The sequence below is a fragment of the Piscibacillus sp. B03 genome, from assembly GCF_052246295.1.
Classification (GTDB): domain Bacteria; phylum Bacillota; class Bacilli; order Bacillales; family Alkalibacillaceae; genus Piscibacillus.
Genome location: NZ_JBQQCO010000002.1, coordinates 1 through 57,671, shown reverse-complemented (window position 1 = coordinate 57,671; position 57,671 = coordinate 1). Strand labels below are relative to the sequence as shown.

General features: G+C 35.7%; 57 protein-coding genes, 1 pseudogene and 1 riboswitch (1 of these 59 running past the window's edge). Of the genes and pseudogenes, 18 read left to right on the top strand and 40 right to left on the bottom strand.

Annotated features, from left to right (window positions below):
- The 3 genes and pseudogenes from splB to ACTWQB_RS01900 all read right to left on the bottom strand — a co-directional run.
- Window positions 1–775, bottom strand: a pseudogene (splB, locus tag ACTWQB_RS01910) (spore photoproduct lyase); it reaches 253 nt to the left of the window's first position.
- Window positions 768–1,034 carry a transcriptional regulator SplA domain-containing protein gene (locus ACTWQB_RS01905; RefSeq protein WP_443137672.1) on the bottom strand — a complete coding sequence of 89 codons (267 nt, stop codon included), beginning with the start codon at window positions 1,032–1,034 and terminating at the stop codon, window positions 768–770. The pseudogene splB and the gene ACTWQB_RS01905 overlap by 8 nt, the downstream one beginning before the upstream one ends.
- 53 nt (window positions 1,035–1,087) lie before the next feature.
- Window positions 1,088–1,165: a four-helix bundle copper-binding protein gene (locus ACTWQB_RS01900; protein WP_443137671.1), complete on the bottom strand. Its 78-nt coding sequence runs from the start codon at window positions 1,163–1,165 to the stop codon at window positions 1,088–1,090.
- Window positions 1,166–1,574: 409 nt separating this feature from the next.
- On the opposite strand from ACTWQB_RS01900, the gene ACTWQB_RS01895 reads away from it, so the two are divergent.
- The 3 genes from ACTWQB_RS01895 to ACTWQB_RS01885 all read left to right on the top strand — a co-directional run bounded on the left by ACTWQB_RS01895 (window position 1,575) and on the right by ACTWQB_RS01885 (window position 3,962).
- Window positions 1,575–3,077 carry a multicopper oxidase family protein gene (locus ACTWQB_RS01895; protein ID WP_175615770.1) on the top strand — a complete coding sequence of 501 codons (1,503 nt, stop codon included), beginning with the start codon at window positions 1,575–1,577 and terminating at the stop codon, window positions 3,075–3,077.
- 17 nt (window positions 3,078–3,094) lie between these two features.
- Window positions 3,095–3,343 carry an SHOCT domain-containing protein gene (locus ACTWQB_RS01890; protein WP_217703283.1) on the top strand — a complete coding sequence of 83 codons (249 nt, stop codon included), beginning with the start codon at window positions 3,095–3,097 and terminating at the stop codon, window positions 3,341–3,343.
- Between the two features lie 100 nt (window positions 3,344–3,443).
- Window positions 3,444–3,962, top strand: a complete 519-nt coding sequence (locus ACTWQB_RS01885) for a hypothetical protein (protein ID WP_443137495.1) — start codon at window positions 3,444–3,446, stop codon at window positions 3,960–3,962.
- 57 nt (window positions 3,963–4,019) lie between these two features.
- On the opposite strand, the gene ACTWQB_RS01880 is transcribed toward ACTWQB_RS01885, so the two are convergent.
- The 4 genes from ACTWQB_RS01880 to ACTWQB_RS01865 all read right to left on the bottom strand — a co-directional run bounded on the left by ACTWQB_RS01880 (window position 4,020) and on the right by ACTWQB_RS01865 (window position 7,922).
- Window positions 4,020–4,631, bottom strand: coding sequence for a YdhK family protein (locus ACTWQB_RS01880; RefSeq protein ID WP_175615772.1), 612 nt, complete (start codon window positions 4,629–4,631; stop codon window positions 4,020–4,022).
- Between the two features lie 258 nt (window positions 4,632–4,889).
- Window positions 4,890–5,558 carry a response regulator transcription factor gene (locus ACTWQB_RS01875; RefSeq protein ID WP_443137494.1) on the bottom strand — a complete coding sequence of 223 codons (669 nt, stop codon included), beginning with the start codon at window positions 5,556–5,558 and terminating at the stop codon, window positions 4,890–4,892.
- A complete protein-coding gene (locus ACTWQB_RS01870) occupies window positions 5,551–6,939 on the bottom strand; it encodes an ATP-binding protein (protein WP_175615774.1) in 1,389 nt (462 codons plus the stop codon). Before ACTWQB_RS01870 ends, ACTWQB_RS01875 begins: the two co-directional genes overlap by 8 nt.
- Window positions 6,940–6,941: 2 nt before the next feature.
- Complete coding sequence (locus tag ACTWQB_RS01865; protein WP_175615775.1) at window positions 6,942–7,922, bottom strand: F510_1955 family glycosylhydrolase; 981 nt, start codon at window positions 7,920–7,922, stop codon at window positions 6,942–6,944.
- Window positions 7,923–8,134: 212 nt separating this feature from the next.
- Here ACTWQB_RS01865 and ACTWQB_RS01860 point away from each other — a divergent pair, with 212 nt between their 5' ends.
- The gene (locus tag ACTWQB_RS01860) at window positions 8,135–9,460 is read left to right on the top strand and encodes an APC family permease (protein ID WP_443137493.1); all 1,326 of its coding nucleotides are present in this window, start codon (window positions 8,135–8,137) and stop codon (window positions 9,458–9,460) included.
- A 61-nt stretch (window positions 9,461–9,521) separates the two neighbouring features.
- On the opposite strand, the gene ACTWQB_RS01855 is transcribed toward ACTWQB_RS01860, so the two are convergent.
- The 7 genes from ACTWQB_RS01855 to ACTWQB_RS01825 form a co-directional block, all read right to left on the bottom strand.
- The gene (locus ACTWQB_RS01855) at window positions 9,522–10,127 is read right to left on the bottom strand and encodes a class I SAM-dependent methyltransferase (RefSeq protein ID WP_443137492.1); all 606 of its coding nucleotides are present in this window, start codon (window positions 10,125–10,127) and stop codon (window positions 9,522–9,524) included.
- Window positions 10,128–10,222: 95 nt separating this feature from the next.
- Window positions 10,223–11,953, bottom strand: coding sequence for an aminodeoxychorismate synthase component I (gene pabB / locus ACTWQB_RS01850; RefSeq protein ID WP_443137491.1), 1,731 nt, complete (start codon window positions 11,951–11,953; stop codon window positions 10,223–10,225).
- Window positions 11,946–12,533: an anthranilate synthase component II gene (locus ACTWQB_RS01845; protein ID WP_443137490.1), complete on the bottom strand. Its 588-nt coding sequence runs from the start codon at window positions 12,531–12,533 to the stop codon at window positions 11,946–11,948. Before ACTWQB_RS01845 ends, pabB begins: the two co-directional genes overlap by 8 nt.
- Before the next feature lie 275 nt (window positions 12,534–12,808).
- Window positions 12,809–13,756, bottom strand: coding sequence for a malate dehydrogenase (gene mdh, locus ACTWQB_RS01840; RefSeq protein ID WP_443137489.1), 948 nt, complete (start codon window positions 13,754–13,756; stop codon window positions 12,809–12,811).
- 25 nt (window positions 13,757–13,781) lie between these two features.
- Window positions 13,782–15,053 carry an NADP-dependent isocitrate dehydrogenase gene (icd, locus tag ACTWQB_RS01835; protein WP_443137488.1) on the bottom strand — a complete coding sequence of 424 codons (1,272 nt, stop codon included), beginning with the start codon at window positions 15,051–15,053 and terminating at the stop codon, window positions 13,782–13,784.
- Between the two features lie 76 nt (window positions 15,054–15,129).
- The gene (gene citZ, locus ACTWQB_RS01830; RefSeq protein WP_443137487.1) at window positions 15,130–16,245 is read right to left on the bottom strand and encodes a citrate synthase; all 1,116 of its coding nucleotides are present in this window, start codon (window positions 16,243–16,245) and stop codon (window positions 15,130–15,132) included.
- A gap of 207 nt (window positions 16,246–16,452) precedes the next feature.
- Complete coding sequence (locus ACTWQB_RS01825) at window positions 16,453–16,926, bottom strand: DUF441 domain-containing protein (RefSeq protein ID WP_443137486.1); 474 nt, start codon at window positions 16,924–16,926, stop codon at window positions 16,453–16,455.
- Between the two features lie 60 nt (window positions 16,927–16,986).
- On the opposite strand from ACTWQB_RS01825, the gene ytvI reads away from it, so the two are divergent.
- A complete protein-coding gene (gene ytvI / locus ACTWQB_RS01820) occupies window positions 16,987–18,066 on the top strand; it encodes a sporulation integral membrane protein YtvI (protein ID WP_443137485.1) in 1,080 nt (359 codons plus the stop codon).
- Here the strand turns inward: ytvI and ACTWQB_RS01815 are convergent.
- The 8 genes from ACTWQB_RS01815 to dnaE form a co-directional block, all read right to left on the bottom strand.
- On the bottom strand, window positions 18,063–18,458 hold the full coding sequence (locus ACTWQB_RS01815; RefSeq protein WP_443137484.1) for an FxsA family protein: 396 nt from the start codon (window positions 18,456–18,458) through the stop codon (window positions 18,063–18,065). The two genes, ytvI and ACTWQB_RS01815, sit on opposite strands and share 4 nt — an antisense overlap.
- 15 nt (window positions 18,459–18,473) lie before the next feature.
- Complete coding sequence (gene pyk, locus ACTWQB_RS01810; protein WP_443137483.1) at window positions 18,474–20,234, bottom strand: pyruvate kinase; 1,761 nt, start codon at window positions 20,232–20,234, stop codon at window positions 18,474–18,476.
- A gap of 23 nt (window positions 20,235–20,257) precedes the next feature.
- Window positions 20,258–21,217: a 6-phosphofructokinase gene (pfkA, locus tag ACTWQB_RS01805; protein ID WP_443137482.1), complete on the bottom strand. Its 960-nt coding sequence runs from the start codon at window positions 21,215–21,217 to the stop codon at window positions 20,258–20,260.
- Window positions 21,218–21,426: 209 nt separating this feature from the next.
- Window positions 21,427–22,392 carry an acetyl-CoA carboxylase carboxyl transferase subunit alpha gene (gene accA / locus ACTWQB_RS01800; protein ID WP_443137481.1) on the bottom strand — a complete coding sequence of 322 codons (966 nt, stop codon included), beginning with the start codon at window positions 22,390–22,392 and terminating at the stop codon, window positions 21,427–21,429.
- Window positions 22,392–23,246 carry an acetyl-CoA carboxylase, carboxyltransferase subunit beta gene (gene accD / locus ACTWQB_RS01795; RefSeq protein WP_443137480.1) on the bottom strand — a complete coding sequence of 285 codons (855 nt, stop codon included), beginning with the start codon at window positions 23,244–23,246 and terminating at the stop codon, window positions 22,392–22,394. Before accD ends, accA begins: the two co-directional genes overlap by 1 nt.
- 100 nt (window positions 23,247–23,346) lie before the next feature.
- Window positions 23,347–23,967: a FadR/GntR family transcriptional regulator gene (locus ACTWQB_RS01790; RefSeq protein WP_443137479.1), complete on the bottom strand. Its 621-nt coding sequence runs from the start codon at window positions 23,965–23,967 to the stop codon at window positions 23,347–23,349.
- A 21-nt stretch (window positions 23,968–23,988) separates the two neighbouring features.
- Window positions 23,989–25,224 carry an NAD(P)-dependent malic enzyme gene (locus ACTWQB_RS01785; RefSeq protein WP_443137478.1) on the bottom strand — a complete coding sequence of 412 codons (1,236 nt, stop codon included), beginning with the start codon at window positions 25,222–25,224 and terminating at the stop codon, window positions 23,989–23,991.
- Window positions 25,225–25,365: 141 nt separating this feature from the next.
- Window positions 25,366–28,701, bottom strand: a complete 3,336-nt coding sequence (dnaE, locus tag ACTWQB_RS01780; RefSeq protein WP_443137477.1) for a DNA polymerase III subunit alpha — start codon at window positions 28,699–28,701, stop codon at window positions 25,366–25,368.
- 130 nt (window positions 28,702–28,831) lie between these two features.
- On the opposite strand from dnaE, the gene ACTWQB_RS01775 reads away from it, so the two are divergent.
- The 3 genes from ACTWQB_RS01775 (at window position 28,832) to ACTWQB_RS01765 (ending at window position 29,954) form a co-directional block, all read left to right on the top strand.
- The gene (locus tag ACTWQB_RS01775; RefSeq protein ID WP_443137476.1) at window positions 28,832–29,161 is read left to right on the top strand and encodes a YtrH family sporulation protein; all 330 of its coding nucleotides are present in this window, start codon (window positions 28,832–28,834) and stop codon (window positions 29,159–29,161) included.
- Window positions 29,162–29,163: 2 nt separating this feature from the next.
- Complete coding sequence (ytrI, locus tag ACTWQB_RS01770; protein WP_443137475.1) at window positions 29,164–29,661, top strand: sporulation membrane protein YtrI; 498 nt, start codon at window positions 29,164–29,166, stop codon at window positions 29,659–29,661.
- 107 nt (window positions 29,662–29,768) lie between these two features.
- A complete protein-coding gene (locus tag ACTWQB_RS01765; protein ID WP_443137474.1) occupies window positions 29,769–29,954 on the top strand; it encodes a hypothetical protein in 186 nt (61 codons plus the stop codon).
- 761 nt (window positions 29,955–30,715) lie between these two features.
- Here ACTWQB_RS01765 and ACTWQB_RS01760 read toward each other — a convergent pair.
- Entirely contained in the window at window positions 30,716–31,666 is a 951-nt protein-coding gene (locus ACTWQB_RS01760) for a DHH family phosphoesterase (protein ID WP_443137473.1), read from the bottom strand.
- Window positions 31,667–31,758: 92 nt separating this feature from the next.
- Here ACTWQB_RS01760 and ACTWQB_RS01755 point away from each other — a divergent pair, with 92 nt between their 5' ends.
- Window positions 31,759–32,049 (top strand): YtpI family protein, encoded by a 291-nt coding sequence (locus ACTWQB_RS01755; RefSeq protein WP_443137472.1) that lies wholly within the window; start codon window positions 31,759–31,761, stop codon window positions 32,047–32,049.
- Here the strand turns inward: ACTWQB_RS01755 and ACTWQB_RS01750 are convergent.
- Window positions 32,039–33,343 (bottom strand): DRTGG domain-containing protein, encoded by a 1,305-nt coding sequence (locus ACTWQB_RS01750; RefSeq protein WP_443137471.1) that lies wholly within the window; start codon window positions 33,341–33,343, stop codon window positions 32,039–32,041. The two genes, ACTWQB_RS01755 and ACTWQB_RS01750, sit on opposite strands and share 11 nt — an antisense overlap.
- Before the next feature lie 102 nt (window positions 33,344–33,445).
- Window positions 33,446–34,126: a metal-dependent hydrolase gene (locus ACTWQB_RS01745; RefSeq protein ID WP_443137470.1), complete on the bottom strand. Its 681-nt coding sequence runs from the start codon at window positions 34,124–34,126 to the stop codon at window positions 33,446–33,448.
- Between the two features lie 117 nt (window positions 34,127–34,243).
- On the opposite strand from ACTWQB_RS01745, the gene ACTWQB_RS01740 reads away from it, so the two are divergent.
- Together ACTWQB_RS01740 and ACTWQB_RS01735 are read left to right on the top strand one after the other, a co-directional pair.
- Entirely contained in the window at window positions 34,244–35,335 is a 1,092-nt protein-coding gene (locus tag ACTWQB_RS01740; RefSeq protein ID WP_443137469.1) for a M24 family metallopeptidase, read from the top strand.
- A gap of 147 nt (window positions 35,336–35,482) precedes the next feature.
- On the top strand, window positions 35,483–36,280 hold the full coding sequence (locus tag ACTWQB_RS01735) for an alpha/beta fold hydrolase (protein WP_443137468.1): 798 nt from the start codon (window positions 35,483–35,485) through the stop codon (window positions 36,278–36,280).
- A 73-nt stretch (window positions 36,281–36,353) separates the two neighbouring features.
- On the opposite strand, the gene ACTWQB_RS01730 is transcribed toward ACTWQB_RS01735, so the two are convergent.
- Together ACTWQB_RS01730 and ACTWQB_RS01725 are read right to left on the bottom strand one after the other, a co-directional pair.
- Complete coding sequence (locus tag ACTWQB_RS01730; protein WP_443137467.1) at window positions 36,354–37,724, bottom strand: YjiH family protein; 1,371 nt, start codon at window positions 37,722–37,724, stop codon at window positions 36,354–36,356.
- A 14-nt stretch (window positions 37,725–37,738) separates the two neighbouring features.
- Complete coding sequence (locus tag ACTWQB_RS01725; RefSeq protein WP_443137466.1) at window positions 37,739–39,037, bottom strand: aspartate aminotransferase family protein; 1,299 nt, start codon at window positions 39,035–39,037, stop codon at window positions 37,739–37,741.
- 149 nt (window positions 39,038–39,186) lie between these two features.
- A riboswitch (SAM riboswitch) is annotated at window positions 39,187–39,288 on the top strand.
- A 70-nt stretch (window positions 39,289–39,358) separates the two neighbouring features.
- On the opposite strand from ACTWQB_RS01725, the gene ACTWQB_RS01720 reads away from it, so the two are divergent.
- Entirely contained in the window at window positions 39,359–40,465 is a 1,107-nt protein-coding gene (locus ACTWQB_RS01720; RefSeq protein WP_443137465.1) for a 5-methyltetrahydropteroyltriglutamate--homocysteine S-methyltransferase, read from the top strand.
- 331 nt (window positions 40,466–40,796) lie between these two features.
- On the opposite strand, the gene ald is transcribed toward ACTWQB_RS01720, so the two are convergent.
- Complete coding sequence (ald, locus tag ACTWQB_RS01715; protein WP_443137464.1) at window positions 40,797–41,909, bottom strand: alanine dehydrogenase; 1,113 nt, start codon at window positions 41,907–41,909, stop codon at window positions 40,797–40,799.
- 97 nt (window positions 41,910–42,006) lie between these two features.
- A complete protein-coding gene (locus ACTWQB_RS01710) occupies window positions 42,007–42,759 on the bottom strand; it encodes an SDR family oxidoreductase (RefSeq protein WP_443137463.1) in 753 nt (250 codons plus the stop codon).
- A 145-nt stretch (window positions 42,760–42,904) separates the two neighbouring features.
- Between ACTWQB_RS01710 and ACTWQB_RS01705 the strand changes: the two genes are divergently transcribed.
- Window positions 42,905–43,357, top strand: coding sequence for a universal stress protein (locus ACTWQB_RS01705; protein WP_443137462.1), 453 nt, complete (start codon window positions 42,905–42,907; stop codon window positions 43,355–43,357).
- A 14-nt stretch (window positions 43,358–43,371) separates the two neighbouring features.
- Here the strand turns inward: ACTWQB_RS01705 and ACTWQB_RS01700 are convergent, their stop codons facing one another.
- From ACTWQB_RS01700 to refZ, 11 genes are all read right to left on the bottom strand, one after another.
- The gene (locus ACTWQB_RS01700; RefSeq protein WP_443137461.1) at window positions 43,372–44,199 is read right to left on the bottom strand and encodes an EcsC family protein; all 828 of its coding nucleotides are present in this window, start codon (window positions 44,197–44,199) and stop codon (window positions 43,372–43,374) included.
- 56 nt (window positions 44,200–44,255) lie between these two features.
- Entirely contained in the window at window positions 44,256–45,242 is a 987-nt protein-coding gene (locus ACTWQB_RS01695) for a class I SAM-dependent methyltransferase (RefSeq protein WP_443137460.1), read from the bottom strand.
- A gap of 78 nt (window positions 45,243–45,320) precedes the next feature.
- Window positions 45,321–45,866 carry a GerW family sporulation protein gene (gene ytfJ / locus ACTWQB_RS01690; protein ID WP_443137459.1) on the bottom strand — a complete coding sequence of 182 codons (546 nt, stop codon included), beginning with the start codon at window positions 45,864–45,866 and terminating at the stop codon, window positions 45,321–45,323.
- Window positions 45,863–46,513 carry a hypothetical protein gene (locus ACTWQB_RS01685; RefSeq protein WP_443137458.1) on the bottom strand — a complete coding sequence of 217 codons (651 nt, stop codon included), beginning with the start codon at window positions 46,511–46,513 and terminating at the stop codon, window positions 45,863–45,865. Before ACTWQB_RS01685 ends, ytfJ begins: the two co-directional genes overlap by 4 nt.
- 214 nt (window positions 46,514–46,727) lie before the next feature.
- On the bottom strand, window positions 46,728–48,320 hold the full coding sequence (locus tag ACTWQB_RS01680; protein WP_443137457.1) for an amidohydrolase: 1,593 nt from the start codon (window positions 48,318–48,320) through the stop codon (window positions 46,728–46,730).
- A gap of 199 nt (window positions 48,321–48,519) precedes the next feature.
- Window positions 48,520–48,717 carry a small, acid-soluble spore protein, alpha/beta type gene (locus tag ACTWQB_RS01675; protein ID WP_443137456.1) on the bottom strand — a complete coding sequence of 66 codons (198 nt, stop codon included), beginning with the start codon at window positions 48,715–48,717 and terminating at the stop codon, window positions 48,520–48,522.
- Window positions 48,718–48,794: 77 nt separating this feature from the next.
- A complete protein-coding gene (thiI, locus tag ACTWQB_RS01670; RefSeq protein ID WP_443137455.1) occupies window positions 48,795–49,997 on the bottom strand; it encodes a tRNA uracil 4-sulfurtransferase ThiI in 1,203 nt (400 codons plus the stop codon).
- A gap of 5 nt (window positions 49,998–50,002) precedes the next feature.
- A complete protein-coding gene (locus tag ACTWQB_RS01665) occupies window positions 50,003–51,166 on the bottom strand; it encodes a cysteine desulfurase family protein (protein WP_443137454.1) in 1,164 nt (387 codons plus the stop codon).
- Window positions 51,167–51,235: 69 nt separating this feature from the next.
- Window positions 51,236–51,538 carry a hypothetical protein gene (locus tag ACTWQB_RS01660; protein WP_443137453.1) on the bottom strand — a complete coding sequence of 101 codons (303 nt, stop codon included), beginning with the start codon at window positions 51,536–51,538 and terminating at the stop codon, window positions 51,236–51,238.
- A gap of 19 nt (window positions 51,539–51,557) precedes the next feature.
- Window positions 51,558–53,261 carry a septation ring formation regulator EzrA gene (locus ACTWQB_RS01655; protein WP_443137452.1) on the bottom strand — a complete coding sequence of 568 codons (1,704 nt, stop codon included), beginning with the start codon at window positions 53,259–53,261 and terminating at the stop codon, window positions 51,558–51,560.
- 105 nt (window positions 53,262–53,366) lie between these two features.
- Window positions 53,367–53,972, bottom strand: coding sequence for a forespore capture DNA-binding protein RefZ (gene refZ / locus ACTWQB_RS01650; RefSeq protein WP_443137451.1), 606 nt, complete (start codon window positions 53,970–53,972; stop codon window positions 53,367–53,369).
- Between the two features lie 108 nt (window positions 53,973–54,080).
- Here refZ and ACTWQB_RS01645 point away from each other — a divergent pair, with 108 nt between their 5' ends.
- From ACTWQB_RS01645 to ACTWQB_RS01625, 5 genes are all read left to right on the top strand, one after another.
- Window positions 54,081–54,560, top strand: a complete 480-nt coding sequence (locus tag ACTWQB_RS01645) for a GAF domain-containing protein (RefSeq protein WP_443137450.1) — start codon at window positions 54,081–54,083, stop codon at window positions 54,558–54,560.
- A gap of 108 nt (window positions 54,561–54,668) precedes the next feature.
- Window positions 54,669–55,229, top strand: coding sequence for a hypothetical protein (locus ACTWQB_RS01640; RefSeq protein ID WP_443137449.1), 561 nt, complete (start codon window positions 54,669–54,671; stop codon window positions 55,227–55,229).
- Window positions 55,230–55,458: 229 nt separating this feature from the next.
- Window positions 55,459–56,061 (top strand): 30S ribosomal protein S4, encoded by a 603-nt coding sequence (gene rpsD, locus ACTWQB_RS01635; RefSeq protein WP_443137448.1) that lies wholly within the window; start codon window positions 55,459–55,461, stop codon window positions 56,059–56,061.
- A gap of 117 nt (window positions 56,062–56,178) precedes the next feature.
- Window positions 56,179–56,613, top strand: a complete 435-nt coding sequence (locus ACTWQB_RS01630; protein WP_443137447.1) for a MarR family winged helix-turn-helix transcriptional regulator — start codon at window positions 56,179–56,181, stop codon at window positions 56,611–56,613.
- A 104-nt stretch (window positions 56,614–56,717) separates the two neighbouring features.
- Window positions 56,718–57,545 carry a permease gene (locus ACTWQB_RS01625; protein WP_443137446.1) on the top strand — a complete coding sequence of 276 codons (828 nt, stop codon included), beginning with the start codon at window positions 56,718–56,720 and terminating at the stop codon, window positions 57,543–57,545.
- Window positions 57,546–57,671: the final 126 nt, after the last annotated feature.

The window sequence follows — 57,671 nt, the reverse complement described above, 5'->3', positions numbered from 1 at the left end:
GGAAGTAAAGCTTCAAGCTTTTCAAACATTTCTTTATAGCCTTTCTTCCAGCCTTCGTGCAAATATATAGGTGCAACTATAAACCCTAAAGGATATCCTGCTTCGGCTACTTTCCTAGCAGCTTCTAATCGATCATCTAATTTCGATGTCCCTGGCTCGAAGTACTTAATCACATAGTCCGCGTTAATGCTAAAGCGAAAACGCGTTTTACCGTATGTTTAGCATCTAGTAAATGATCCACATGAGAAAACTTCGTTACAAAACGCAATTGTCCAAGGTCCGATTCCCCAAAGTATTCTATGGTTCTTTTTAATGTGTGGGTCAAATGGTCAATCCCCACAATATCAGATGTACACGAAGCCTCAAAGCGTGTAATTTCAGGTGCCCGCTCTTGCATATATTTCTCAACCTGTTCTAACACCTCTTCAACATTCACGTAAGTTCGTATATATGGCTTACTGCCCATCGTTGTTTGCAAGTAGCAATAATGACAATGCCTCATACAACCTGTTGCAAGTGGAATAGCATATTCAGCTGAAGGCTTGGATGTATCAAACTTTAATGTTTTTCTTAAACCAACGACTAATGTTGATTTAGCAACTCGGTATTGTTGAAAATGATTGTCTCCAGGTAGATTCCGAATATGATTATGTGATGTTGTTTCTCTAATTTCAATCCCCATATGCTCAAATTTATTAACTAACTCTTTGCCCAAGGTGTAATCTAACGCTTTAGGTTCTACATATACCAATTCCGGTAAAAATGGCTTAACCATAGAAGTTCTCCCCATCCACTTGTCCAAAATAAAAATCATATGCTTCATTTGCTTCTTCTTGTGATTTAAATACTGCAATTTGGTCGTCTAAAGGATAATACGTATCATATAAAAATAATGCCAACTGACCAGGCTCATTAGGATGCTGAGCAACTGCCGCTTCTTGAACCTGAGCAACACTTTGAGTATGTGGATTACGATACATCACATACACAACATCTCCTGGATTATAGTTTTCTGATATGTTCATAAAAAACACCTCCAAAACAAAATGGTACAAGCTAATCATTAGCTTGTACCATTAGTGAAGATTTATCCTGCCATACTACGGCACTGTTGCGCACAATCACGACAGATTTGTGCACATTCTTTACAATGAGTATCTTGCATCTTTTCACACTCAATTGCACATTGGTCACAAACTTGAGCACATACTCCACATAGGCTAGGGGATAAACTACTATTTCTCGCCATATATTGGGCGGCTTGACCACAAATTTCAGCACAATCATTTAATAGTTGCAAACAATTAGTGCGTGCTTGTACATCTGGTTCTTGCAAACAAGCTGTAAAACATTCCTCACAAGCTCGAAGACATTTTAGACATGCTTCAATACATGAATCCATATTGGTTGGTGTTGTAGATAGTACTCCCATAAAACCACTCCTTTCATTTTATTCATTTCTTAGATTAACCAATAAATATAAATTCATAATGCTTATTTAAAAGATAATTAACGAATAATGCACAGTTTCTGCAAATGTTTAGGGTAAAAAGATACTAGTGGAGGGTTACTAAATGAAAAGAAAAATTATAGGATCAATATTAATATTAGTTTTACTATTAATAGGATTTGGCACTTATTATTACTCTTTTATATTTGAAAAAGGAAAACCAGACATTATTAACGGAGAGGTTAGTATCGTAGATATGTATGAAAAATCTGATGAAAGTAAAAACGTCACCGAATACAATCTCAAAGCTCAAAAAGTAAAATGGTCTTTAGATCAAAACAAGGAAGTGAATGCTTGGACATACAACGGGACGGTTCCTGGTGAACCATTACGTGTTACAGAAGGGGATATTTTAAAAGTTAATTTGAGTAATGAACTTGATGTTCCCGTAACGATTCATTGGCATGGAGCCATTCTCCCCAACATTATGGATGGGGTACCAGACTTAACACAGGAAGCTGTACAACCAGGGGAAACGTTCACCTATGAATTTGAAGCAAAACACCCGGGCACTTATTGGTACCATTCCCATGAGCATAGTGCTTATCAAGTTGATAAAGGGCTTTATGGTTCGTTAGTCATAGAGGAAAGTAATTCCGAATATTCATATGAAAATGAAGAAGTATTGATTTTTGATGAGTGGTCAACAGATGGAGAGCGTGAAAGCATTACAAATATGCCAGATATGATGATGAGTAGTATGTCAGGAGATGGCGAAGCTGATACTAAACAAATGTATGACACTTATACTGTCAACGGAAAAACTGGTAATAGCATTGAACCAATTGTTATTAAAGAGGGGGAAAAATCACTATTTCGAATTATAAATGCAGGTTATCAAGTACACAAGTTAAGTTTTCCTGAAAATTCTGTAAAAGTTTTAGCCTATGATGCTGCCAATACAATAGAACAGAATGGACAATCAAATAATATCGAAATTGCACCCGGTGAACGTGTTGATTTAGAAGTTACCAATAACCATACTGAACCTTGGCTTATCTCTGATATAACAGAAACGGAAGAAGGAGCCACAAATGTCAACATTCCAGTAATCAATAATGAAGATGTCGATTATTCAAAAGCCAAGCCAAAAATCTCTACTGATGGTTCGAATGTTGATGGAGCTTCTGTAGGGAGTAAACAACTTATTTTTGATGATATTCCTTCAAATCCAGATGTTAGCTATGAAATGGACTTAAGCATGGGAATGAATATGGGTGAAGGTATGGTATTTCAAATAAATAATGAAATTTTCCCAAACACTCCACCTATACAAGTTGAAGAGGGAGATTTAGTTAAAGTAACTATTAAAAATAATGGCCGACTAAACCATCCTATGCATTTACATGGTCACCGCTTTCAAGTTGTCTCGAAAAATGGAGAAACATTACAGAAACCTATGGTAAAAGATTTACTTAATGTAAAACCTGGTGAGAGTTTTGAAATTTATTTTAAGGCAGATAACAAAGGAGAATGGTTATTCCATTGTCACGACAATAATCACGCTGATCGAGGTATGATGACCATTGTTGATTATAAAGGAGTATTTTCACCTTTCACTAAATAAATAAGGAGGAAACTTTCATGATGAATTGGGGTAACAACATGGGGGGAATGGCCGGCGGATTTTTCGGTAATTTTATATTTACCTTTATCATGATTTTGATTATTATACTAATCATTGCTGTCATTGTCTGGATGTTTAAGCCTAATAATAAGCAATCAAATAACAAGGATAACCATAATAAGTCATTAGAAATCTTAAATGAACGATTGGCTAAAGGTGAGATTACAGAAGAGGAATATGATCGATTAAAAAATAAATTAAATTAAAACATAGTGGAAATCCCAATTAAAACTTGGGATTTCTTTTTTTAACGTTCAATTGTGATTAGGCATATGTTGTATTAAATTAAATAAAGAGGTGTCAACTATGTCAACTTTACCATCAATCGATCTTGGTTTAATGGCTGAACATTTAGCTGCACATGAAGGAGTAATTAACAAATTACAGTATTACTATCATATATCTTCTACCCCTAGATTAAAAAGTATTTTATCACTTCAGACTGAAGTCATGTTAAATCACGTCAAAGTCATGATGGCTTTTATTAACCCTCATAATAATGAATCAATTAATGTATCACCTATCCCAGATTACTCAGATATATCACTAAATATGGAAGTTCAAGAGGCGCCCTATCATGATAAGTGGATTACATTAGAAGCACATAATACGGCGAAATGTATGGCAAACGAGAATTTTACATCATCACTTATGATGAAAAATCAAAATGTTAAAAAGGCTCATGAAGATATGGCTTTACAACAAGCACATATTCAAGACTTATATAATGAGCTCATTTCAAATATGAACTGGTCATATGTACCAAGGTCATCTTTAAACGCCCAAACACAAACTTATCAATTTTACCAACAAGTATACAGTTAATATACAATATAAGCACCTTTATCATATTTCTAGATAAAGGTGCCTTTTTATTAAAAATTATTCTTCAGGTGATGATAATTCTTCTTCCGTCACCCATTTGTGATTGGTGACTTCTTCTCCAGTAGAAGTCAATGTGAAATCAACCATATAGACGGTAGTTTCAATAGCTGAATCAATTTCTGCTTTTGCCCCGTCCATTCCTTCCATATGCTCCGCATTTAGAGTAACCTCATCACCAGGTTCTAAGGAATCATCTCCAACTCCTTCTAATTCTTCGTGAATTACCCACTTATGATTTGATACTTCCTCATCTCCATTTGAAGGTGTATAAGACACTGTATAAACGGTTGTCTTATACGCACCACTTATTGTTGCTTCTGCTCCGTTCATACCTTCCATGTGATCTGCTTCAATAATCGCTTGGCTACCAACTTCAAAGGTCGGGTTTTCATCCTCTTCTAATCCTTCAGGAACTTCACCAGAACTTGACATGTTCATTCCTGAATGCTCCCCACCTTCAGATTCTTCGTGCGAACCTTCTTCATCTTCAACCTCTTCAGTATTTGATTCAGAAGAGTCATGTTCTTCTTCTTTATCATCCACTGCATTACTACATGCTGATAGAAAGATTGCAGCAAGTAATAGAAACATAAGAACTAACTTTTTCATGTTGTTCCCTCCCTTTAATTTACAATCGTATCGTACCCCAACATTTTGCAAAAATTGTGCAGATTTTTTATTTTATATGTGACAACTTAATAATAAGAATAGCGCAAGCGTCCATTTATCCACTTTGTGGTTGAACGCATTGCGCTAGACATAACTAAGTTTTTAGATAAAATTGTTTGTGAGTTTAAAGTTTTTACATCATCCCTCAAAAAATGACGCAGTAGTATCATACTACTGCGCCACGTGAACCCATTAAAATCAATTCATCCATTTATATCCTATGCCCCATACAGTTTTTAAATGGTCATCGATTGGATACCCGGACTCCCTAATCTTATCTCTAATGTTTCTAATATGTGAGTCGATTGTTCTCCCTTCTACATCCGTTGCGTAGCCCCAAATAAGGTCGATAAACTTTTCCCTTTCATACACTATACCGGGATTATTAATCAGATAACCTATCATTTTAAACTCTTTAGGAGTCAACTTAATAATTCGATTATTATAAACTAATTGAAAAGAATCTTTGTTCCAAACCAATCCATTAATCTTAACTATATTTTGAGGAAGTGTTCTTCTCAATAAAGCTTCCATTCGAGCAATTAATTCATTTTCATCAAATGGTTTAGTTATATAATCATCAGCACCCATTTTAAGACCTTTCACGACATCTTCTTGATTATCTCTTGCTGTGAGCATAATAATTGGAACCTCTGAAAATTCTCTTATCATCTTACATAATTCAAATCCATTAATATCAGGCATCATAATATCTAAAATAACAATATCAATTTTATTTCGCTTAATAATAGTTAAGGCTTCCTGTGCATGACTAGCTGTCATACATGAGTATGAGTGAGGCTGTAAATATAATTCTATTAAATCTCTCATGCGTTTTTCATCATCTACTACCAGAACATTACTCATCATTCTCACCCTTTGGTAAATGTATAATGACTGATGTACCCACACTTAATTCACTTTCAATTTGGATAGAACCACCGTGAGATTCAATAATCTCTTTTGAAATGGTTAAGCCAATCCCAGAACCCCCACTTGTACGTGATCTCGACTTCTCTACACGATAAAGACGGTTAAATATATAGGGTAATTCCTCTTTAGGAATTCCTTCCCCTTCATCCGTAACCTGTATTGTTATATTTGTTTCTGAGTGTGATACGTTCAAACAAATTGTTTTGTTGCTAGTAGTATGTTTTTTAGCATTGTCTAGTAAATTAATGAGTACCTGTTGAATTCGTGAAGAATCTATATAAGCGTATAATTCATTTGGACAACTACTTACTATCTTGATTTCCTTATCATCTAAGACTGGTTTAATTCGTTCAATCACTGAATGAATCAAATGATTAACTAATGTCCATTCTTTATTAATATCAAATTTGTTTTGATCAAGTTTTGCCAGGTCAAATAAATTCTTAATAAGAATTAATAGTTGTTCTGCTTCTTCTTTAATAATATAGCTAAACTTTTTCTTTTCTTCATCACTAAGATTAGGACGATTAATAATATCAGCATAACCTTTAATGTAAGTTAATGGTGTTCTAAGTTCATGTGAAATATTAGACAGAAATTCACTACGTTCTGTTTTTAATTGATCTAAATCCTTAGAAATTCGAGTAATAGTTTTAGCTAACACACCTAGCTCATCTTTTCGCTTAGTATTTAGATCTAATTTTTTATTTTCACTATAAATTTGTTCTGTAGCTTCTTTCATTCTAATAAGTGGAGCAGTTATTAATTTCGATAAAATATATATAGTGATCACAGTTAATATAAGAGTTACTAAACCTATAATTTGAAACTGTCGTCCTAATTGGTGTAGCATCCCTTTCACTTTACCAGTTTCTGCAAACATTAGCACATGGCCTTCTATGTTATTGTCCAACATGATTAAACTGTCTGAAGCAATATACTTTTTATCCTTCCACTCATCTTCTATAATTGCTCCATCAGAATCAATTGGTTGTTCTATAGCCTGCTGAATGACCTGACTAATTTCATCTTCAATTGGATTAGAATTAACTAATACTTGTCCTTCAGTGTCTGTAATGACTACAACAAAATCTGATGCTGATTCCATAATCCCCACATGTTCCATTGTTGCTGGCGTATAATGGTCCTCTAAAACATCACGATGTGTATTACCTCTAGCTAATAAATTATCCATAACCTCTTCAACTTGATTATTAGCTAGGTTATTATACAAGACTAGAAACAACAGTAATTCAATCAAGACAATGAATACAAAAAATAACATACCAACTTTAAAGGATAGTTTATACATCATAGCTATTTAATTTGTCCACCTTCTGAAATTAACTCCCAATCTTCTGTATCATTTTCAGTAATATAAAGATTTTCATTTACGTAAGTGTAAATGACTAACTCCTTATTGTTTTGTGGATTTTGTGCAATATAAATAGGTGCATCTTCACCTAAATCAGGAAGGTTTTTCTCTTCTTGTTTTTGACTATTAAGGTCATAAGCTATAAAAGATGCACTATCTTGGTAGGTGGTGTAGTAAAAAGTCTCTTCATCAAAAAACACACCCACGCCTTGCGCTTGATCAGTTAATAGAGTAAAAGTGTCTCCACCATCATCTGATAAATAAACGCCACCAACTGATGCGATTGCCATGAAATCAGAATTTGATGGGTGTAATGCGATGTCTAAAAGTTCTCCTTCCACATTTGATGCATTAACGGATTCCCATGACTCACCGTTATCTTGACTTAAGAAAAAACCTTGGTCAAGTTTAGAATATTGTTCAGGATTAAATAACAATATATCATGGCTTGTATAACCAACTGCTAAGTAATGAAAATCTCTTTCTCCCACAAATCCCAAACTTTCTAATGTTTTGCCCCCATCTAAACTTCTCTGTAGTCCAATTGGGTTAGGAAGGTCAGATTGAGCACCTGGATGACCCGATGTATAGAATCCCTGATTGACAACATTAAAGCCCATATAATCATTTATGTTTTGAGTCGTCTCAAACCATTTGCCATTCTCATACCATCTTAAACCAGCATGAGTACCTAGTAACAAACGGCTCCCGTCTGAAGTAAAGCCCATACCATGTACATGTGTTAATTGTTGATCTTGCATTTCCTTAGAGATTGATGTTAAATCTTCGTTCAAATTTTTTTCTTGTGATGATTCATTTTCATTAGCACTACTATTAGATGGTTCAGAATCTATTTGGTCTTCATTAGAGCATGCTATTAATACTGACAATAATATAATGCTTAAAATTATTAAACGCTTCATCCTGTATACCTCCATTATTAATCTCAATAAATTGTAACTATTAATTGTCAACTTTTTATGCAGAAAATATATTTATTCCGTGAAGATAGCTAAATAACTAAGGTTAGTTTAACTTAATTCGTAGTTTTATGCATATTAAAACGATGTTTGCACATTTTCTGCACATTAAAGGGTAAAACTTAGTGTAAGAAATATAAAGTGGAGGTGGGATTTTGGAAAGCCAACAACGTTATAAGAAAAATAGCATTACACTATTAGGTGCTATTGGACTAGGAACTGGCGTTATGATTAGTGCAGGAATTTTTGCCTTACTAGGACAAGTGGCTGAATTAGGTGGAAAATGGTTTCCCTTAATTTTCATATTAGGAGGGATAGTAACCGGTTTTAGTGCCTATTCCTACACAAAGTTAAGCAATGCATACCCCTCAGCTGGTGGAATTGGAATGTATCTCGTTAAAGAATACGGTAAAACAACGATTACCGCGTTTGCTGCATTATTAATGGCCTTTTCTATGGTAATTAACCAAAGCCTAGTAGCCAGAACCTTTGGAACTTATACGTTACAACTTTTTGATATTGGAGAAAATAGTTTTTGGGTTCCAGTTCTTGGTGTTGGCTTATTGATCTTTGCATTTCTTGTAAACATATCAGGAAATACATTTATTCAATCTTTTACTTCATTCGTTTCATTACTTAAAATAATTGGTCTTCTCATTTTTGCAGGTGCTGGTTTAGTAGTCGTAAACTTCTCACTAAGTCCTGCAGAAAGTAGTGGACAGGCACCAGAAACATCAATTGCTGGTTTCATTGCTGCAATTGCACTTACTATTCTATCTTTCAAAGGCTTTACTACGATTACAAATCAAGGTGAAGAAATAAAAGAACCTAAGAAAAACATTGCAAGAGCGATTATGTTTTCAATACTAATAAGTCTCTTTGTATATATACTTTTAGCTTGGTCAGTTTCAAGTAATTTAGCTTTAAATCAAATCATTGAAAAGAAAAATTATGCGTTAGCAGCTGCAGCAGAGCCTGCATTAGGAAACTTAGGTGTTTGGTTTACTGTTATTATCGCAATTATTGCTACAATTTCTGGCATAATCGCAAGTGTATTTGCGGTATCAAGAATGTTAGCTATGTTAACAGACATGAAACTTATTCCTCATAGTCATTTCGGAATGCCTGGGCATATTCAAAGACACACATTAGTGTACACGATTGTAGTTGCTATGGCACTAACTGTACTATTTGACTTAAGTCGCATTGCATCAATGGGGGCTATTCTCTATTTAGTCATGGACATGATTATTCATTGGGGACTACTAGTTAAACTTAAAGACAAAATCGATTATAATCGATTTATTGTTAGCCTGGCGTTCATTTTAGATGGGCTTGTACTGACAGCTTTCTTATGGGTTAAGCTCCAGTCTGATCTCCTAATTGTCATTGTTTCTATTATCATCATGATTTTAACTTACTTTGGGGAAAAGTGGTTTTTACAGAATAACCAAACAGACTCTGTGGATCATAGTCATTAAAGTTATGGAATAATGGCCACATGTATTTATTCTTTTTACATGTGGCCATAACTATTAAATTTTATTTATTTGGTGACAATACTAATTTCCTCATCACTGATGTCATTAAAAATTCCTGTTCATCTACTTCTAAGTTGGCTTGATATAAATTGGAGAGTGTTTTGCGATTGATATTAACACCTATTAGATTAACACTAACTGGATTAAAGAAGTCTAATACCTTTCCAATAATTTCATTTTCACTCCGCATATGTTCTAGCATAACAATTTTTCCATTAGGTTTAATGACACGCCTTAACTCTTTAAAACCTTTTACTGGATTAGGAACTGAACAAAACACGCAAGTCGATACAATATAATCAAAACTGTTATCTTCAAACTCTAAATTCTCAACATCCATTTCAAAAAGCTCAATATTTGCAGCCGCGCTATCTAAATTCTCGCGTGCTCGTTCTAACATTTTAGGACTGAAGTCAATGCCTTTAACAGTAGCTTCTTGAGGATAATATTTAAAATTAGTTCCAAGACCAACGCCAACTTCTAATATATCTCCATGGACACCTTTTAGTAACTCTTTCCGCCAGTCTTCTTTTACAAAGTGGTCCATTACTTCAAACTTGCTTGATATTCGATCGAAACGTTTTTTAATTTGTTCTGTATCTGACATGTTTCCTGTCACTCCTTTTTGGTCCTATACTTAATAAGTTACACATTTTTCTACCGTATAAACAAAATAGATAAGCCTAAATCATTTAGACTTATCTATGTTATAACTTCATTAACACGAATCCAACCTCTAACACTATTAATAAACCATATTTCGTCCACATATTTTAACTCATCTTTGGGTAGCGATCGTTCAGCGACTTGATTATCTGTTATCAATCTCTCTCTAAACGTACCAGCTAGTAACCCATCCGATACAGGTGGTGTAAATAGTTGACCATTTAATTTATAAACTACATTACCCTTTGTAAACTCTGTTATATTCCCACTCTCATTCCACAAAAGGACATCAAATACGTTATCTTCTTGGAAAATTTCATACATTTCTCGATGAGTTGTCTTATGGTAATAAAACATATTATCCTTGTCAATCGGTTTCTTAGCAAGCGCAACATCAACCGAATAGGGTGGTTCATCATAAGGTAATACTTGATAGCTAAATACTCCAGAACGATTTAGTAATAATCTTACAACATAACTTGTCCCTGTATGCTCTATCAATAACCTTCGGATGATCTCATCTAATTTTGTCTGTTCAAAAGGGATCTTAAAAAATTCAGCAGATCGTTTTAATCTATTCAGATGTTCATCAAGGTAATCGATTTTTCCATTGGATAACTTCATTGTTTCCAACAGTTCAAAATCCTTTCCCTGTTGTTTTAAAATATTAGACTTCGCAACCGTTTCTTCATATTCACCTTCAGGGGTTGAATCCCAAGTGATTCCACCACCAACTCCATATACTGCGTTTTGTTTACGTCGATCGACTAGCACAGTTCTAATCGGAACATTAAATACAGCACCCCGTTCAGGTGTCACCATCCCTATTGCACCACAATAAACTTCTCTTGGAGATGTTTCCAATTGTTTAATCAATTTCATTGTACTAATTTTAGGCGCACCAGTAATAGAACCACAAGGAAATATAGCTTCAAAAATTGAAGTTAAACTAACATCATCCCGTGTTTTAGCTGTTACAGTTGACGTCATTTGGTAAACTGTTGGATAAGCTTCAAGATCAAATAGTTTAGGGACTTTAACCGTTCCTTTTTTTGCAATTCTTGATAAATCATTTCGAAGTAAATCCACAATCATCACATTTTCAGCTTGATCTTTTTCTGAGTGAGTAAGTTGGTCTTTCAGTTTTTTATCCTCTTCACTAGAATTCCCTCTCTTAATCGTCCCTTTCATAGGCTTTGTTTCAATCGTATAGCCATCCCAAGCGAAGAACAATTCTGGTGATACTGATATAATTTCAAAATCATTAAATTGCAAATGGCAAGTATAATTAGCTAACTGACTTTGTCTCAGTTGCTCGTACAATTGACGCGTATTTAATTGCTCATATTGAGCGATCAATCGAATCGTGTAATTAACTTGATAACTAATTCCTTTTTGAATCGCATCATGAATATGAACAATCGACTTAAAATAATCTTTAGGGGTCGTATCACTGACCCAATTCATTTTCTGTAAATCACCAGTTGGAACTTCATATAACTTAAGATAATCTTTATAAATTCCAAAATATAAATAAGGAAGCCTTACCTCTTCATGTGTTTCCATTTTCGGATTAAATGCTTGAGCTGCTTCATAGCTTAAGTAACCAACAGCATAATACCCTTCCTTAGTGTAATGCTCTATTCGGTCTAATGCTGGTTTAACTTCATCCAAACGATTAGCTACAACATAATCTACTGGTTTATCAAATATATATGGATGATCACCTAGCAAGTCGTGATTAAAATGTATGATTTGTTTAGTCACGTATTCCACTCCCGATATATGTATTTAGGAAGTTGCGGAGTATATCTTTCCCTGCTGAAGTTAGAATTGCCTCTGGGTGGTATTGTACACCTTCTATGTCATATTCTTTATGTTTAACGGACATGATCTCACCGTTGTCGGTTTTACCTGTAACAATTAAATGGCTTGGAATTTCATCTGAATCTGCAATTAACGAATGATAACGTGTCACTTTAACTGGAGAACTCACCCCTTTATAAATAGTTTCTCCATCGTGGTGAACATAATCTGTTAAACCGTGCATAGGTCGATTTGCCTCAACTACTTTACCCCCGAAAAATTCAACGAGAATTTGAAACCCTAGACACACCCCTAAAATAGGAATCCTACCTTTAAGTGTATCAAGAACTACTTTAGAAACAACCTGGTCTTTAGGATGACCAGGCCCAGGTGATAATATCACATAGTCAGGATCAAAATGCTCTAAATATCTAATAGAAACATCCGTGTGACTAATCGTAATTACTTCTTCACCTATGTCCTCTAACATATGGACTAGATTATATGTAAATGAATCATCGTGATCAATCATTAAAATCATTGCTACCATCCTTACCTGTAATTAAGTTCATACATAACAATGGTGACTAACTTTTCGCTGCATAGTTGGTACATACATCACCAGTTATGAAACATTTCTATCCACTTATGAGACATTCATAACCGAAATACGGAATCGAATATTGTCGAAAATGGGTATTCGTTTTAATTTATGAGACATTGAAGCCGATTTATAGGACATTATAGATAAAATAAGAGACATTAGTACAAAAAAGCTCGAGGAAAGAGATCTTCCCTCGAGCTTATTATACTTTATTATTCGTTTTCAGCTAATACTTTCATTACATTTTTAACCGAATCTGCTGATTTATCTAGTTGAGCTTTTTCTTCTTCGGTTAGGTCAAGCTCAATGACTTCTTCAAGTCCGTTTCCACCTAGAATTGTTGGAACACCTAGGTACATGTCATTGTAGCCATATTCACCCTCTAAATAAGCAATTGCAGGTAGAATACGACGTTGGTCCTTAAGAATTGCTTCGACCATCTCCGTAATGGATGCAGCTGGAGCATAATATGCTGAACCATTACCTAATAGTCCAACAATTTCACCGCCACCTTTACGTGTTCTTTCCACAATTTGGTCTAATCGTTCTTTAGAGATTAGCTTCTCTAGTGGAATGCCTCCAGCAAAAGAGTAGCGAAGCATAGGAACCATGTCATCTCCGTGGCCGCCAAGAACGAAACCAGTAATATCTTTTACTGAAACGTTTAATTCTTGTGCCACAAATGTTCTGAAGCGTGCTGTATCTAAAACACCTGATTGACCAATGACGCGATTCTTAGGTAATCCAGCTTCTTGGAATACAGAATATGTCATTGCATCTACTGGATTCGTTAAAACGATAATAAAACAATCAGGAGAATACTTAACGATTTCCTTCGTTACAGATTTCATGATTTTTGAATTCGTTGCAACTAAGTCATCACGACTCATTCCAGGTTTTCTAGCGATTCCTGCTGTGATGACAACTACGTCGGATTCTTTTGTATCCTCATAGTTTGATGTACCAACAACATTTGAATCAAAACCTTGCACAGGACTTGCTTCTAACATATCTAACGCTTTACCTTTAGTCGGGTCTTCCATATCTGGAATATCCACTAACACAACATCAGCTAACTCTTTTTGAGCAACCATTAATGCTGTTGTTGCACCAGTAAAACCAGCACCAATGACAGAAACTTTTCTTCGTTTGATTGTCATGAGCTATTTCCTCCTAAAAATGTAATTAGTCCATGTTTTTAATTAGCTCGTCACCGAATTCAGAACATTTAACTTCAGTAGCACCATCCATTAGACGTGCAAAGTCATAAGTTACAACTTTACTTGCAATTGTTTTGTCCATTGCTTTGTGAATTAGTTCACTAGCTTCTCTCCAACCTAAGTGGTCTAACATTAACGTACCAGATAGGATTACTGAAGATGGGTTAACCTTATCTAAGCCAGCATATTTAGGTGCTGTACCGTGAGTTGCTTCAAAAATAGCATGACCAGTTTCGTAGTTAATATTCGCACCTGGTGCGATTCCAATTCCACCAACTTGTGCAGCTAGTGCATCAGAAATGTAGTCACCGTTTAAGTTCATAGTCGCAACCACATCGAACTCTTTAGGGCGAGTTAGAATTTGTTGTAAGAAGATATCCGCAATCGCATCTTTTACGATAATGCGTCCTGCATCCTCAGCTTCTTTTTGTGCTTGGTCTGCAGCTTCACGACCTTTTTCTTCAACGATTTGATCGTATTCTTTCCAAGTGAACACTTTATCGCCGTATTCACGTTCTGCAAGATCATAACCCCAAGCTTTAAATGAACCTTCTGTGAATTTCATAATATTACCTTTGTGTACTAATGTTACACTCTTCTTACCTTCAGTAAGAGCATACTCAATAGCAGAACGTACTAAACGCTCAGTTCCTTCTTTTGATACTGGCTTAATGCCGATACCTGAAGTTTCAGGGAAACGGATTTTGTTAACACCCATTTCGTTCTGAATGAAGTCAATGACCTTTTTAACTTCATCTGTACCTTCTTGCCACTCAATACCTGCATAAATATCCTCTGTGTTTTCACGGAAAATTTGCATGTCTACATCTTCAGGTCGCTTAACTGGAGATGGTACACCTGAGAAGTGCTTAACTGGACGTAAGCAAGTGAATAAGTCAAGTTCTTGACGTAATGCTACGTTTAAAGAACGAATTCCGCCACCAATTGGTGTAGTTAAAGGTCCTTTAATAGCAATCTTGTATTCACGGATAGTATCTAAAGTTTCTTTAGGTAACCATTCACCTGTGTTATCTTTAGCTTTTTGACCAGCAAGAACTTCTTTCCACTCGATGCTCTTTTCACCGTTATAAGCTTTCTCAACTGCTGCTTCTAGTACGCGTGATGCTGCTGCCCAGATATCTGGACCAGTACCGTCACCTTCAATATAAGGAATAATTGCGTTGTTTGGTACATTCATTTTGCCATTTTCAACTGTAATTCTTTCACCTTGTGTCAATGTCATTACCTCCTAGTTCTTTTTACACTATATTATTTAATAACATCACAAAAGCCGGCTCAACCGGCTTTTGGTTTTATCGCTTCTCAATTGGAGTATATTCTTGTTTGTTAGGTCCAACATATTCTGCACGTGGACGGATTAGGCGGTTGTTATCGTATTGCTCTAAGATATGCGCTAACCAACCTGATACACGGCTCACAGCAAAGATTGGTGTGAATAGATCATGATCAATTCCTAAGCTGTGGTATACAGACGCTGAATAGAAGTCAACGTTTGCTGGTAGACCTTTATTTTCTTTGATGTAGTCTTCAATCTTAACAGACATATTGTACCACTTAGTTTCACCAGTAATGCCTGTTAATTGCTTAGACATTTCTCTTAAGTGTTTCGCACGAGGGTCACCATTTTGGTATACACGGTGTCCCATACCCATAATTTTTTCTTTATTAGCTAACTTTTCTTCGATGTATTCAATAGCTTTTTCTTCTTCACCGATTTCAGATAGCATACTCATTACACGCTCATTAGCACCACCGTGTAAAGGTCCTTTTAAAGCACCAATTGCAGCCGTAACACCTGAATATATGTCAGATAGAGTAGCTACACATACACGTGCTGTAAATGTTGATGCGTTTAACTCATGGTCAGCGTGAAGTACTAATGCTTTATTAAATGCTTCTTCTTCAATGCTTTCAGGATCTTTACCTTTTAACATGTATAAGAAGTTAGCAGCAAAACCTAAATCAGATTTAGGAGCTACTGGGTCTTCTCCTTTACGGATACGAGCAAATGCCGTAACAATTGTAGGAATTTTAGCTTGTAAGCGAAGTGCTTTACGACGGTTTGCATCTTGTTCCATCACATCAGCCTCTTCATCATAAAGGCCAAGCATAGATACAGCTGTTCTTAAAGCAGCCATTGGATGAACCGTTTTTAAATCGTATGATTTCAGGTGGTCAATCACTTCTTGAGGAATGGTCATGTTGTCAGCAAGTTCTTGTTTAAAAGAATCAAGTTCACTTTGTGTAGGTAATTTTTGATTCCATAGTAAGTAAATAATTTCTTCAAAGCTTGAGTTCTCAGCTAAATCATCGATATCATAACCAACGTAAGTCAATTTGTCGTCGATGATTGAACTAATTGAGGATTCAGTTGCGACGATTCCTTCAAGACCTTTCGGGTTTGACATAGTATCTCTCTCCTTTTCCACAATTTAATCATAGAGCAACAAGTGTATGTATACACTTCAATCTATTATTCCTCTAGCATAATTGTCCCATAGACCATTATAAACAAAATTCTAAGGAATGTGAAATCTTTCTACTTAAGAAAATAATATTATCTTTAATGTCTGCATAGCTATTAAATATATTCCCCTGAGAAAATTCAATTAAACTTAAGAGAATATTTTAATAATCGAGTCAACAGCTTGCATTGTAATGTAGGCAATACCAGCTCCGATTAGCGGTCCTACAGCAACACCTTGGAAAAATACAACGGCTAAGATGGTCCCAATGACTAATGCAGCAGTAAGGTGTGGTTCATTAGCTAAAAGATGTAATCCATCTTTAGCAATATAAGCAACAAACATTCCTGCTATAAGCGCAATCCATGCGTAGTAGGACTTAACGCTTTGGACAAGTTCTTGAAAGCCAATATCACCTGTTGCTATTGGAACTAATACTGCAACCGTAATAACGACGACTCCTAAGAATAGTCCTTTTGATTCTAAAAATGGAAACACTTTATCATCTAACTTTAATAGTTTGATCCCGAGTAAAATGTATACTGCAATAAGAATAGCTTGGTTTTTAGCGATAAAACCGAGTAATAACAAAATGAGTAAAAACAAAGTGGATGATGATAACACTCATAACCCTTCTTTCTAAGTTAATCAACCGAAAGGAATAGAATGATGACTATAAATTATATGAACTTGTTTAAGTTAATGTTTTGGATATGTATCGTTGGGTTAATCATTTATTTAATTTTTCATCATTTATTTCCTTTTGCATTAAGTTTAATCATTGCCATTATGATTAACCCACTTGTTCAAATGTTGCAGGACAAGCTCAACCTGAACAGGAAACTAGCAGTTATTAGTGTCCTAGTGCTCATGTTATTTAGCTTCGTCACCTTCATTACATTTAGCCTAATCGAGCTTGTCCATTTATTTCAATACTTAGCTCATATCATGCCTCACAGTATTGAAGAAACATTTAAAGCTGTTCAATTATGGAGTGAACGATTGATTGATCGTTCCTATGAATTAATTGCATCTTATATAAACTCTATCCAACCGCAATCTCAAACGATGTTAAAAGACCTCATGAACGATATGATGAACAGTATTAAAGATTATAGTCAGCACTTACTAATTAATTTTTTTCAAAATACCATTAATAGCATAACCAAGATTCTGAAAGCTAGCTACATTGTATTATTCATTTTAATTGGAACATTTTTCATAAGTTCTGACGGGCCAAAATGGTTATCCGACCTAAACATAAGTCTCCCAAATAAAATGACCGACTACATTCAAACAATTAAAGATAGTTTCGTATCCTTAATTAAAAGGTATGCGTTAGCACAATTAATAATTGTCTTAATAACTGGCGTCATCGTATACTTTGGATTGTTATTTTTCGATGTTAATCATGCACTAGCTATAGCTTCTGTTGCTGTTTTTTTAGATTTAATACCTTTTATCGGAATTAGTGGATTATTTACTCCTTGGATATTGTATTTGTTTTTCACAAATCATTACACGTTAACTATTCAACTAAGCATATTATTTATATTCCTTATTATAATAAGGAATATATTAGAGCCTAAATTAGTAGGTTCATCCATCGGAGTTCATCCACTACTTCTCATTATAATTCTATTTGTATTCATGAAATTATTTGGCTTTATTGGTTTTCTACTTGGGCCCATTGCTGCAGTCAGCATCAAAGCATTAGCTCAATCCGGAGCTTTTAGAGCTTTGAAAAACTATATTGTGGATTAATATTGTCTGAATACTTTAATAGATCCTTTACGAAACATCTCAGATAAAATCTTCTTAATATATACCTTAGCTGGCCTTCTAGTTTGCGGAATGAGTAATAAAAACCCGATAAGGTCTGTCACAAATCCAGGTGTAAACAATAAAACAGATCCAACTAAAATTGCAATACCATCTAAAATTTCATTAGTAGGTGCTTGTCCTCTAGATAGCTCAAACCTTGCTCTATTTAATATATCTATTCCTTGTTGCTTGGCTAGTAGAGCACCTACTAATCCAGTTAGAATAATCCCAAATAGAACGAACCAAACATTAAATACATTTCCTAACCAAACGAATATGGCAATCTCAACAGCTGATATGACAATTATTAAAAAGAATAAAATACGAAACATTTTCATTTCCCCTTTTTAAATCACCGTTGTGCGGCCTTGATAAATACTACCGTTTGAAGGGTCTATCGTGATTTCCTCTCCGTGTTTAATCTTCTCAAGAGCTTGGTCAACGCCAACGACAACAGGGATTCCTAGGTTTAAAGCGACAACTGCTGCGTGACTCGTTAAACCACCTTCTTCAGTAATAATTCCAGCAGCTTTCTCAACAACAGGCATCATTTCACGATCAGTTGCAGATGTAACAAGTATATCTCCTTCTTTAAATTCTTTCTCTAGCAGCGCTGTGTCATTGCTTACAAATGCTTTACCAATTGCTCCTTGTTGACCGATTCCTTGACCTTTTGCTACCACATTACCAACAACGTGTACTTTGATTAAGTTCGTTGTACCACTTTCACCAACAGGAACACCTGCTGTTATAACAACTCGGTCACCATGGTTAAACAGTTTAGTTTCTAGGCCTTTATCAATAGCATGTTGTAACATTTCATCTGTTGATTGTACGCGCTCACCTTGGATTGCGTGGACACCCCATACTAAGCTCAATTGTCGACTAACATAAGCGTGTGATGTTACAGCTACAATTGGCGCTTTTGGGCGATATTTTGAAACCATTCGTGCAGTATTTCCGCTTTCAGTTGGCGTAATAATTGCTTTAACAGATAAGTCTTCAGATAAACTAGCAGCTGAATGACTGATCGCATCTGTAATATTAAAGTCGACTTCAAGATCACGGTCGTTTGTTACTGCTTTATTTTCTAGGGTTTTCTCTGTGTAAACTGCAATATTATGCATTGTTTTAACCGCGTCAACAGGGTAATCACCTGCAGCAGTTTCTCCACTTAACATAATGGCATCAGTACCATCATAGATTGCGTTTGCTACATCACTAGCCTCAGCACGCGTTGGTCGTGGGTTACGTTGCATTGAATCAAGCATTTGAGTGGCTGTAATGACTGGCTTACCTGCTTGATTACACTTTTTAATCATTGTTTTCTGTATGAATGGAACTTCCTCTGCTGGTATTTCTACACCTAGGTCACCACGTGCAACCATAATTCCATCGCTGATGTTAATAATTTGATCTAAATTATCAACGCCTTCTCGATTCTCGATTTTTGGAATAATCTTAATGTGATCAGCATTATTTTTCTCTAAAAGTTCTCTAATTTCAAGCACATCAGAAGGTCTTCTTACAAATGATGCTGCTATAAAGTCAACATCTTGTTCAATACCAAATAGAATATCATTGGCATCTTTGTCTGTGATTCCAGGTAAGTTTACTCTTACATTTGGAACATTTACGCCTTTACGGTCTTTAATCATTCCCGTATTAAGTACCTTTGTAACAATCTCTTGTTCATTTTGATTGATGTCAGTTACTTCTAAAGCAATTAAGCCATCATCTAATAATATTTGTTTTCCAACTTCAATATCATCAATAAGACCTTTATAAGTAATCGTAAAACGTTCTTTGTTACCTTTAATTTCATCCATCGTTAATGTCACTGTAGAACCTTTTACTAACTCAACCTCATCTTCTTCAAATAAACCAGTACGAATTTCTGGCCCTTTTGTATCTAAAAGAATAGCTATAGATTGATCCATTTCGTTAGCTGCTTGTCTAATATTTGCAATACGTTGCTTTTGTTCCTCATGATCACCATGAGAGAAGTTTAATCGTGCTACATTCATACCAGCTTCAATGAGTTTTTTTAATGTTTCAACAGACTCTGAAGCCGGTCCTATTGTACATACAATCTTAGTGTTTTTCATTAATATCCTCCTCAAACAAACTTCTAAATCGATAACTGATTAGATAAGTTATACAAGTCATCAGAAATTTCATTTTTTAATTTTAATGCTTCAATAATATCATGATGCACTAATTGATTGTTTTGAACACCAACCATTCGTCCTTGTTGACCACCTTTTAGTAAATCAACCGCGTATGCACCTAGTCTCCCAGCTAATACACGATCAAAGGCTGTTGGTGAGCCTCCTCTTTGTGTATGCCCAAGAACTGTTACTCTTGTTTCAACTTGTAAGTCATCTTTAATATGATTAGCTATATCATTAGCGCTTCCAACACCTTCAGCCACCATGATAATGCTATGACGTTTGCCACGTTCATGTCCGCGTTTAATTTTTTCTGTTACTTCCTCTAAATCATGTGGAAATTCTGGAATTAATATACTTTCCGCACCAGCTGCAACACCTGCCCATAAAGCTAAGTCGCCAGCATCACGTCCCATTACTTCAATGACATAAATACGTTCATGAGAGGTAGCTGTATCACGGATTTTGTCCACTGCTTGAATGACTGTATTTAAGGCTGTATCAAAGCCAATTGTATTATCAGTACCTGGAATATCATTATCAATAGTTCCTGGAATACCGATACAAGGAAAGCCTTTTTCTGTTAGCTTTTGTGCACCTCTAAACGAACCATCTCCGCCAATGACAACCAATCCTTCAATATCATGTTTCTTTAATTGTTCAATGGCCTTAGCTTGTCCTTCTCCTGTTTTAAACTCTTCAGAGCGTGAGGAATACAGCATCGTTCCGCCTCGTTGGATGATGTCACCCACTGAACCTATATGTAAACGTTTAATATGCCCTTCAATCAGTCCTTGGTATCCATAATAGATTCCATAAATCTCTATATCATGATAAATGCTACTTCTAACAACCGAACGGATCGCAGCATTCATCCCTGGAGCATCTCCTCCACTTGTCAAGATACCTATTCGTTTCACATCTAACACCTCGTCTCTGCTATTATGTTTATATTTTAGTACAATAACACATTAAATACCATGCAAACGTCTACTAAAGAAAAAGTTCGAAAGTTTAAAAACTTATATTGTTTACTAGCGTTAAACCTGATTTACAAATATTTAATTTATCATACTAATGAACGTTAATTCAATCGTGTATTATGAAGTAAAAAAGGAGCTGAATCGAATCAGCTCCTTACAGCAGATGTTACCGCACCAATCTGCTGATACTTCTCCCATCTTTCTTCAAGCAATTGTTCATCCGTCAGTTTAGTTAACTCATCTAGTCCTTTACGGATTGTTTGGCGGATCGATTCTGCTTGCTCTTCAATATTACGGTGTGCTCCACCTTGAACTTCTTTAATAACCTCATCTATAATACCTAATTCTTTTAAGTCGTAAGAGGTAATCTTCATACTTTCGGCGGCTTTTTGTGCAAGGTTAGAGTCCTTCCATAGTAAGGCAGCTGCACCTTCTGGAGAAATTACCGAATAAGTAGAGTTCTCAAGCATGTATAAACGGTCACCTACACTAATACCTAAGGCTCCTCCACTTCCGCCTTCACCGATAACAACACAGATAATTGGAACCGTTAGGCCAGCCATTTCCCTTAAATTACGTGCAATAGCTTCACTTTGCCCACGTTCTTCCGCCGCACGGCCAGGGTAAGCGCCTTTCGTATCAATAAACGTAATAATAGGTCGATTAAACTTCTCAGCTTGATACATTAAACGTAATGCCTTGCGATAACCTTCAGGGTGTGGCATACCAAAGTTACGACGAATATTTTCCTTTGTATCTTTACCTCGTTGGTGCCCAATGACTGTCACAGGAATCCCCTCAAACTTAGCGATACCTCCTACGATTGCTTCATCGTCACCGTAATAACGATCACCGTGTAACTCTAGAAAGTTGGTGAAAAGATTTTCTATATAATCAAGTGATGTAGGACGCTCTGGATGACGGGCCATTTGAACACGCTCCCATGGTGACATATGTCCATATACTTCTTGCTCTAACTTCTCCAAGCGACCTTCAAGCTTTGAAATCTCATCACTAAAGTCGATATCACTTTCAGCTGTTATTTTCTTAAGCTCTGCAATCTTCTCTCGCAATTCAACTACAGGTTTTTCAAAAGGTAACACGTGCTTCATTACATCCCACCTCCAGACTGGTGCATGTCTAGTACATCTGTTAACACACTCTTCATATCTTGTCTGTGTATCACTTTATCTAGTTGTCCGTGTTTAAATAAAAATTCAGCAGTTTGGAAATCATCTGGTAGTTTCTCTCTAATGGTCTGTTCTATAATTCGACGCCCTGCAAATCCAATTAATGCACCAGGCTCAGAAAAGTTATAATCCCCAAGTGATGCAAAACTAGCCGATACACCGCCAGTTGTTGGATTTGTAAAATAAGAAATAAATAACCCACCAGATCTTGCGAATCGTTCTAATGCAACAGATGTCTTACTCATCTGCATTAGACTTAAAACGCCTTCTTGCATTCTAGCTCCACCAGATGCGGTGAATATAACAAAAGGAATTTTCTCTTCACGAGCTCGTTCTACTGCACGAGAGATTTTCTCTCCAACCACAGATCCCATACTCCCCATTCGGAAGCGCGCATCCATCACAGCTATAGCTGTTTCATTGCCATTAATAAAACCTTTTCCTGTGACAACAGCTTCATTTATCCCTGTTTTTTCACGGTCTTTATCGAGTTTTTCTAAGTATCCAGGGAACTCTAACGGATTTTCTGATAACATATCCTCATCCCACTCAACAAACGAAGAACCCATTAAGTGTTCAATACGATCTTTAGATGAGAGCTGATGGTGATGGTCACACTTAGGACATACCATTAAATTCTTTTCTAGTTCTTTTCTATAAAAGATTTCTCGACAAGAAGGGCACTTTATCATTAAACCTTCAGGTACATCTTCCCGCTCTTCTTGTTTCGATACCGTTGCATATTTTTTCTTTTTATTAAACATATCCTTTAACACACGGATTCCTCCCTATTGAAACAAGCTCTCTCAACTATATAAAACTTTCGATAAAAAGTTTGTCAAAATTCATCGTTCATAGATTTAAAACTTTATATTTTTAATTCAAAGTCTTTTGATCATATAGTATCTTCAAAACGTTTAGTGCTTCTTCTAACTCTTTGTTTTTTATATGAGTCATTAATTGACCATATAATTCTTGATCTTGAAGCTGACTATAAGTAGTTTGAGAGAAGTTATTAATCAAATGCCATATTTTATAAAGCAAATCATTACCAACCTGTTCAAATAACTCACTAAACACATAACTGTGAAAATCGCCTTTTACCTTGTATAAAGAATTAACAATTTCAATAAGTTTCTCATGACTAACTTGATTGACACACCTAGTAATGCACTGTTCTTCTAACATCAGCCTAACTTCTAATAACTCATTTTTGGTTGTAGGTTGCCTCAGAACGAATGTAGCTAATAATTCGACCGTATGATAAGGCCGATATGTTTTTAAAAACGTTCCTTCACCATGTTTTGTTTCTATTAAACCTAATAGTTCAATCGCCCTTAGTGCTTCACGCACCGAAGAACGGCTAGCGTTTAATTGTTCAGCCAACTCCCTCTCTGAAGGAAGTCTATCCCCTTCTTTAAGAGAATTTGTTTCTATAAACATACGAATTTGGTCTAATACCTCTTGGTAGACCTTGATTTTAGACGAATTAGTCATGATTGCACCTCAAGCACTAAGCTATTCTTCGTTAATGGTTGTCAGTTCTTGTGTGCGCTTTTTAACCTGTTCTGGATCTACCTGAATTCTAGCAACTCCAGATTCCATAGCTGCTCTAGCCACATTACTTGCAACAGCCGGAGCAACACGAGTATCGAATGGATTTGGAATAACATAATCTTCCGACAAGTCATCCCCAACTAAATCCGCGATTGCTTCTGCTGCAGCAACCTTCATTCGTTCATTAATGCGAGTCGCTCGAACATCTAACGCACCTCTAAAAATACCTGGGAAGGCTAAAACATTATTGACCTGATTTGGGAAATCAGAACGTCCTGTACCAATCACCTTCGCACCAGCCGATTTTGCATCTGATGGCATAATTTCAGGGTCTGGATTAGCCATTGCAAAAATAATTGGATCATCATTCATGCTTTCAACCATTTCTTTAGTTAGAGCACCACCAACAGATACACCAATAAACACATCTGTCTCTTTGATGACTTCTTCTAAAGAACCTTCCACTTTATCTTTGTTTGTCATCTTAGCAACTTCTTCTTTAACTGGGTTCATTCCATAAGGACGTCCTTCAAAAATGGCTCCTTTAGAATCGCACATAATCATATCTCTTACACCAAAGTTATATAAAAGCTTGATAATCGCAATACCTGCAGCTCCTGCACCGTTTGCAACAACTTTGATTTCAGAGAATGATTTCCCACTTAAACGGAGAGCATTGATAAGGCCAGCTACAGTTACAATTGCCGTGCCGTGTTGGTCATCATGGAAAATCGGAATGTTTGTTTCCTTTTTTAAACGATCTTCTATGATAAAGCAGTTAGGAGCAGCGATATCTTCTAAATTAACACCACCAAAAGTTGGTTCCATTAACTTAACGGTATTAACAATTTGATCAACATCGTTCGTATCTAAAGCTATAGGGAATGAATCCACGCCAGCAAAACCTTTAAAAAGGGCTGATTTACCTTCCATAACTGGCAAGGCCGCTTCAGGTCCAATATTCCCTAACCCTAATACTGCAGATCCGTCTGTCACAACGGCTACCATATTGCCTTTCATTGTAAAATCATAAACAGCTTCTTTATTGTCATATATAGCTTTACAAGGCTCCGCAACTCCTGGAGAATATGCCAAGCTTAGATCTTTTTCGTTACGAATTGGGATTTTAGAATGAGTAGCTAACTTCCCTTGATTGACTTTATGCAGATGCAGTGCTTCTTCTTTTAAGTTCGTCACGAGAACCTCTCCTTTTTCATAACTTTAAGTGGTCAGACCACCTCTTCTTAACTTAATACATTATAACAAAACACTTAAAAGTGTAAAGCGATTCATATCGAATTTAATAAACATATTAATAGGATTGTGTACGTAAAATGATTACCTCTTCACGATCACATTTTCTGATGAAAAAATATTTCTCAACTGTTCAAGTATATCTTCCGTCTCCAATAGGTCGTACTCTTCAGATAATTGATATGTCTTTTGTCTAAATGGTGAATAAATGACTACAGGTGTATTACCAGTAATATGTCGACTAATACTCTTAATTTGTTCCAATTGTTTAGCTTCATCCGTCGAATCAAATTTAATATAAATTTTAGCATCATTCATCTTAGGTACATCTTCAAGGTTGAATGGTTCAATTAAGTTTAATATTAATTGATCTTCACCATTTCTTTTATCTTTCCTTCCTTGAACTTTTACGAACTGGCCTTCTTCAATTTCTCTGTGTACTTCTCGGTGGAGTTTAGGAAATAACACAGCGTCTAATTCAGCCTGCTCATCTTGAAGTGTTAAAAATGCCATTTGTTCTCCACGTTTCGTACGAACATGTTTAATTCTTTCAATGTTAACAATTAATGATGCATAAGTTTTTTCCTTGGCATCAAACACATCTCTCACGGTTTGAAAGCCTTGTTTTTTCAATGTTCTTCGAATATATGATAGTGGATGAGGACTAATGACAAACCCTAATGCATTCTTCTCCATCTTTAACTGCTCAAGTATCGGAAAAGGGGTAACGTTTGGATATTCAACATCCATCTCAAATAATTCGTCAGACCAATTTAACTGTTCGTCCATATCAGAGAATAATTCTCCTTGCTCAATGGCGGGCATCACAGCTGCTAATAATTGAGCACGGTGTTTACGCGTTTCATCAAATGCTCCTGCCATAATTAAATTTTCAATAATTGTTTGATTGATCACTTTCAAATTAACTTTTTTACAAAAATCGAATAAATCTTTAAAACGACCTTTCTTGCGTGCATTTATAACCTCTGTATAAGCTTGCTTACCAAAACCTTTTACGGCTAACAAACCAAATCTGATTTGATCCTTCTTAGGAACTGTAAATTTTCCAAAACTATCGTTAATCGATGGTGGCAATACTTCTATACCTTGAATCTTAGCTTCCTTAATGTACTTTTCTACCTTTTCATCATCATGCATAATTGATGTGATGAGTTCTGCATAAAAATAAGCAGGATAATTCGCTTTGAAATAAGCTGTTTGATAAGAGATTAATGAATAAGCAACGGCGTGGCTTTTATTGAACCCATAGTCAGCGAAACGTTCAATCCAATCAAATAACTCAGTTGCCGTGGATTCATCATACCCGTTCTTTTGACTCCCTTGTAAAAATTTTTGTTTCATCTCATGGATGGCATCTCGGTTCTTTTTACTAATCGCTCTTCTTAATAAATCTGCCTGCCCATAAGAGAAACCTGCAAAACGGTGAACAGCCTGCATAATCTGTTCTTGATAGACTAAAACGCCATACGTCTCTTCTAAAATAGATTTTAAATCTTGATGAATATAAGATACGGGCTCCTGACCATGCTTTCGCTTAGCAAATGTTTCTATAAATTGCATAGGTCCCGGTCTAAATAAGGCGTTGACAGCCACTATATCCTCTAGTTGATTCGGTTTAATAGCACGTAAAGCTTGTTGCATTCCGTTCGACTCCAATTGGAATACGCCTGACGTAAAGCCTTGCTTTAGTAAATCAAATGTTTTTTTATCATTTAAAGGTAAGCTTTTAAGGTTGATCATTCTACCTTCATTCTCTTGAACTTGTTTAACCATGCGCTCTAGTAATGTTAGATTCCGAAGTCCTAATAAATCCATTTTCAAAAGGCCAACCGCTTCAAGCTGCTGCATTGGATATTGTGTCAACATAACTAAGTCTTGGCCTTCAACAACAGGAACGTAATTAGTTAAAGATTCATCACTAATTACGATTCCAGCCGCATGAGTAGAATAATGTCTTGGTAACCCTTCTATAATAACGGCCGCTCGAAACATTTCTCTTAAAACTGTTGAATTTTTAATAGTCTCTTTTAACGATGTATTTTCCTTAATGACATCTTTAAGAGATGCCGATTGGTTAGGCAACTGCTTTAAAAGATACGCAAGTTGATCCTGGTCAATTTCAAATACCTTACTCAACTCTCGAATCGTTGAGCGCGCTTGGAATGTCCCAAACGTCATGATCTGAGCGACCCGTTCCTCTCCATATTTATTAGCCACATATCGTATGACTTCATCACGCCTATAATCAGAGAAATCGATATCAATATCGGGCATATTTTGGCGTTCTGGATTTAAAAAACGTTCAAATAATAAACCGTACTTTAAAGGATCAACATCAATAATTCCTAATAAATAAGCCACAATAGACCCAGCCGCAGAACCCCTTCCAGGACCTACAAAGATATTTTCACGTTTAGCAAAATCAACCATATCTTTAACGATTAGGAAGTAATCAGAAAACTTCATTGACTGAATAACATTAAGCTCATGCTTCAACCGTTCAGAAGCTTTAAATTGCGTGTCTTCATCATAAACTCGCTTTAATTGACGCTCACAGATGTATTGTAGATAGTCATCAGATGTCATACCCTCAGTTTCTTGATAAGACGGTAAATCAAACCATGTTTTAGGCAAATGCAAATCACACTGATTGGCAATCTGATTAGTACGTACTTTAGCGTCTTCCCATTTAGAATCTAAGATCTCATTCAATTCTTCTGTTGTTAGTAAATGTGTACCAACCTGTGTCTCTTTTTTAACATTTGAGACAGATGTTGAGTGATGTATAGCATATAAAGCTTCAAATCCAATACGATGCTTCTCCTGCAAATATCGAACATCACACATTAGGACAAGTCGTTGCTGTAAATCTTTTCGAAGTTCAAGCCAATTTGTAATTAAATGTTTTTGGGATGAAATTGGATCAACTTTTATAAAAAATTCTTTTAATCTCTTTAACTCGTTAATGGTTTCATTTAGTTTAGCTTCATCATTTAAGTAAACAACCTCTTCAATATAAGTATCATAAAATGAAATAACGGGTATAATCCCCGTGCATTCTAATATATGGGCAATAGTTACACGTTCTTTTTTCAAATTTTTTATATTAGACAGTTGAACCAGTGATTGATAACCTTCAAAGTCTTTAGCATATAAATAAAACGTTATCGGTCGCTGATCATGTTTTATGTATACGTCAACTGACATACCAACTACTGGTTTGATATTTTCGCGATGACATAGTTGGTAAAACTCATACGCTCCATGTAACACTTGGTGGTCAGTTATCACGCATGTGTTCAGGCCTAAAGATTTTATATACCTTACATAATCTTGAATTTTAATTGTGCTTTGTAGGAATGAATAGCTACTTTTAACCTGTAAATGTACAAACGACATGCTCGTCACCTTCTTTTATATGACCTATTTCAATTATATCGAACCTATATCAAACTTGAAATGTTCTACATATAATAATTAATCTTTTCATATTCTTAAATAAGACAAGCTAATGAAAAGGTTGAGTTAAATGGAAGAACGATTTTATGCTGCACTTATTACATGCTTTTTTATATCATTTGGCGTCCTTATTGGCGGTTCAATCTTTGGAAGCCTAAGTGCGTATCTAACTGGTGAGCCCCCAATTTCTGAGATGATGTCATCCGCACAACGTTTGAGAATTTGGGCGATTGTGGCTGCAATTGGTGGTACTTTTGATGCCATTTCGACTTTTGAAAGAGGCATATTCGAAAGTTCCACAATCGATTTATTTAAACAGATTATGTTGATTGTTTCTGCCATGGGAGGCGTTAAAGCCGGGATTCTTATCATTTCTTGGGTGACACAAGGAGAATTATAGCCATGCATATACCTCCGTACTATAAAAAACCGAAATGGCAGGCATTTTTTATTGGTGTAATTGCCGGGACAATGGTCGGTTATTTGTTTTTCCTTTATATATATGGAGAGCATACCGAACGCTGGATTGAAGAAAATTTAACACTTCGCCAAGAACTAAAGGACTTAGAACAAGATTATGAGTTACTTAAAAAAGATACAGATGATCAAAGCGATCAATTACTCCGTATCAAAGATGTCGAGATTGAGTTAGTAAACGTTGATCAACTCAAATTAGATCGCTTTACAACGTTACGGTTAACAGCATTAATTGAGGATGAAATCGGTGCTGTTGTCGGAAATCAAATAGAGTCAGTTGGTGAACAACGTGATTTATTAGTTCGTACCATTGAGAATAAATCGTTCAAAGTTAACCAAATTAATTACCAGGTTAAAGTCGTTTACCTAACAATTGGTCCAACCTTAGATGTTGCTTTAGAAATACGAATCCAATCTAGTTAATGGGTTGGATTTTGTCTTTTTTTTGAAAGTTATGTCAAAAAAGCAATAATAATCAAAATTTCGTTTACAATATAGATATAGTAATTTTTTTAAGTTAAGAGGTGAGGATGATGTTTGTCCTAAACAAGCGACAAATGGCTGACGAAAAGCTAAATGAGTTGCTGAGTGGTAATACCGTTTATGCTGAAACAGAGGAACTCATCCGACTAATGAATCGCAGAATAGAATCACACGAATTAGATATTACAATTGATGAAACCGAAATAGGCTGTTGGTTTATACCGAATGGTTAAGAACTTTAACAGATCCTTAAAACAAAAGAATTAAGGTAAAACCGGAAGAAGGTATCTTTTTCCGGTTTTATTTTTAAGTTATTTAATGTTATGGTTCTATTTCAAATGTGGTGGGATAAAATTTACACCATCCACTTTTTATCCTTTTAATGATTATATTTAACATCGCTCCATCAAAATGCTTCGCTTTCCGCGGGCACGACTCGAGCCTCCTCGGCCCAAAGAGCGGGGCCTGTGGGGTCTCGAGACTCGTGCTGTTCCCGCAGGAGTCTACGCATTTTGATTCCGCTTAGTGCGACTCACCTAACACAAAAGTGGTTTTATGCTCTTTATTCTGTTATAGATGCTTTATTGAATGATTGTAGCATCAATTGGTGCCATAAAACCTTCGACGCAACCTTTCAAATGATTTAATACCATATCAATCATATTGCCTCTCTTTTTTCTAGTGTTTTCGTCGACTTTAGGCTAACAAGAGATGGCGAATGAGTGTATTTTTTTGTTTTGTATGTGATGTTCAACTTCATCTTTTTATACAGATGAGAATGTGACGAGCGATAGGCGGCGACGCCAGTGGGAACAGCACTAGCTGAAGATCCACTGGGGAAAGCGTATTTCTTTCCACAGTTAGCTGAAGCCGTGCCCACGGCAAGCGTCCGCCGATAGCGAGTCACAAACCAACGGTTCAATCATCAACCTCTCAACATAATTGTTGTGACAATGGACACCACCACATTTGGTATAGAGCCTTTTTGTTTAACTTAATTTTGATTTTGATATTCTAAGCTAACCTTTTCTAAATCTTTTACAAGTTGATCTGCTTCTTCCCATGTACTTACTTTAGCGCCTGATGCCATGGGGTGTCCTCCGCCGTTATACTTAAACGCAACGTCATTAACAACAGGTCCTTTAGAGCGTAATCTAACACGAATAACATCTTCCTCTTCTACAAAGAAGACCCAAGTTAATATTTCCTGAATATCTCCTGCAATACCTACAAACGCTTGGGTTTCTTCAGATGTCACATCATATTCTTTCAGCATCTTTTGATCAATTTTAAAGACTGCAATGCCACTTTCTTTAGGTTCTAAATCCATTAATAATCGACCTCTTAATTTAGCTACTTTTAATGGAATTTGGTACATTTTTTCATATAATTCTGTCCGATCAAAACGAAAAGTGATTAACTCACTAGCTGCTTCAAATGTACGATCTGTTGCACTTGGGAATAAGAATCTACCAGTATCACCAACAATGCCAGCGTATAGTAGCCTGGCAGCTTTGTCATTCAATTGAAATCCTTCAGACTTTCCAGCTTCATAAAGTTCAAAGACCATCTCACTCGTTGATGAAGCATTAGTGTCAACCCACATTATGTCACCATAAGGTTCACGATTCGGGTGGTGATCAATCTTAATTAATTGAGCCCCTGACTTGTAACGTTGATCGCATATCCTTTCTTCATTAGCAGTATCGCACACAATCACTAACGCTTCATGAAAATCTTCATCTTTGACTTCGTCTAATCGAGCTAAATAATTTAAAGATGGATCCTCTTCACCCGCTACTAATACACGTTTATTAGGAAAAGAATGCTTAATTAACTCTGCTAACCCAACTTGCGATCCATATGCGTCTGGGTCGGGACGTACATGACGATGGATAATAATTTGATCATATTTTTTTATCTGTTTAATAATTTCATCTTTCATTAATTCGTCAACCTTTCTTTCGTTTTATACTAGAAATTTGAAACAACAGTCGATACAATAAACTAAGGCTTCATGTATAAAGGAGGATCACAGTGCCAATATTTATCACACTCATAATCGTGTCATTTGTCTTATACATTTATTTCAAAGTCCAAATATTAAAATCAAAAGACCCACTATACATGCATTTTACAAACGCTAAAGCTCGTATGACATTAGGAATCTTTATTTCGACATTTGGTATGAATCAATATTACTTTTACCAAACACAACTTGCCTTATTTGTATGTATTATTTTCTTAGCGCTCGGTATAGCACAAATTGTGTATGGTTATAAACTTTATAAGCATTACAAAGGTGAAATGTTAAAAGTTAACGATTAATAAATTGGGTCATCACCATGGCTTTACCAGCTAACTCGTCATTAGATAGGACTTGTACATCAACTTTGGCGAACTTACGACCTAATTCTAATATTTGTGGAACAATAGTAAGATGACTACCAATCTGAACAGGCTTCATGTAGTAGATCGATATATTTTCGATCACCATGTCGCCTGTTTTTTGTTGTTTTAAAATCTGATTGACGACTTCTGTAATGAGTGAAGCAAATACTCCATAAGATAATGAACCAAGCTGATTCGTCATTTGAGGTGTAACTTCTGTTGTATACGTAAAAAGATCTGAATCATAGTGCAACTGCTTTTGAACAATGTCATCAATCGTTTCACCGATTTGAGGCTGACGTTGATTATTCTGTAGACCTTTAATAACATCTTGTCGTGTGATGACGCCTTGGAAAATATTTTGCTCATCTACAACAGGTAATAACTCGATTCCTTGCCAAACCATCGTATGAGCTGCACTTGCTAAAGAAGTTGTGGTTTGAACCGAAATAGGTTGCTTCGTCATGACTTTGTCGATTTTTAAATTTTCAGGCTTACCTATTATATCTTTTGACGTAACAATGCCAACCACACGTTTATCGTTATCTATGACTGGATAACGACTATGCTTAGTCTGATTGTTTAATTGGTACCACTTTTCAATGGTATCCCCTTCATTTAATATGTAAGTCTCATCTAAAGGAGTATAAATATCATCAACAATAATAATTTCTTTTTTAATCAACTGGTCATATATTGCACGGTTAATCATTGCTGCGACTGTAAACGTATCATAAGAACAAGATATAACTGGCAGTTCATATCGGTCTGCTAATTGCTTAACGTGATCAGTTGTATCGAAACCACCAGTGATTAAAATAGCAGCACCAGCGTTTAAAGCTTTCTCTTGTGCTTTTACTCGGTTACCTACAATTAATAGCGACCCTTTTTCGGTGTAACGCATCATCGCTTCTAATTTCATCGCGCCGATCACAAATTTGTTTAACGTTTTATGTAAACCACTACGTCCACCTAGAACCTGTCCATCGACAATATTAACAACTTCAGCATACGTTAACTTCTCAATATTTTCTTTTTTCTTCTTTTCAATCCGAATCGTTCCAACACGTTCAATCGTACTGACAAAACCAATATTCTCAGCTTCTTTAATTGCACGATAAGCTGTACCCTCGCTCACGTTTAAGTCTTTTGCGATGAGACGTACTGAAATCTTTGAACCTATTGGAAGTTCTTCTATGTAATTTAATATTTGTTCATGTTTTGTTGCCATGAAACCATCACCGTTTCCTCTATTTTTAGTACTTCAATTATACCGATACCTGTAGCATAATTAAAGTGCCAGTCACTTAAACTGGCACTTTTTTACCCTATTCTATAAAGTTAAATCATCACCTGGATTCATGACCTGTCCCATTCCTGATGGCAAGCTATCTACAAAAGCTTGAGGATCTTGTTCAATCACTGGGAAGGTATTGTAGTGAACTGGAACGACTTTCTTTGCTTTAATCCATTCACTAGCAAGCTTTGCGTCTTCAGGTCCCATTGTGAAGTTATCACCAATTGGTACAAACGCTAAATCAATATCATTCAAATCACCAATTAATTTTAGATCAGAGAATAAGCCAGTGTCACCAACATGATAAATCGTTTTACCTTCGACTGTTAATAGGATCCCACCTGGCATGCCCGTATAAATAATCGTGCCATCTTCTTCTACATAACTTGACCCGTGAAACGCTTGAGTGAATTTAACCTTACCGAAATCAAATTCATGCGCTCCACCAATATGCATATTATGGGTGTTAACACCTTTACCAGCTAAGTAATCAGCCAATTCGTTCGGAGCAACTACTAACGCATCATTACGCTTAGCAATCTCTACCGTATCTCCTACATGATCATTGTGACCATGAGTAAGTAATATAACATCAGCTTTCACTTCATCTGCATTTAAGTCACATAACCCATTCCCACTAATAAATGGATCAATTAAGATAGTGTGTTCATTGGTTTCAACCTTTACAACTGAATGTCCATGATAAGAAACTTTCATGCTAAAAAACCTCCTAATAGATTTTTATCTACATAAATTAATTCTCCACAGTTCATTTATTTCCCTTGTTTCGTTATGATAACACATATAGACAAAAAAATTTTAGAGGTGATCCGGATGCAAGGCAGATTAAATCAGCTAACCCAAAAACTTAAAGAAAACAACCTAGACAGTGTATTTATGACATCCAAAGAGAATGTGTTTTACTTCACGAATTTGTACGCTGAAGCACACGAACGTTTAATTGGAGCATTTATTGATCAAAAAGGTAACCACGCATTGATTGTTCCAGCACTAGAACAAGAAGATGTAAAGAATGCTGGATGGGCAGGTGATACCATTACATACTTTGACCATGAAAACCCTTGGACAAAGCTATCAAATTACATTAATGGTATCGGTCAACCAAGTACGATGGCGATTGAAAAAGAAGACTTAAACGTTGTGAGATTTGAAACATTAATGACTCAGTTAAAAGGTACTGAAATTGTTGACGGGCAATTAATGTTAAATGAGTTAAGGTTAATTAAAGACCAACAAGAGATGGGAATCCTAAAGGAAGCTGCTCAGTTTGCAGACTTCGGTATTGAGACCGCGTTAAAGCACATTCAGGAAGGTAAAACTGAACTGGAGATTATTGCAGAAATCGAATACGCTTTGAAGAGAGAAGGCATACGAAATATGTCCTTTGACACAACCGTACTAGCTGGTAAAAAGTCTGCCGCTCCTCATGGAACATCCGATTTAACTCCGATTAAGAATGGGGATTTTGTTCTAATGGATCTAGGAGTCGTCCATAAAGGTTATTGCTCAGATATTACTCGAACGGTCGTATTAGGGGAAGCTTCAGACCAACAGAAAGAAATTTATAATACGGTATTACAAGCTGAAGAAAAAGCTATTAAAGCTAGTCAAGTAGGTATTCGTTTAGGAGACATAGACCAAGTTGCACGTCAAGTCATTGAAGACGCGGGATATGGCGAATACTTCCCACACCGAATTGGACATGGACTAGGAATTAATGTTCATGAGTTTCCATCATTAGCTTCAAATAATAATGGCCAATTACAAGAAGGCATGTGTTTTACAATTGAACCAGGAATCTATGTACCTGAAGTTGGAGGCGTAAGAATTGAAGACGATGTTTTCATAACGAGTGACGGCGCTACCACATTAACTGAATTTATGAAAGAGTTAATTGAGCTATAAATCCTCACAAAAAGGTAGAGTCAATATTTTTTAATTCTAATGATGGTAAATCTCACCTTTCGCAGTTTTGTCACAATTTCACTTGCATTACCTGTTATAATGCCAAGAGTTAGTTTTTTTGATGACAGAACACAAGGTAGGTTTACTATGTTAGATTATAAAATACACAACCAAGATGAAGGCCAAGATTATTTAGTGCTCATTCACGGCTTGGGTGGGAATTCAAAAATATTTTATAAACAACTTAAGCAATATAAACAAGAATTTAACGTTATAACGATTGAATTACCCGGTCATGGCAATTCACCTGATATTAACAATTATTTCGGTGAGTTTACATCTAAGATCGCTGCTAGAGAAGTTTTAAAAACATTAGATTACCTAAATATACAGAAGGCTCATTTCGTAGGTGTCTCATTAGGTACAATCATTATTCATGACATTTTACAGATCGAACCTTACAGAGTGATTAGCACAGTATTAGCAGGTACTGTGACAAGATTCTCAACATTTTCAAAGATTCTACTCTTTTTTGGTAATTTAGTTAAGAATTTCACACCATATATGTGGATTTACAGTTTATTCGCTCGTATTATGATGCCTAAATCAAACCACAAAGAATCTAGGTTAACATTCGTAAAAGAAGCGGTAAAAATGAAACGAAAAAATTTCCTCGGGTGGTACGAGCTTTGCTATACCGTAGAGGAAAGTTACCGTAATGTTCAAGAAAAAGCTTATATGGTTCCTAAACTATATGTTTCTGGAAGCGAAGACCATTTATTTATTAATCCGCTTAAGAAAGATATAGAACAAGACCCTAATGCAACACTACACATTATTGAACATTGTGGACATGTATGTAATATAGAAAAACCAAAAGAATTTAATAAAATTTCGTTAGAATTTTTATTACAATCTAAAGAGGCTTTAAAGCAAGCTACCTAATAATAAAGCCAATAAACAAGACCCCGACTTAAGTTATGATTACTTAAATCGGGGTCTATTTTTAAGATATAAATTAAAAAATAAACAGATGAGCAATGATCACAATGATTGGTAATGTAATAATTGTTCGCTCAATAAAGATCATAAACAACTCATGTAACTTTAATGGAATATTAGAGCGCAAGATTAAGACACCGATTTCTGACATGTAGATCACTTGAGTAATCGATAATGCACCCACAACAAACCTTGTTAATTCACTCTCAATTCCCGCTCCAATAACAGCTGGTAGAAACATATCCGCAAATCCGACTAACATAGCAGGTGCAGCTGCGGCCGCTTCGGGAATCTTCATTAACTCTAAAACCGGGATTAAAGGATAAGACAGAATTTCAAATATGGGAGTTTCTTCAGCAATAATAAGTGCTATTGCCCCTAAGCTCATAACAAGAGGTATTAAACCTAACCAAATATCTAATACTGTCTTCGTTCCACTTTTTAATTGACTATAAAATCCATTTGCACTTTCTGCTTTCTTTAATGCTTGCTGCCATCCCCATTTTACAGCTGACACATTCTTCGGGATTTCCTCTTCAATCTGTTTGCCCACTGGTTCATAATAAGTATTCTTTTTTGAAGAAAGAGGAGGTATTCTAGGCATGATGATGGCAGCAATCAATGCAGCTGCAACAATCGTTAAATAAAATGGTATAAATAAGTGCCCAACGCCAATCACATTTGCTACAACTAAGCTAAACGCAATCGATGCCACTGAGAAAGTTGTTGAAATGACGGCTGCCTCTCTTTTGTTGTAATAGCCTTGATCATACTGATTCATCGTAACTAATACTCCGACAGGGCCAGCACCCATCCAAGATGCCATACTATCAATTGAGGAGCGCCCCGGCATCGTGAACAATGGTTTCATGATTTTTCTAAAAATCGTCCCAATAAATTCCATTAATCCAAATTCGGTTAGCAACGGTAAAAGTAAACCTGCAAATAAAAACCAAGTTAAAAGTACAGGAGCTAAATCATATAATACGACTCCACCAATTGCAGGAGAGGAAATAATTGTTGGACCTAATTCAAATAACGTTAGAATCCCTACCAAAAAGCCAAATAATCTTAAAAATAAATTAGCATTTGATGTAACAAAAAGTGTATTTAAAAATGAGTATTGATTAAACAAATCAAAACGTTTTACTTTGGCTAAAGTCGTCATAAAGAATGATAGTCCTAATAAGGCAACAATAAAATACGGTATAACACCTTCAAAGAAAGATGAAAGATTTGTAGCTAAAACACCAACTCCAATGGTAAATTCACCATCGATCTTAATTGGAACTAAAAAGAGTAAAATTCCAATTACAGATGGCAATATAAACTTTAATGCATGTTTGTATTGATTCTCTGTCTCAACATAATTTTTCTCCTGTAACATTTATATCCCCCTATTTATATCGATTCTAATACTTGATCTAAAACATTTAAGCCTTCATCAATTTGCTCTTTTGAAACGACTAAAGGCGGAATCATACGAAGTACTTCCCCTTCATTGCCACATAGATAAAATAAAACACCTTTACCTAAACATTGATCTAACACTTTCATGACTAAGTCACCAGCACTTATTTGCCCATTTGGGTCTTCAAGTTCAATGCCAATCATTAAGCCAATTCCACGAATATCTTTAATAGACGAATGCTTTTCTTGTAATTGTTTTAACTGACTAAATGCGTATTGCCCTACTTCTTGAGTGTGATCTAGCAAGTTCTCCTCATGAATGACATTGATCGAAGCAATCGCTGCGGAACAAGCAATAGGGTTTCCCCCGAAAGTAGTTGCGTGAGCACCTAATGGCCACTTTTGCATTAATTCTTTTGATGCAACCGTGGCACTTAATGGCATACCGGCAGCAATGCCTTTTGCAATGGCCATAATATCTGGCACAACGTCAAAGGTTTGAGATGCAAACCAATTCCCAGTACGCCCAAAGCCCGTTTGAACTTCGTCAAAAATTAATAAAATACCATGCTGATCACATATTTCACGCATTTTCTTAAGCCAAGAATGAGGTGGAACGACATATCCCCCTTCACCTAATACAGGCTCCACAATCATACAGGCAACTTCGTCTGGTTCAACTTGGTGCTTGAATAATTGTTCAGCATCTTTCTCAAGTTTCTTAGCAAAATACTCATCAGGATCTTCACCTTCTGGACAATCTGCAGGGTTTGCATATGGTAGTTGATACGTTAACCATGATGGTTGCATGTGCTTACGGTACTTACTCTTTGAGGTTGAAACACTTAATGCACCAACAGATCGACCGTGAAAACAACCAGTAAATGAAATGACATAAGGTCTTTGTGTAGTATACTTAGCTAATTTAATAGCCCCTTCAACCGCTTCCGTTCCACTGTTATTAAAGAAGAAGTTATCCAATGGGTCTGGTAAAATTTCTTGTAACTTTTTTGCTAGTTCCAAAATTGAATCATAAATAATCACACCAGACGGACCATGTACTAGATGATCTGCACTATCTTTAATGGCCTGTACAACTTTAGGATGTCGATGGCCGACATTCTCAACTGCAATACCAGATGTGAAATCCAAATACTTTTCATGTTCCAATCCGTAATAATAGCAACCCTCCGCCTTCTTTACTGGCAAATTCGGATGGTCTTTTGCCATACCAGGCGCAAGGAAATCACCTATATTTTCAACCTGTTGTTTAAAACTAATGGATGACATGTTACTCCTCCTATGCAATGGGTTTACGATTAATAATCATACATATTTATGCATAAAAATTCAATAGTTTGTATAAAAATTAATTATAAGATTTTTATTGACAGAGTTTTCTAAGAAAAGTATGATAAGTATTAAATAATTTAATAAGCCTCTTATCTAGAGAAGTGGAGGGACTGGCCCTGCGAAGCTTCAGCAACAGGTTTTCTTAAAACACTGTGCTAATTCCAGTAGCGAATGCTTGAAGATAAGAAGAGTAAACTTGTGAATCAGCCTCTTCTTATTGAAGGGGCTTTTTTTATTAATTAAAAGTGAGGGATTACGATGACAACAACAACTAGAACAATTCCATTTAAAGCTGATCATGTAGGTAGTCTACTTCGTCCAGAACGGCTACATAAGGCAAGAAAACAATTTAATCGAAGAGAGATTAAAGCTGTAGATTTAAGAAAGGTTGAAAACGAGGAAATTAAACGTGTGGTTGATCGACAAATTGAAATTGGATTAGACGTCGTAACTGACGGGGAGTTTAGAAGAACGTGGTTTCACTTAGATTTTATGGAGCACTTTAATGGCATTGAAGGTTATGTTCCAAAAAAGGGATACCAGTTTGCAGATGGAGTTGAGACTGAGCGATACGATGTTCGCAATACAGGCAAGATTACGTTTAACTCCAAACACCCTTTTCTAAAAGACTTTAAGGAATTAAATGAAATAGTAGATGGACGTGCAGTGGCTAAGCAAACCATTCCTAGTCCAAACCAATTTTTCAATGCAGGCATACAAAACGAAGACATTTATCCTGACATTGAAGATTTTGCTCAAGACGTTATTAAAGCTTACCAAGAAGCCATCCAAGCTTTTTATGACGCTGGTGTTAGGTACCTTCAGTTAGATGATGTGTATATTGCAGGATTATCTGCACCTGATATTCCATTTAATGATGGCAAATATACTAGGGAGTACCTCATTGATTTAGCTTTAAGAGTCGTTAATGGCAGTTTAGAAAACAAACCTGAGGACCTTTATGTGACAACTCATTTATGTCGTGGTAATTACCGATCTACTTGGGCATTTTCTGGAGGCTACGATATTATTGCACCAACATTATTAGCCAACGAGAAAGTCGATGGATTCTTTTTAGAATATGACGATGAACGCTCTGGAGGATTCGAACCATTAAAACATATACCTAAGGACGGTCCCAAGGTTGTATTAGGTTTAGTGACCTCTAAATCAGGTGAATTAGAAGATCGCGATGAGGTTTTCAGACGTGTACATGAAGCGTCCGCCTATGTCCCGCTAGCTCAACTGTGCTTAAGTCCTCAGTGTGGGTTCGCATCCACTCATCACGGTAACGAATTGACGGAAGAAGAACAATGGAACAAGTTAAAATACGTCGTGGAACTGTCAAAAGAGCTTTGGGGTTAATTTATCGACCCCAATTTTTGATTTATCGACCCCTTTTCAGAAGATATCGACCACGAAATTTGTCGACGGGGTAAAAATCGTTAATTTATCGACCCTTTTTTCAAAGATATCGAACCTTTTCAATAAAAAAAGGGTTGAACTCAGCCTTCTGAGTTCAACCCTTGTATATTAAATCGCTTTTTTCTTTTTACGACCAAACTTATTTTTTATTTTCTGGATAAAAGGAAATAAGATTGGACCGTATTTAATTGCTCTTACAATCCATTTTTTCATGATTAACCACCTTCATTCATCTATGTCTATAGTTTTACACGAATGAAGGAAATTATGTTTACAATAATTCACTTAAATCTTTGTAATCTAAACCATGTGCTTCTGCAACAGCTTTGTAAGTCACATAACCATCTAACGTGTTAATACCTTTTAGAAGGTTTCCATTATCTTTAACAGCTTGCTTATAACCTTTGTTAGCTAGTTGTAGTGCATAAGGTACGGTTACGTTCGTTAAACCAATCGTTGATGTTCTTGGCACGGCACCAGGCATATTCGCAACAGCATAGTGTAAAACACCATGACGTTCGTATGTAGGATTATCATGTGTCGTAATATGGTCAACTGTTTCGACGATTCCACCTTGGTCAATCGCAACATCTACAATAACTGAACCAGGTGACATTTCTTTAACCATATCTTCTGTAACTAATTTTGGTGCTTTAGCTCCTGGGATTAATACAGCTCCAACAACTAAATCTGAGTTTTTAACCGCTTCTGCAATATTTAACTCATTAGACATTACAGTGTTAATTTGATTTCCAAAGATATCATCTAATTCACGTAAGCGCTCAGGGCTAAGATCAATAATTGTAACATCAGCGCCTAATCCAACAGCAATTTTGGCAGCATTTGTACCTACAACACCACCGCCAATAACAGTTACTTTACCCCTTTCAACACCTGGGATTCCACTTAGTAAAATTCCTTTACCACCACGAGATTTCTCTAAGAACTGTGCCCCAATTTGACTAGCCATACGACCAGCAACTTCACTCATTGGTGTAAGTAACGGTAATGAACGGTTACTTAACTGAACTGTTTCATAAGCGATTCCGACAACTTTATTGTCAATAAGTGCTTTAGTTAATTCAGGTTCAGCTGCTAAATGTAAGTAAGTGAATAAAATTAATCCTTCATAGAAATAATCATATTCCTCAGGTAATGGTTCTTTAACTTTCATAACCATTTCTTGAGACCAAGCTTCTTTAGCAGTATTTACAATTGTTGCTCCCGCTTCTTCATACTGCTTGTTCGTAAAGTTAGACCCTTCACCTGCATTTGTTTCTACAAACAAATCGTGTCCTGCATTCACTAACGCGTTTACACCCGCAGGCGTTAATGCGACACGGTTTTCATTGTTTTTAATTTCCTTAGGTACTCCAATATTCATCAGTCAATACCTCCCTGATTACATAAATGATTAAATTAAAATAAAAATATCATAACAAATTTTACTATAACACTAATTTCGTCAAAGTTGTACACTTTTATAAATAACGATGAATGACATCCATTCCTCCATTTACATCAACTACTGTTCCAGTAATCATATCTGAATTCTCATCGCATAAAAAGCCAACTGTCCGTGCGATATCTTCACCAGTTCCTTCTCGCCCTATTGGGGTATCCTCACTGTGTTCTTTACGGCTTTGTTCAATAGAGCTTTCTTTCTTTTCATCTATTATTTTTCCTGGTGCCACCATATTAGCTGTAATTTTATTTTCTGCTTCTTCAAGTGCGATTGTTTTCATTAATGAAGCCACACCAACTTTTGCCGAGGCAAAACCTGAACGATAAATCCATCCAGAGCTATGGTTAACACCTTGGAAACCTAAGAAAACAATCCTACCGTACTCTTGTTGTCTCATGATGGGTATACAGGCCTGTACCAAATAGAACGAAGCATCCAAGTTCCCTCTAATCATTTGATTCCATTCTTCATGACTGTAATCCATTAACTTCTTACGTTCAAAAATAAACGGCCCCGCATTACTGATTAAGCAGTCTATTCTTCCGTGTTGATCATATGAGTCTGAAACAACTTTTCTAATTTGTTCATGATTCTGAACATCTAACTGTTTTATATGTAAAGGATAGTCCTTATACTCTTCAAGTAAGTTGTTAGCTTTTTCTTGATCAGAACGATACGTCGCTGTGACACGATATCCATGTTCAAGGAAATATTCTGTGATTTTTCTCCCGAGACCTTTAGTTCCTGCTGTGATTAAGGCGTGACGCATAGGATCCCTCCGTTTCTACGATTAAACTATAACTACATTTTACCATTACTATGACACATTTAAAATTTCTTAATAAACTAAAATAGGCAAATATTATAAATACGCTTACAAGCATGATATACTAGTACTAAAGGAGGTCTGTAAAATGGCGTTTGAATACCACAATATTTTAATAGCAGTTGATGGGTCAAAAGCATCTGATTTTGCATTCCAAAAAGCAATTGACATCGCAAAGCGTAACCACGCAAAACTTATTATTTCTCACGTAGTTGACACCCGTGTGTATTCCACCATTGAAGCTTATGATCGCAATGTATCAGACCGAGTCCAAAACGATGCATTAGAATTATTAAAAAGCTATGAAGAACGTGCTACACGTGCAGGTGTATCTGATGTTGTAACAGATATAGAACATGGTTCACCTAAGGTTAAAATAGCTAAAGAAGTAGCACCTCGTCATGAAGCTGACTTAATTGTCTGTGGTGCGACTGGAATGAATGCAGTGGAGCGCTTTTTTATTGGAAGTGTTTCAGAACACATCACAAGATATGCTAAAGTAGATGTGTTAGTTATTAGGCCAGAAGAACAACCAAAATAGTTAGAGAGGAGAGATTAACTCTCCTCTTTTATTTGTTCTGTTATATATCGATGTTGATAAAAGTTTTTCGCAAATAACGTCACATCTTTAGAGAGCTTATAATTCGATAGAGCCCCGATTCCAACACTGATTAGTGGTACACCTTGAACTAATTTTCTTCTAAACATCACTATTGCTAATGTTTTAAACAACTGATGATTGACGGGTTGTTCTAACCAATTTTCATCAAGGGCCCCGCCTTCCTTTTCCATAATCGTATCTATAGAATCTAATTCCTTCTTTAGCTCTTCCCATGCTTCAAACTTAAAACGTTTGGGCATTAATCCTGCATGTAACACTTTTAACGCTAAAATCATTTCAATTGGATTATTCATGTCATAACCAAAGCTATTTCCTATTAACTGCACTGACCTTAAATTTAGAGTCATAATTAAAGGGAAGTCCAGACCTAAAAACAGCCAGCCACCAGTGCCAGTTAAGCCACCTTGTGTAAATGAGTAGACTCTACTTTTTGCTAATTGTTGATCTGCTAAATATGTTAATTGTTCTATGGATAATCTTTTTAAATCACTGATTTCTTCAATTTGCTCATCAAAAGAACGAGCGGTTTGTAATATTCTTTCTTGTGAAGCGATTTGAGAGTTCGTTCCTTGAAGAAATGTATAAGTATATAAAAACCATTGATCAGCCCAATTCAGGATTCTCTCTTGATATTGATCGGGAACTTTCGTAAACATACTATCCAACCAAATATCATACATTCTTTCAAAGTCATTCATATGATATGATTTTAATTCTTTTTCCCACTTTTGAATCGAACGACGTACCCGTTCCTCTCCCATAAAACCACCCTTTTTAACCTATTGATAAACCAGCCCCTATGAAGGACTGGCTATAATTATCGTTCGTTTTCAAACCACTGATTAAGTTGTTGTAGAACATTTTCCATCGCCTTGGCATCTTTAAATGAAGGTAAGTCAGCAAGCATGACTTTTTTCGGATCCTTTGTTGCTTCGCCTTTCTTTTGTAAAATAAAAATACTTTTTCTCATGGAATCGTGTTTGAACATCGTTTCTGGTAGCTGTAATAATCCAACGATATGGGTGTGTTCTTTTAGAAATGATTGCAACTTCTCTTTTTGATCATTTTCAAATAACATACTTGGTACAACAAAGAATAAATATCCACCTTCTTTAGTATATTTAATGCTTTGTTCAATAAATAAATGATGTGAAAATGAATGATCTTCTTCGGCCTTTAGCTCGTAAGCTTGGGCTGTTACATCATCCGGATAGTACCCCACAGGTAAGTCAGATGTAACGACATCCACTGGTTCTAGTAAAATGGGTTTTAGGCTGTCTTGATGAAAATATTCAACTTCTTTTTCTTGTAAGTTTGCATTAATATATGCAAGTTGAATTAATGTTGGGTCCACCTCACTACCGTAAGATTTTATAGAAGCTTTTAATGATTCTTGTTGGTTAAGAACGGCAAACAATAAATTAGCTGTACCACAAGCAGGGTCAAATAATGTATAAGGCTGATCCTTACCTATAAAACGCTGAACTAAGTAGCCAATGAACATCCCTACTGTATCTGGCGTGATATAGTGATGTTGTTGAGTTTGACCTTTCATACCTTTTAATATAGCCAGCTGTAATGCTTTACGTCGCATCTCTGCTGTGTATTCAGAGAGGTCAATCTTTTTTATTTGGGTTTGAAGTTGATTATGATAACCTTCTTCTAGATCATCTGGCAAATCACGATAAATCAATAACTCACTAGCTGCAACTAATCCATCTAAATATGGAACATCCTCTTGTTTTATAATTAATTCTGTTGTTTCATCTAACCATTTAAATAATGTTTCGATTTGTTGCTCCAATCATAGTCCCTCCGATTTCATTGCCTACGTTTCTTATCTTATTTTAGCAAATTTAAAGGGAGTATGATAGATAAACGGTTATTCAGGAATATCATTAGGAGATTGGGAAGAACGTCTACCATAATTCTGTTCATCACGATAACCTTGATCTTGATACCCTTGATCTTGAAATCCTTGTCCTTGCCTACGTCTTTGTGAGCGTTGTTGTGATTGATTTGATTGTTGTTGCTGGTGAAAATATTGTTGAACCTTCTCAACAGCTTGAGGTGCATAGTCAATTAGTTTTTCTACAATATGCGTTCCTTGGTCTAAATGAACCATTTTCACATCGTGTGGTCTAACGACTAAAAAGCCAATTGGATTAATCGATACACCCCCACCTGTACCCCCACCAAACGGGTGTGACGAACTTCCTTGTCCCTGGCTATCATCATTCTGTTGTGATGACTGACCAAATTCACTTCCACCTGCCGCAAATCCGAAACCCACTTTTGAAACAGGTAAGATTACCGTAGAACGGTCAGGCGTTTCAATAGGATCACCAATGATCGTGTTAACATCAATCATGTCCTTTAAGTTTTCCATAGCAGTAACCATCATGTCATGGATTGGATGTTCATTCATTTCGTACCCACCTTTTTCAGTTTTCCGTATTGTTTTGCAACACTAAATAATTCACGCATAATTTGACCGAGTTTAAATGATAATATACATTCGAGATCGGTTTGATAGGTCGGTTTCACGTAGTAAGGTTGTATACTGTAAACCGGTGTGCATTTAAATGTTAAGTAATTCATAACAAAAGAAGCCAACCCACCTTTTGTTGTGTACATTAAGCCTGTTAAGATAGCTGTTTGATCAGCACGTGTAACTCCAACCATCGTATGCCAGCTAAACTGATGTATGTGAACGGCTTTCATTGCTTTTTTTACATGTGGAATCACGTCCTTTGTCGTTTTAAGTACCTCGTTTACTAAAGTCCATTGTTGTTTAATATCATCAAATGTAAATGATTTGTTTTTTTCTTTTTTCTTACCAAAATAATGATCTTTCTCTATCACATCGAGCGAAAACGTTTCAGTATTTAAATCTATAATCGGAATATTACGGGTGAATTTAATGTATTTCCACAGAATCATTTGGATGGTTAAGTTTTTACTATGATTTCGATATGTAAATTGAATTGAAATTTTCACTTGACTAAACAACAGACTAAAAATGAGTAGTAATAATAGCAATATGATTGCTAAACCAATGAGGATCAACACCATCCAAAACACCCCTTAGAATTAGAGTGCTTATTTATTGGAAAAATATTCATTAATTTTTCTACCAGCTTTATTTATGGGGGAAAAATTCATTATATGGGGATTTTCAAATATATATGGGGAAAATTTTGATTTTATGGGGAATTATTTTGATTATATAGGGAAAAGTTTAATTTTTATACGGAAGATAAAAAAGAACCCTCGAATTGTGAGGGTCCTAATGCTCATCAGTATTATATACCTCTTTACCGTTAACGATTGTTGTAATTACTTTAATATTACTTAGTTGATTTTCATCAATCTCAAAAGGATCTTGATCTAACAATACAAAATCAGCATAATAACCTATATCGATTTTCCCCTGCACATCTTCTTTCCCAATGACCTTAGCAGGGTTAACCGTATATAATTCGAATGCTTCGTAAACAGATAAACATTCTGCCTCGTTATAGGTTTCACCATCATAAATGGAACGACGATTAACAGCTGCATCTATGCTAATTAAAGGTTCTACGACTTCAATTGGTGCATCCGAACCTCCAGCACATAATAGGTCTTCTCTGAGATATGTTTTCCATGGATACGATTCTTTAGCACGTTTCTGACCAACACGATCAATGACCCACGGAAAATCAGATGACACAAATAAAGGTTGAATATCAATAATGACTGGTAACCCTTTTAATCGTTCTATTAAATCTGGTCGCATTATCTGACCATGTATTAAGCGGTCTTTCATGCCTTCTGGTGGTGGATATTTTTCAATTAAACCTATAACCTTTTCAGCTGCCAAATCACCAATCGCATGAGTTGCGACTGGCATTTGATAATCACGAGCCTTCAAAATCAACTGTTCTAGCTGTTGATCGGTATGAATGGCAACACCATTTGTCGTAGGATCATCAGAGTATGGTTCAGATAAAAGTGCAGTTCTACCACCTAACGCCCCGTCAACAAATAACTTCATCGCGCCAAACTCAAGCCAATCATCTTGTTCTTGTGGAGTGTACCCTTCTTTATGAAGGTCATCCACTGCTTCATGATGAACTAGTAAATGAGCACGGAACAGCTCTTCCTTAGGAATAATTTGCTGAAAAGCATCAAACGTTTGCTTAAAACCTCCATAATAACTTAAGTCTTCACTATGGCCCGATACAATTCCCTTTGATAATAAATCTCTTACTGACGTTTTAACTGCTTTTTTTAAAAAATCTATATCAGGAGTTGGCATATGAGACTTGATAAGCTCTTGTGCTTGATCATGGAATGCACCCGTTAAATGTCCGTAAAAATCACGCTCGATAACCCCACCTCTAACATCTTCTGTTTCCTCATTAACATCTGATAAATGCATTGCCTTAGAGTTAGCAACTAATGCATGACGACAAATCCGAGTTAAAACAACAGGGTGGTCATGCGACACTTCATCTAATTCGATTCGATGTATCATGATCGGCTCATCCCAGTTATTTTCATTAAATCCTTCACCAATTAGCCATTCACCTGGTTGTAAATACTTAGATGCTTCTCCAACTTTACGAATCACTTCTTGACGAGATTTTACTTCAGATAAATCTAATCTTAGAAGCTTCTCCCCATGACCAATAATATGTAAATGACTATCTATAAAACCGGGAAACATCGTCCCTTTTATTTCATGTTCTTGATTTATATCGTTATAGTACTTTTTCTTTAACTGAGATAAATCTCCCGTATCGACAACTTTACCATTTTCTGTGTAGATAGCTTCTACAGCTTCATTGGGTCCAGTCATAGTGTAAATTTTACCACCATACCAAAGTTCTCCCATTGGTCGTCCCCCTTCAAAACGTGTTGTTGACATTATACTACTATCATTTCCCCTAAAAATTCAACTTTAACTAACTAAACTTTTAAAAAGCGTATGCGCCTGTTTATTCCATTCAAGTATTAGTTCATAATTTCGTACTAACAAAAAAAGGGCAGTTTCAAAACTGCCCTTATAGCTTAAAAGTTACCTTCTTATTTAATTATTGACCATTCATTTGTTGTTGTGCTTGCTGCACTAGACGTTTAGTGATTTCACCACCAACTGATCCGTTTGAACGAGAAGTAGAATCAGGACCAAGTTGTACACCAAACTCTTGAGCAATCTCAGCTTTCATCTGGTTTAACGCTGCGTCAACACCAGGAACTAGTAATTGGTTTGAGTTATTACGATCTGCCATTGGATTTTCACCTCCTCGTTAACTATTGTTAGCAACGAGAAAGTTATAATACAATGCAAAACTTGGAAGAATTCTAGCTATAATAAATCCTCAAATTCTTCTTCTTTTTCATCATCTAAAGCGCTAAATGTCAAGGTTTCCATGTTATTTAATGCTTTCTCTATATCTTGTGAAAAATCAATCGGCTTTTCAAATTCATTGACTTTATCTCTTCTTGGTTTCGTTTTTGGTGATTTTGGAACGAAAATCGTACAACAATCTTCATAAGGTCTAATTGAAATATCATAAGCCCCAATATCTTTTGAGATATCAATGATATCAATCTTATCCATTGCTACTAATGGTCTAATAATCGGATAATTTGTCACTTCATTGATTGCATGCATGCTCTCCATTGTTTGACTAGCTACTTGGCCTAGATTTTCTCCTGTTGTGATGGATAAAATATCTCGTTGTTTAGCTACCATTTCACTGATTCTTAACATTAAGCGACGCATAATTGTCATCCCATAATTCTCTGGTGCTTCTTGAAAGATTTTTTGTTGAATTTCAGTAAAAGGAACGAGGTGCAACTTAACATCCCCACCATATTTCGTTAACACTTTCGCTAAATCCTCAACCTTTTGCTTAGCACGCTCACTTGTAAATGGTGGTGAATGAAAATGAATGGCTTCAATTTCCACCCCACGATTCATAGTTAAATAACCGGCAACAGGGCTATCAATGCCACCAGACAATAAAAGTAAAGTTTTACCAGTTGTTCCTACAGGTAAACCACCTTTTCCTTGGATTTTTTTAGATGTTATATACGTTGCATCATGCCTGATTTCAACTCGTAGCTCAACATCAGGGTTATGAACATCCACTGACCAGTCATCCGTATTACTCAATAAATGCCCACCTAGAATTTGATTCATATCCTGTGAACCAATCGGGAAATCTTTATTCGGACGTTTACAAGTAACTTTGAAAGTCCTTCCATCTTCTAATTTAAGAGCTTCCAAAGCCGCATCTTTAATTAGTTCTTTTTCATTTTCAACTTTCATAGCTAGACTAAATGATTGAATACCAAAGATATCTCGACACTTCTCTAAAATTGGCTCATGGTCTTCACCATTAAGCAAGATAAACATATGGTCTCGCCTAGCTTTCACTTTAATATCAGGATAAGCTGCTAATTTCTTTTCAACATTTTGTTTTAAAATTTGCATAAATGATTTACGGTTCTTACCTTTTAAAGCAAGTTCTCCGTATCTTACTAAAATGTGATCATAAGTCATAATTATTACCCCATTATACTTTTATATTGCGTTAAAATTTTCTTAATTTCTTTTATAAATAAATCTATGTCACCTTCATCTTGATCGATATTCATACTAACTCGAATTGCAGCACCTGCTTCTTGTTCTTTCCCACAAGCAACAATCACATGACTTGGTTCATCTTGCTTAGATGAACAAGCCGATTTAGTTGAAACGTAAATATTTTTCTCACCTAATGCATGAATAAGTACTTCAGGTTTAAATCCTTTTACTGAAAAGTTAAATATGTGTGCTGCACCATCTCTCGGTGAATTAATCGTTATACTATCGACTTCTGAAAGCTCATCAAATAATTTTTGATGCATATGCCATAACTTTTTATATTGTCCTTGTTTCTCCATCGCTAATCTCATAGCTTTTGCTAACGAAACATTACCAGCAACATTTTCGGTGCCAGGTCTGATGCCTCCTTCTTGTGCACCACCATGTATTAAAGGCTTTAGTTGAATATGTTTTTTCTTAATTAAGCAACCTGTACCTTTTAAACCATGAATTTTATGACCTGATACAGTAACCAAATCAAGCCCTTCCATCTGATAAAGTAAAGGCAATTTGCCGAATCCTTGTACGTGATCCGTGTGAAAAGCCACTTTTGGGTAATTGGCTATTAGTTCCGCAATTTGTTCAATAGGTTGAATAGATCCTATTTCATTATTAACGTGCATAACTGATACTAAAATGGTCTTCTCGGTTAATGCTTGTTTCAAATCATCCATATTAATAATACCTGAAGAATTCACAGGCAAATAAGTAACCTCGAAGCCTTGCTCTTCTAAATCTTTGCACACTTGCAAAACAGCCGGGTGCTCTATTTTAGTTGTAATAATATGATTCCCTCTATTTACATGAGCATGTGCAATCCCTTTAATCGCTAAGTTATTACTCTCTGTACCACCAGAAGTGAAAATGACTTCATCTTCATGAATTTTTAATAACGTTGCAATTTGATTTCTTGCCTTTTGATGAAGTTTTTCAACTTCACCACCAGCTTCATGAATAGAAGATGGATTGGCAAAATATTTCATTGCCACCGTTTGAAATGATTTTAAGACTTCTTGGGATGGTTTCGTTGTGGCACTGTTATCTAAATAAATCATTGTCAGACTCCCATCATCGACTTTTTGCATCGAATAATATTAACATGAATTTTGTCTCTCTTTCAACCATTATAAATTAAACAATAAAAAACTGCCCCATTAAGAATTAGGAGCAGTTTCGTCTTGAGTTTCTAAATCGAAAAAATCAAGTAATTCATCTATAGAGACTCCCTGATCGTCTCGTTTATTCACCATTTCTTGCAAAGTAGGAACATTTTCCGAAGTTCGTTCTGTCAATACGTAAAATGAGGTTGAATCTTTAGCATGAATCGTCATAGTTTGAACTTCATTGTGGTTCTTGACAACTAATGAATCATCTTGCGTCTGTACAAAAAGTAATATAACAGTTGTCCACGTTGCAATAAATAAAACACTTACTATGCTAATAATAATTCGATCCATCAGACTCACCTCTCCCTACTTATGATGTAACAGAAGTACTTGATAACACTTCTTCTAAACGTTTGATGGCTCCAGGCTCAACTTCTTCAAGTGCTTTAGACGACTTTTCTAAAGCTAATTCGTAATCATAATTTAAAAATGCAGCTTCAGACTCTGAAATTTGTGCAGCGAGTAATGGATATTGTGAACGATAGCGATTCGCATATTGGATGACCATCTCGGCTAATTGAGCTTGGTCCAACAACAATCCTGTTTGTTCAACTGCAGTTCCAACAATTTTTTCTGCTTTCTCGATTGAATCATTTACACGATCAATGTTTAATGGTTGTTCCTCAAGTGCTTCTATAGAATTCACCACAGCATGTCTGCCTTCACTAACCAACTCATTAATATAATGAGGAATGCCTGGCAAATTACTTTTTTGTAATTGTTGACGAATACGAATAATCTCATTTTTTAAATTACTAATTCGATCTCGAGCATCTAACTCGTCTTTACGTAAATTATGTAAAAACTCATCAAATTGCTCCAATGGTTCTTTCCAATCTTCATAATCTGCAAACCAATTCTCTACCTCGACTCTAATCGTTGAAAATAATTCTTCTTCATTTTCAACCATTGCTTGAATTCTTTCAGCTTCTTTATTCAATCGGTCTAAAGATTTTTCTAATTGGTATTGCTTTTCATACTTTTCATCATTTAAGTGATAATTCTCTTTCACTTCGAGAACGTTATTTTTGATTTCCGAAAAACGTTCTGTTGCAAGTTCCAACTGTTGATTCATTTTTTCTAACTTCTGAATTACAAAATTTTTATCTAGAGCTTCTTTTTCAAGTTCATCATAAATCTCAATAATTCTATTCTTGATTTGTTCAATTTTATCATTAACACCATCATCTTGACCTTTATTCAACTCTTCAATGATTTTAATTAAAGTTTCATGGTGAGTTTGGATCTCTTTATCCAATCCCAGTAATTGAACTTGATAACCTTCATCTTTCATTTCACGAATACCATTTTGAAGATGGTCTAAATCCTCTGGAAGGGATTGTTTACATAAACGATATAACTCTGGAAAACTATGTACTTTACGCTCTAGTTCCTTTAATTGTCCACTCAATTTCTGGGCTAATTGTTGCGCGTCAGTATAATTTCCTGAAGCAGTTAACGTTTCATACTCTTTCAATTCATTTTCAATATCATCTAATTCGACTTCAAAGACCACTTCAGACTTACCAAGTTGATACCCATTTTGAAGCACAACTTTCCGCACCTCACTAATTCGAGGTTTGATTTTCTCAATTTCTTCTCGACTATCTTTTTCTGAATGAAGGAGGCGGTCGACTTCATTAAAAATGTCATCGATTGTTTTTTCAACTTGATTTAATTCACGTTCGATATGATTTAAAATTCGAAAGGCTTTACCGAAACGGTATCGTTCAGCTGATTCTTCTGCATCTAACAAGTCCTCTTCTACATTAGAAAAGACCTCATCATTTATTTCATCCCATTCGTCACGCCATGACTCAAATAATGACTCAGTCTCACCGGTTAAATTAAGGTCTCTAACCTTACTCATTTCATCGGCAACTTGACGATTCATTAACAGGACTTTTTTCTCTTCCATTGCATCAACTCTTTGATACACTTTCTTTCGCATGACGGCACCAACTATAATAAATAGAACAATTGCTACAATGATTATCGCGATTACAAGTTCCATAAGAAGCCCCCTAACACTATACGACAATTTCCTTTATTATATAATATCATATTTATCGGCTAAATTTGCCATATTTTTAGGTTTTTCAACATAAAAAGTCAATTTTTACACGCTAACTTTTCCAAAAAACCATTTTCTAAATGTAGTCATATACTTTTTAATAAACATTTCTCCACTTTGATCCCAATGATAATGGTCTTGCCAATCATGTGCATAAACGAATGGTCCGTTAATAAGACTCTTCAATTGAATATAAAGAACATCTTGTTCAACAGTGGCCAATCCCCATTCTTCTGATAAGCTTTTAGATAATTTTTTAAACAGATACTTTTCCTTTGCAACGTATGTAGAAAACAATTCCCTTATAAACATGTTATCTAATGAAAGCTCTCTTTGAATAAAACAACTAAATTGAAAACGTTCGTATTTGTAATGTATAATTTGTTCAATAGAATTGAATAATGCTTTCGGATTGGATAGTGATTCTTCACCTTGAGTGATTTCTTCTAATAGATCCAAATATTTTTCAAAATAATCAACAGTCATAAATTCTATTAACCCTTGTTTATTTTTAAAATGATAACTTATAGAAGATACGTTGACATTCGCTTTTTCGGTGATGGCTCTAACGGATGTACCATTAAAACCTTTATAATAAAACAATTGTGCGGCAGCATCCATAATTCTTTGTTTAGTACTATGTTCTGACATATCATCACCTCTTTGTTTGTTATATTCTATTGTAATTTCAAAATACCTTTTAAATTAAATGAATTTATGACATCATTTTACCAGATTATAATAAAGGAGCGTATCAAGATGTTTGAAGCTATGAAATACAGTGGCACAAAAGAAGAAAATTATGAGTTACTCGTAAAACAATTAGATAGTCTGTTAGAAGGTGAAACAGACTTAGTAGCTAACCTTTCTAACGCAAGTGCCCTTTTAAATCAATTTTTAGATACGGTAAACTGGGTTGGGTTTTACTTAATGAAAGACGGTGAACTTGTCCTAGGGCCGTTTCAAGGATTACCAGCCTGTGTTAGGATCGCCGACGGAAAAGGTGTTTGTGGAACTGCAACTGCTCAATGTAAAACTATGTTAGTTCCGGATGTCCATCAGTTTCCGGGCCACATTGCTTGTGACGCTCAGAGTCAATCGGAAATTGTAGTTCCAATTATCATGGATAATCAAGTATTCGGCGTTTTAGATATTGATAGTCCTGTCAAAAACCGTTTTGATGAAGTAGACCAAAAGTACCTAGAGGCATTTGTCGAAACGTTAAAAAAACATCTCTAACATCACATTTAGCACCAATTTTTTCATAAAAAGTTGGTGTTTTTTTGTGCCATTTTTCGACTAAATCGTGGTATAATAAATATTATGTTTTTGAGAGGAGACAATATTATGTCTGAAGAAAAACTGGATTTAATATTAGCTGAACTCCAAAGTCTAAACGTAAGGGTCACATCACTTGAGACGAACCAACAATTAATGAGGGACGAGCTTAAAGCCACACAAGAGTCCATGTCTCAGTTTTTGACGAAGGATGATCTTAAGAGCTTCGCTACTAAAGATGACCTACAAGAACTCAGGAACGAACTCAAGAACTTTGCTACGAAAGATGACCTTAAGAACTTTGCTACTAAAGACGACCTTAAGAACTTTGCTACTAAAGACGACCTTAAGAACTTTGCTACTAAAGACGACCTTAAGAACTTTGCCACTAAAGACGACCTTAAGAACTTTGCTACTAAAGACGACCTTAAGAACTTTGCCACTAAAGACGACCTCAAGCCAATTTATGAAGATTTATCCCATCTAAAAGAAGAGCAAAGCGTTATTAAACAAGCCGTTCTTGAAACAAAAGAAGAAGTAAATGAAATGAAGCAGAACCAAGGCACATTCTTTGAAATGATAGGTGAGCACGAGGTTTCCATTAGAAACATACGTAAAGTGATCTTATAATCTTCCACTAAACACTTGACTCCTCCGCTAATTTTTCATATAATATCCTTTGTGTAAAATAAAAGGCAGCTTAGGTGAACTTGCTATGTAATCATTTTGTACCTCTAGATGAGGTGTATCGCGTAACTCTCTGCTGCTGGAGCGAAGATACATGAATGCAAAATGAGCATGGTGTGGGACACATCCTTTTTATTTTATGCAAAATTAATATATAAAGGAGGAGACGCTCGTGGCACGTTACACAGGCTCTCTATGGAAAAAATCACGTCGTTACGGTATTTCTCTAACTGGTACAGGTAAAGAGTTAGAAAAACGCCCTTACGCTCCGGGTCAGCATGGTCCGAACCAGCGTAAAAAACAATCTGAATATGGACTTCAGTTACAAGAGAAGCAAAAGCTTCGTTTCATGTATGGTTTAACTGAACGTCAATTCCGTCGTATCTTTGACGACGCAGCTAAAATGAAAGGTGTTCATGGTGAGAACTTCATGATTTTACTTGAATCTCGCTTAGACAACCTTGTATATCGTGCTGGTCTTGCACGTACTCGCCGTCAAGCTCGTCAGTTAGTTAGTCATGGTCACATTACTGTTGATGGTGGTCGTGTTGACATCCCATCTTACCGTATTAAACCTGGTCAAGTAATTGGTGTACGTGAGAAATCACAGGATCTTGACATCATTGCAGAAGCAATCGAAGTTAACAACTTCGTACCTGAGTACTTAACATTCGATGCTGATAAGAAGGAAGCGACTTATAACCGCTACCCTGAACGTTCTGAGTTACCATCAGAAATTAACGAAGCGCTTATCGTTGAGTTCTACTCACGTTAATAGTTTCCTTGAAACCCTCTGCTCTTTCATAAGAGTTAGAGGGTTTATTTATTTTTTATTAAAATTAGTTGCATTTTACAACTAATTAGTGTATAAATAAATTATGAGGTGATGAACATGAGTCAAGAAAATTTGAGAACTTTATTTCAATTGGTTGTTCGACGCTATGGACTATTAAATGAACAATGTTGTGAGCAATGTTGTGAGCAAGACATTAGTGTTCAACAGAGTCATATTCTTTTTGAAGTTACAAGACAACATAACCCTTCAATGCGAGATGTCGCTAGTGCGTTAGGGGTAGACATTACAACTTTTAGTCGCCAAGTAAAATCGTTAATTAATAAAGGCTACCTCGTTAAAAAGCCTCATCCAGAAGATCAAAGGGTACAAATACTTCAATTAACTGAAAAAGGTATTAAACTTGAACGTGACATTGATCAATACATGAATCATAACTTAGAGGAGATTCTTGACCAATTAAACGATCAAGAACGCCAAATAGTAACGCATTCAATAGATCTATTAAATAAAGCTATGAGAAATGTTCAATGACCTCCCTAGTCGGAGGTTTTCAATAAATATTTAGTTGCAAATTACAAATAAATTGAGGTGATGATCATGTTTATTGAGATATTAAAAGCTTTTTATTAATTGCAATGGAATTAACTATATTATTTATTGTCGTTTCATTTTTAGTAAACCTAATTCAAAACGTAATTCCATATAAAAAGTTAGAGTATAAACTTAATCGAGCTAACATATTCACTGGCTCTATCTTAGCAATCTTCCTTGCTTTTATAACACCTTTTTGTTCTTGCTCGACGATTCCAGTAGTTGCTTCAATGTTACAAAACAAAATGCGATTTGGTTTAGTGATGGTTTTTCTATTTGCTTCTCCTGTTCTAGACCCAACTATTTTAACAATCATGACAGTGCTTTTCGGTTGGGAAGTATCAGTCGTTTATGCAGGTATTACGTCTGTGTTATCAATTTTCGTAAGTATCTCTTTAGAAAAATTCGGTTTTGAAAAAGCAGTGAAATCATTTGTTTTTAAAAATACATCTCTAAATGAAAAGAAGTTCAGTATTAAAGCCTCATGGTTCGAAACCAAAAAGCTTATGAAAACCGCCTACCCTTACCTAATTATGGGTGCTCTAATTGGATCTATCATACATGGAGCAGTTCCTACTCATTGGATTGCTAATACATTTGGAGGAAATGAATGGTGGTTAATTCCAATTGCTGCAATAGTTGGAATACCTTTATATATTCGACTATCAACCATGATTCAAATTGCAAATATCATGATCATTAAAGGTATGGCACTAGGGCCCGTTATGGCAATTATGATTAGTTCTTCAGGTGCTAGCTTACCAGAGTTAACTTTACTGCATTCCATATTTGAAAAGAAATTAGTCATTGCGTTCATTTTCTCAGTCTTATTTATGGCGACCATGTCAGGTACCCTATTTTACTTTATTTAAAGGAGCATTCCTGTAATAAGAAAAATTGACCCTAGATGAGGTTATTTGGAGTTACACAAAAAAAGCCCTCCTTGGTAGTATAGAGAGTGTCACGTCACGAAACAATGACCTCGAAAATACCGAAGG

What these genes read in the sequence shown, in the direction of transcription:
- ACTWQB_RS01630 (WP_443137447.1), top strand. Translation starts at nt 56,179, where the DNA reads ATGAGTCAAGAAAATTTGAGAACTTTATTTCAATTGGTTGTTCGACGC.
- thiI (WP_443137455.1), bottom strand. Translation starts at nt 49,997, where the DNA reads ATGACTTATGATCACATTTTAGTAAGATACGGAGAACTTGCTTTAAAA.
- ACTWQB_RS01640 (WP_443137449.1), top strand. Translation starts at nt 54,669, where the DNA reads ATGTCTGAAGAAAAACTGGATTTAATATTAGCTGAACTCCAAAGTCTA.
- refZ (WP_443137451.1), bottom strand. Translation starts at nt 53,972, where the DNA reads ATGTCAGAACATAGTACTAAACAAAGAATTATGGATGCTGCCGCACAA.
- ACTWQB_RS01885 (WP_443137495.1), top strand. Translation starts at nt 3,444, where the DNA reads ATGTCAACTTTACCATCAATCGATCTTGGTTTAATGGCTGAACATTTA.
- ACTWQB_RS01675 (WP_443137456.1), bottom strand. Translation starts at nt 48,717, where the DNA reads ATGGCAGATCGTAATAACTCAAACCAATTACTAGTTCCTGGTGTTGAC.
- ACTWQB_RS01705 (WP_443137462.1), top strand. Translation starts at nt 42,905, where the DNA reads ATGGCGTTTGAATACCACAATATTTTAATAGCAGTTGATGGGTCAAAA.
- ACTWQB_RS01790 (WP_443137479.1), bottom strand. Translation starts at nt 23,967, where the DNA reads ATGACTAATTCGTCTAAAATCAAGGTCTACCAAGAGGTATTAGACCAA.
- ACTWQB_RS01655 (WP_443137452.1), bottom strand. Translation starts at nt 53,261, where the DNA reads ATGGAACTTGTAATCGCGATAATCATTGTAGCAATTGTTCTATTTATT.
- ACTWQB_RS01720 (WP_443137465.1), top strand. Translation starts at nt 39,359, where the DNA reads ATGACAACAACAACTAGAACAATTCCATTTAAAGCTGATCATGTAGGT.
- ACTWQB_RS01895 (WP_175615770.1), top strand. Translation starts at nt 1,575, where the DNA reads ATGAAAAGAAAAATTATAGGATCAATATTAATATTAGTTTTACTATTA.
- dnaE (WP_443137477.1), bottom strand. Translation starts at nt 28,701, where the DNA reads ATGTCGTTTGTACATTTACAGGTTAAAAGTAGCTATTCATTCCTACAA.
- ACTWQB_RS01880 (WP_175615772.1), bottom strand. Translation starts at nt 4,631, where the DNA reads ATGAAAAAGTTAGTTCTTATGTTTCTATTACTTGCTGCAATCTTTCTA.
- ACTWQB_RS01680 (WP_443137457.1), bottom strand. Translation starts at nt 48,320, where the DNA reads ATGGGAGAACTTTGGTATGGTGGTAAAATTTACACTATGACTGGACCC.
- ACTWQB_RS01815 (WP_443137484.1), bottom strand. Translation starts at nt 18,458, where the DNA reads ATGTTTCGTATTTTATTCTTTTTAATAATTGTCATATCAGCTGTTGAG.
- ACTWQB_RS01625 (WP_443137446.1), top strand. Translation starts at nt 56,718, where the DNA reads ATGGAATTAACTATATTATTTATTGTCGTTTCATTTTTAGTAAACCTA.
- ytfJ (WP_443137459.1), bottom strand. Translation starts at nt 45,866, where the DNA reads ATGAATGAACATCCAATCCATGACATGATGGTTACTGCTATGGAAAAC.
- ACTWQB_RS01865 (WP_175615775.1), bottom strand. Translation starts at nt 7,922, where the DNA reads ATGAAGCGTTTAATAATTTTAAGCATTATATTATTGTCAGTATTAATA.
- pyk (WP_443137483.1), bottom strand. Translation starts at nt 20,234, where the DNA reads ATGAAAAACACTAAGATTGTATGTACAATAGGACCGGCTTCAGAGTCT.
- ACTWQB_RS01745 (WP_443137470.1), bottom strand. Translation starts at nt 34,126, where the DNA reads ATGAAAGTTTCTTATCATGGACATTCAGTTGTAAAGGTTGAAACCAAT.
- mdh (WP_443137489.1), bottom strand. Translation starts at nt 13,756, where the DNA reads ATGACAATCAAACGAAGAAAAGTTTCTGTCATTGGTGCTGGTTTTACT.
- ACTWQB_RS01665 (WP_443137454.1), bottom strand. Translation starts at nt 51,166, where the DNA reads ATGCAAAAAGTCGATGATGGGAGTCTGACAATGATTTATTTAGATAAC.
- ACTWQB_RS01750 (WP_443137471.1), bottom strand. Translation starts at nt 33,343, where the DNA reads ATGGCAACAAAACATGAACAAATATTAAATTACATAGAAGAACTTCCA.
- ytvI (WP_443137485.1), top strand. Translation starts at nt 16,987, where the DNA reads ATGAACTTGTTTAAGTTAATGTTTTGGATATGTATCGTTGGGTTAATC.
- ACTWQB_RS01870 (WP_175615774.1), bottom strand. Translation starts at nt 6,939, where the DNA reads ATGATGTATAAACTATCCTTTAAAGTTGGTATGTTATTTTTTGTATTC.
- ACTWQB_RS01645 (WP_443137450.1), top strand. Translation starts at nt 54,081, where the DNA reads ATGTTTGAAGCTATGAAATACAGTGGCACAAAAGAAGAAAATTATGAG.
- ald (WP_443137464.1), bottom strand. Translation starts at nt 41,909, where the DNA reads ATGAATATTGGAGTACCTAAGGAAATTAAAAACAATGAAAACCGTGTC.
- ACTWQB_RS01735 (WP_443137468.1), top strand. Translation starts at nt 35,483, where the DNA reads ATGTTAGATTATAAAATACACAACCAAGATGAAGGCCAAGATTATTTA.
- ACTWQB_RS01710 (WP_443137463.1), bottom strand. Translation starts at nt 42,759, where the DNA reads ATGCGTCACGCCTTAATCACAGCAGGAACTAAAGGTCTCGGGAGAAAA.
- ACTWQB_RS01740 (WP_443137469.1), top strand. Translation starts at nt 34,244, where the DNA reads ATGCAAGGCAGATTAAATCAGCTAACCCAAAAACTTAAAGAAAACAAC.
- ACTWQB_RS01765 (WP_443137474.1), top strand. Translation starts at nt 29,769, where the DNA reads ATGATGTTTGTCCTAAACAAGCGACAAATGGCTGACGAAAAGCTAAAT.
- ACTWQB_RS01760 (WP_443137473.1), bottom strand. Translation starts at nt 31,666, where the DNA reads ATGAAAGATGAAATTATTAAACAGATAAAAAAATATGATCAAATTATT.
- ACTWQB_RS01900 (WP_443137671.1), bottom strand. Translation starts at nt 1,165, where the DNA reads ATGCAAGATACTCATTGTAAAGAATGTGCACAAATCTGTCGTGATTGT.
- ACTWQB_RS01845 (WP_443137490.1), bottom strand. Translation starts at nt 12,533, where the DNA reads ATGATTTTAATGATTGATCACGATGATTCATTTACATATAATCTAGTC.
- ACTWQB_RS01700 (WP_443137461.1), bottom strand. Translation starts at nt 44,199, where the DNA reads ATGGGAGAGGAACGGGTACGTCGTTCGATTCAAAAGTGGGAAAAAGAA.
- ACTWQB_RS01660 (WP_443137453.1), bottom strand. Translation starts at nt 51,538, where the DNA reads ATGGATCGAATTATTATTAGCATAGTAAGTGTTTTATTTATTGCAACG.
- ACTWQB_RS01890 (WP_217703283.1), top strand. Translation starts at nt 3,095, where the DNA reads ATGATGAATTGGGGTAACAACATGGGGGGAATGGCCGGCGGATTTTTC.
- ACTWQB_RS01775 (WP_443137476.1), top strand. Translation starts at nt 28,832, where the DNA reads ATGGAAGAACGATTTTATGCTGCACTTATTACATGCTTTTTTATATCA.
- ACTWQB_RS01725 (WP_443137466.1), bottom strand. Translation starts at nt 39,037, where the DNA reads ATGTCATCCATTAGTTTTAAACAACAGGTTGAAAATATAGGTGATTTC.
- ytrI (WP_443137475.1), top strand. Translation starts at nt 29,164, where the DNA reads ATGCATATACCTCCGTACTATAAAAAACCGAAATGGCAGGCATTTTTT.
- ACTWQB_RS01855 (WP_443137492.1), bottom strand. Translation starts at nt 10,127, where the DNA reads ATGTCAGATACAGAACAAATTAAAAAACGTTTCGATCGAATATCAAGC.
- ACTWQB_RS01685 (WP_443137458.1), bottom strand. Translation starts at nt 46,513, where the DNA reads ATGGTGTTGATCCTCATTGGTTTAGCAATCATATTGCTATTATTACTA.
- citZ (WP_443137487.1), bottom strand. Translation starts at nt 16,245, where the DNA reads ATGTCAAACCCGAAAGGTCTTGAAGGAATCGTCGCAACTGAATCCTCA.
- accA (WP_443137481.1), bottom strand. Translation starts at nt 22,392, where the DNA reads ATGAAGCACGTGTTACCTTTTGAAAAACCTGTAGTTGAATTGCGAGAG.
- ACTWQB_RS01730 (WP_443137467.1), bottom strand. Translation starts at nt 37,724, where the DNA reads ATGTTACAGGAGAAAAATTATGTTGAGACAGAGAATCAATACAAACAT.
- ACTWQB_RS01875 (WP_443137494.1), bottom strand. Translation starts at nt 5,558, where the DNA reads ATGAGTAATGTTCTGGTAGTAGATGATGAAAAACGCATGAGAGATTTA.